Annotated in this window: 44 protein-coding genes and 2 pseudogenes (1 of these 46 only partly in view); 32 read left to right on the top strand and 14 right to left on the bottom strand. The window is 72.3% G+C overall.

The window, feature by feature from the left end; translation table 11 throughout:
• Positions 1-203: 203 nt before the first annotated feature.
• A complete protein-coding gene (locus WJM95_RS26290) occupies positions 204-791 on the top strand; it encodes a TIGR04222 domain-containing membrane protein (protein WP_339132269.1) in 588 nt (195 codons plus the stop codon).
• Here the strand turns inward: WJM95_RS26290 and WJM95_RS26285 are convergent.
• A complete protein-coding gene (locus tag WJM95_RS26285; RefSeq protein ID WP_339132268.1) occupies positions 760-1,668 on the bottom strand; it encodes an alpha/beta fold hydrolase in 909 nt (302 codons plus the stop codon). The two genes, WJM95_RS26290 and WJM95_RS26285, sit on opposite strands and share 32 nt — an antisense overlap.
• Positions 1,669-1,766: 98 nt before the next feature.
• Positions 1,767-3,551: a glyoxylate carboligase gene (gene gcl / locus WJM95_RS26280; RefSeq protein ID WP_339132267.1), complete on the bottom strand. Its 1,785-nt coding sequence runs from the start codon at positions 3,549-3,551 to the stop codon at positions 1,767-1,769.
• Positions 3,552-3,804: 253 nt separating this feature from the next.
• On the opposite strand from gcl, the pseudogene WJM95_RS26275 reads away from it, so the two are divergent.
• Both WJM95_RS26275 and WJM95_RS26270 read left to right on the top strand, forming a co-directional pair.
• Positions 3,805-4,056: pseudogene (locus WJM95_RS26275) on the top strand (hypothetical protein); the annotation flags it as partial.
• Positions 4,057-4,689: 633 nt separating this feature from the next.
• Positions 4,690-5,109: pseudogene (locus WJM95_RS26270) on the top strand (hypothetical protein); the annotation flags it as partial.
• Here WJM95_RS26270 and WJM95_RS26265 read toward each other — a convergent pair.
• Both WJM95_RS26265 and WJM95_RS26260 read right to left on the bottom strand, forming a co-directional pair.
• Positions 5,097-6,704 carry an AMP-binding protein gene (locus tag WJM95_RS26265; protein WP_339132266.1) on the bottom strand — a complete coding sequence of 536 codons (1,608 nt, stop codon included), beginning with the start codon at positions 6,702-6,704 and terminating at the stop codon, positions 5,097-5,099. The pseudogene WJM95_RS26270 and the gene WJM95_RS26265 overlap by 13 nt on opposite strands.
• On the bottom strand, positions 6,701-8,380 hold the full coding sequence (locus WJM95_RS26260; protein ID WP_339132265.1) for an AMP-binding protein: 1,680 nt from the start codon (positions 8,378-8,380) through the stop codon (positions 6,701-6,703). The genes WJM95_RS26265 and WJM95_RS26260 overlap by 4 nt, the downstream gene beginning before the upstream one ends.
• 102 nt (positions 8,381-8,482) lie before the next feature.
• Here WJM95_RS26260 and WJM95_RS26255 point away from each other — a divergent pair, with 102 nt between their 5' ends.
• The 3 genes from WJM95_RS26255 (at position 8,483) to WJM95_RS26245 (ending at position 13,505) form a co-directional block, all read left to right on the top strand.
• On the top strand, positions 8,483-9,334 hold the full coding sequence (locus WJM95_RS26255; RefSeq protein ID WP_339132264.1) for a helix-turn-helix transcriptional regulator: 852 nt from the start codon (positions 8,483-8,485) through the stop codon (positions 9,332-9,334).
• Between the two features lie 151 nt (positions 9,335-9,485).
• Positions 9,486-12,332, top strand: a complete 2,847-nt coding sequence (locus WJM95_RS26250) for an AAA family ATPase (RefSeq protein ID WP_339132263.1) — start codon at positions 9,486-9,488, stop codon at positions 12,330-12,332.
• A 381-nt stretch (positions 12,333-12,713) separates the two neighbouring features.
• On the top strand, positions 12,714-13,505 hold the full coding sequence (locus WJM95_RS26245; RefSeq protein ID WP_339132262.1) for a serine protease: 792 nt from the start codon (positions 12,714-12,716) through the stop codon (positions 13,503-13,505).
• A 152-nt stretch (positions 13,506-13,657) separates the two neighbouring features.
• On the opposite strand, the gene WJM95_RS26240 is transcribed toward WJM95_RS26245, so the two are convergent.
• Positions 13,658-14,764: a winged helix DNA-binding domain-containing protein gene (locus WJM95_RS26240; protein ID WP_339132261.1), complete on the bottom strand. Its 1,107-nt coding sequence runs from the start codon at positions 14,762-14,764 to the stop codon at positions 13,658-13,660.
• A gap of 146 nt (positions 14,765-14,910) precedes the next feature.
• On the opposite strand from WJM95_RS26240, the gene WJM95_RS26235 reads away from it, so the two are divergent.
• From WJM95_RS26235 to WJM95_RS26130, 22 genes are all read left to right on the top strand, one after another.
• Positions 14,911-16,116 carry a magnesium and cobalt transport protein CorA gene (locus WJM95_RS26235; RefSeq protein WP_339132260.1) on the top strand — a complete coding sequence of 402 codons (1,206 nt, stop codon included), beginning with the start codon at positions 14,911-14,913 and terminating at the stop codon, positions 16,114-16,116.
• A 589-nt stretch (positions 16,117-16,705) separates the two neighbouring features.
• Positions 16,706-18,184: a sugar transferase gene (locus tag WJM95_RS26230; protein WP_339132259.1), complete on the top strand. Its 1,479-nt coding sequence runs from the start codon at positions 16,706-16,708 to the stop codon at positions 18,182-18,184.
• Positions 18,185-18,257: 73 nt separating this feature from the next.
• Positions 18,258-19,574, top strand: coding sequence for a nucleotide sugar dehydrogenase (locus WJM95_RS26225; RefSeq protein ID WP_339132258.1), 1,317 nt, complete (start codon positions 18,258-18,260; stop codon positions 19,572-19,574).
• Positions 19,564-20,838, top strand: a complete 1,275-nt coding sequence (locus tag WJM95_RS26220; RefSeq protein WP_339132257.1) for a glycosyltransferase family 4 protein — start codon at positions 19,564-19,566, stop codon at positions 20,836-20,838. Before WJM95_RS26225 ends, WJM95_RS26220 begins: the two co-directional genes overlap by 11 nt.
• Complete coding sequence (locus WJM95_RS26215; RefSeq protein WP_339132256.1) at positions 20,828-22,195, top strand: Wzz/FepE/Etk N-terminal domain-containing protein; 1,368 nt, start codon at positions 20,828-20,830, stop codon at positions 22,193-22,195. The genes WJM95_RS26220 and WJM95_RS26215 overlap by 11 nt, the downstream gene beginning before the upstream one ends.
• Positions 22,192-23,745 carry a Wzz/FepE/Etk N-terminal domain-containing protein gene (locus WJM95_RS26210; protein WP_339132255.1) on the top strand — a complete coding sequence of 518 codons (1,554 nt, stop codon included), beginning with the start codon at positions 22,192-22,194 and terminating at the stop codon, positions 23,743-23,745. The genes WJM95_RS26215 and WJM95_RS26210 overlap by 4 nt, the downstream gene beginning before the upstream one ends.
• Positions 23,746-23,748: 3 nt before the next feature.
• Entirely contained in the window at positions 23,749-25,683 is a 1,935-nt protein-coding gene (gene asnB, locus WJM95_RS26205) for an asparagine synthase (glutamine-hydrolyzing) (RefSeq protein ID WP_339132254.1), read from the top strand.
• Positions 25,684-25,708: 25 nt separating this feature from the next.
• Positions 25,709-27,898, top strand: coding sequence for a bi-domain-containing oxidoreductase (locus WJM95_RS26200; RefSeq protein ID WP_339132253.1), 2,190 nt, complete (start codon positions 25,709-25,711; stop codon positions 27,896-27,898).
• Complete coding sequence (locus WJM95_RS26195; RefSeq protein WP_339132252.1) at positions 27,895-29,853, top strand: alginate lyase family protein; 1,959 nt, start codon at positions 27,895-27,897, stop codon at positions 29,851-29,853. The genes WJM95_RS26200 and WJM95_RS26195 overlap by 4 nt, the downstream gene beginning before the upstream one ends.
• A gap of 15 nt (positions 29,854-29,868) precedes the next feature.
• Positions 29,869-31,389, top strand: coding sequence for a right-handed parallel beta-helix repeat-containing protein (locus WJM95_RS26190; RefSeq protein WP_339132251.1), 1,521 nt, complete (start codon positions 29,869-29,871; stop codon positions 31,387-31,389).
• 1 nt (position 31,390) lies between these two features.
• Positions 31,391-32,632: an O-antigen ligase domain-containing protein gene (locus WJM95_RS26185; RefSeq protein ID WP_339132250.1), complete on the top strand. Its 1,242-nt coding sequence runs from the start codon at positions 31,391-31,393 to the stop codon at positions 32,630-32,632.
• Between the two features lie 2 nt (positions 32,633-32,634).
• Positions 32,635-33,903, top strand: coding sequence for a glycosyltransferase (locus WJM95_RS26180; RefSeq protein ID WP_339132249.1), 1,269 nt, complete (start codon positions 32,635-32,637; stop codon positions 33,901-33,903).
• Positions 33,903-35,138 (top strand): class I SAM-dependent methyltransferase, encoded by a 1,236-nt coding sequence (locus WJM95_RS26175; protein ID WP_339132248.1) that lies wholly within the window; start codon positions 33,903-33,905, stop codon positions 35,136-35,138. Before WJM95_RS26180 ends, WJM95_RS26175 begins: the two co-directional genes overlap by 1 nt.
• Positions 35,135-35,965 carry a glucose-1-phosphate cytidylyltransferase gene (locus WJM95_RS26170; protein ID WP_339132247.1) on the top strand — a complete coding sequence of 277 codons (831 nt, stop codon included), beginning with the start codon at positions 35,135-35,137 and terminating at the stop codon, positions 35,963-35,965. Before WJM95_RS26175 ends, WJM95_RS26170 begins: the two co-directional genes overlap by 4 nt.
• Positions 35,962-36,612, top strand: coding sequence for a PIG-L deacetylase family protein (locus WJM95_RS26165; protein WP_339132246.1), 651 nt, complete (start codon positions 35,962-35,964; stop codon positions 36,610-36,612). Before WJM95_RS26170 ends, WJM95_RS26165 begins: the two co-directional genes overlap by 4 nt.
• A 3-nt stretch (positions 36,613-36,615) precedes the next feature.
• Positions 36,616-37,641, top strand: coding sequence for an SDR family oxidoreductase (locus WJM95_RS26160; RefSeq protein ID WP_339132245.1), 1,026 nt, complete (start codon positions 36,616-36,618; stop codon positions 37,639-37,641).
• Positions 37,629-38,912, top strand: coding sequence for a DUF4910 domain-containing protein (locus tag WJM95_RS26155; RefSeq protein WP_339132244.1), 1,284 nt, complete (start codon positions 37,629-37,631; stop codon positions 38,910-38,912). Before WJM95_RS26160 ends, WJM95_RS26155 begins: the two co-directional genes overlap by 13 nt.
• A 5-nt stretch (positions 38,913-38,917) precedes the next feature.
• Positions 38,918-40,207, top strand: coding sequence for a hypothetical protein (locus WJM95_RS26150; RefSeq protein WP_339132243.1), 1,290 nt, complete (start codon positions 38,918-38,920; stop codon positions 40,205-40,207).
• A complete protein-coding gene (locus WJM95_RS26145; protein ID WP_339132242.1) occupies positions 40,204-41,151 on the top strand; it encodes a glycosyltransferase in 948 nt (315 codons plus the stop codon). The genes WJM95_RS26150 and WJM95_RS26145 overlap by 4 nt, the downstream gene beginning before the upstream one ends.
• Positions 41,148-42,386, top strand: coding sequence for a polysaccharide pyruvyl transferase family protein (locus WJM95_RS26140; RefSeq protein ID WP_339132241.1), 1,239 nt, complete (start codon positions 41,148-41,150; stop codon positions 42,384-42,386). The genes WJM95_RS26145 and WJM95_RS26140 overlap by 4 nt, the downstream gene beginning before the upstream one ends.
• Entirely contained in the window at positions 42,383-42,934 is a 552-nt protein-coding gene (gene rfbC, locus WJM95_RS26135) for a dTDP-4-dehydrorhamnose 3,5-epimerase (protein ID WP_339132240.1), read from the top strand. The genes WJM95_RS26140 and rfbC overlap by 4 nt, the downstream gene beginning before the upstream one ends.
• Positions 42,935-42,941: 7 nt before the next feature.
• Positions 42,942-44,267 (top strand): glutamate-1-semialdehyde 2,1-aminomutase, encoded by a 1,326-nt coding sequence (locus WJM95_RS26130; RefSeq protein ID WP_339132239.1) that lies wholly within the window; start codon positions 42,942-42,944, stop codon positions 44,265-44,267.
• A 7-nt stretch (positions 44,268-44,274) separates the two neighbouring features.
• Here the strand turns inward: WJM95_RS26130 and WJM95_RS26125 are convergent, their stop codons facing one another.
• Complete coding sequence (locus WJM95_RS26125) at positions 44,275-44,964, bottom strand: phosphatase PAP2 family protein (protein WP_339132238.1); 690 nt, start codon at positions 44,962-44,964, stop codon at positions 44,275-44,277.
• Between the two features lie 168 nt (positions 44,965-45,132).
• Positions 45,133-47,454 carry an FdhF/YdeP family oxidoreductase gene (locus WJM95_RS26120; protein ID WP_339132237.1) on the bottom strand — a complete coding sequence of 774 codons (2,322 nt, stop codon included), beginning with the start codon at positions 47,452-47,454 and terminating at the stop codon, positions 45,133-45,135.
• A gap of 272 nt (positions 47,455-47,726) precedes the next feature.
• On the opposite strand from WJM95_RS26120, the gene WJM95_RS26115 reads away from it, so the two are divergent.
• Positions 47,727-48,191 carry a GreA/GreB family elongation factor gene (locus WJM95_RS26115; protein WP_339132236.1) on the top strand — a complete coding sequence of 155 codons (465 nt, stop codon included), beginning with the start codon at positions 47,727-47,729 and terminating at the stop codon, positions 48,189-48,191.
• 44 nt (positions 48,192-48,235) lie between these two features.
• Here the strand turns inward: WJM95_RS26115 and WJM95_RS26110 are convergent, their stop codons facing one another.
• The 6 genes from WJM95_RS26110 to WJM95_RS26085 all read right to left on the bottom strand — a co-directional run bounded on the left by WJM95_RS26110 (position 48,236) and on the right by WJM95_RS26085 (position 54,613).
• The gene (locus tag WJM95_RS26110; RefSeq protein ID WP_339132235.1) at positions 48,236-48,514 is read right to left on the bottom strand and encodes a hypothetical protein; all 279 of its coding nucleotides are present in this window, start codon (positions 48,512-48,514) and stop codon (positions 48,236-48,238) included.
• Between the two features lie 93 nt (positions 48,515-48,607).
• Complete coding sequence (locus tag WJM95_RS26105; RefSeq protein ID WP_339132234.1) at positions 48,608-51,124, bottom strand: ATP-dependent Clp protease ATP-binding subunit; 2,517 nt, start codon at positions 51,122-51,124, stop codon at positions 48,608-48,610.
• Between the two features lie 235 nt (positions 51,125-51,359).
• Positions 51,360-52,250 (bottom strand): family 1 encapsulin nanocompartment shell protein, encoded by an 891-nt coding sequence (locus WJM95_RS26100; RefSeq protein ID WP_339132233.1) that lies wholly within the window; start codon positions 52,248-52,250, stop codon positions 51,360-51,362.
• Positions 52,247-53,305, bottom strand: a complete 1,059-nt coding sequence (locus WJM95_RS26095; protein WP_339132232.1) for a Dyp-type peroxidase — start codon at positions 53,303-53,305, stop codon at positions 52,247-52,249. Before WJM95_RS26095 ends, WJM95_RS26100 begins: the two co-directional genes overlap by 4 nt.
• 119 nt (positions 53,306-53,424) lie before the next feature.
• The gene (locus WJM95_RS26090) at positions 53,425-54,072 is read right to left on the bottom strand and encodes a DUF1345 domain-containing protein (RefSeq protein ID WP_339132231.1); all 648 of its coding nucleotides are present in this window, start codon (positions 54,070-54,072) and stop codon (positions 53,425-53,427) included.
• Between the two features lie 55 nt (positions 54,073-54,127).
• A complete protein-coding gene (locus WJM95_RS26085) occupies positions 54,128-54,613 on the bottom strand; it encodes a PaaI family thioesterase (RefSeq protein WP_339132230.1) in 486 nt (161 codons plus the stop codon).
• A gap of 101 nt (positions 54,614-54,714) precedes the next feature.
• Here WJM95_RS26085 and WJM95_RS26080 point away from each other — a divergent pair, with 101 nt between their 5' ends.
• The 3 genes from WJM95_RS26080 (at position 54,715) to WJM95_RS26070 (ending at position 57,301) form a co-directional block, all read left to right on the top strand.
• A complete protein-coding gene (locus tag WJM95_RS26080) occupies positions 54,715-55,197 on the top strand; it encodes a helix-turn-helix domain-containing protein (protein ID WP_339132229.1) in 483 nt (160 codons plus the stop codon).
• 232 nt (positions 55,198-55,429) lie between these two features.
• A complete protein-coding gene (locus tag WJM95_RS26075; RefSeq protein WP_339132228.1) occupies positions 55,430-56,794 on the top strand; it encodes a diacylglycerol kinase family protein in 1,365 nt (454 codons plus the stop codon).
• A gap of 69 nt (positions 56,795-56,863) precedes the next feature.
• Entirely contained in the window at positions 56,864-57,301 is a 438-nt protein-coding gene (locus WJM95_RS26070; RefSeq protein ID WP_339132227.1) for an SRPBCC family protein, read from the top strand.
• A 21-nt stretch (positions 57,302-57,322) separates the two neighbouring features.
• Here WJM95_RS26070 and WJM95_RS26065 read toward each other — a convergent pair whose 3' ends face one another.
• Positions 57,323-57,671 carry the 3' end of a glycoside hydrolase family 6 protein gene (locus tag WJM95_RS26065; protein ID WP_339132226.1) on the bottom strand. 827 nt of this gene lie beyond the right edge of the window, so 349 of the gene's 1,176 nt are visible here — the last part of the coding sequence; its start codon lies off the right edge, out of view — the gene reads right to left on this strand; its stop codon occupies positions 57,323-57,325.

The following is a 57,671-nucleotide window of genomic DNA, read 5'->3' as shown; positions in this document are numbered from 1 at the left end:
CCTGACACCGGGAGCCCGGAAACGGGCGGCAAACGGACTCCTTCCGTACGCAAGCGGGCGTAGAACGCCTACGGAACCCTCAAATCAACCTCTGAACACCGCCCCAGGGGCTTCACCTCAGGGCGGATGAGGCACATCCTCGGCACACGGGGCCCGCCGGCACGGGGGCGGCGGGTCCCGAACGGGGGTACGGGGGAAGCACCATGAGCGGGAGCGCGGCGGTCGGGCCTGGGCCTTCGACCGTCGCGCTGCTGCGTGGCGGGCCGCGCGCGGCCGTGAAGGTCGCCGTGGTCGCGCTGCATCTGCGGGGCGCGGTGGTCCCGGGCCGGCCGGGCACGATACGGACCTCGGACCCGTCCTCGGGGATGTCCTTCGCGTCGGCGTCCGCCCTGGAGAGGGCCGTGCGCGGCTCGCTCTACCTCCCCGCGGGAATACGGGAGTTGACGGACCGGCCGCGCGTGCGACGGGCGCTGGCGGAGCTGCGCGGCGAGGCCGCCGCGGCCGGACTGCTGCGCCGCCTTCCGCCGCACCGCACGCGCGCCGCCCGGCGTGTGATGCGCGAGCTGCGCGACACGGCCCCGCTCCCCGCCGGACCGGAGGGGCTGTCACCGGCCGACGTCCTGCTCGCCGTCGCCCTGTACGGCGACACCGCCCTGACCGCGCTGCTGCCGGCCTTCACCGAGGCCGCCGGCCTGAAGGGGCGCGGCGGCCGGGAGGAGGACGGGCTGTCCCGGAGCGGCGACACCGGGGGCGACGGCTTCACCGGATGCGCGGGCGGCTGGGGGGCCTGACGCTCCGGGCGGTGACCGCCCGCGGGTTCTCCAGGAACGGCAGGACATGCCGGAGGAAGAGACCCGGACGTTCGTTGTACGGCTCGTGGGCCGTGGGCAGGCGGACACTCGACGTCCCCGCGGGCAGCTCGCGCCGGGCGCGCCGGCCGTCCAGGAACGCGGGGACGACCGGGTCGCGGGTGCCCCACAGGAGCAGGATCGGCAGGCCGAGGGCGGCCGGGTCCACGAGGCCGAAGCCCGGATCGGCGAGACCGCGCCACAGCGCGCAGTGCACCGCCAGCCTTCGCTCGTCGTGCGGCAGTTCACGCACCCGGGCGTACGTCTCCCGGGCGCTCGGGGTGCCCAGCCGGCCGAGATAGGCGCGGGCCAGCGGCACGACGAGCCGGCGGGCGCGGGCCGGGCGGCCCATCACCTCGCGGCAGAACCAGCGGGTGAGCGCGGTGTGCCGGGTGAAGCCGGCCGGGTCGACCAGGACGAGCGAGGTGAGCGACGCGGCGCGGGTGCCCTCGGCGAGACGGCAGGCGACATAGCCGCCGACGCTGTTGCCGAGCACGGCGAGCTCCCGCACGCCCTGCTCCCGGGCCAGGGCGTCGATCACCCGCTCCGCGACCCCCACCAGGCCCTCGGGGGTGACCCGCCCGGGGTCCGGCGCGGTCGAGCCGCCGTACCCGGGCCAGTCCACGACGAACGTGCGGTACCGGTCGGCGAGGGCGGGCAGCACGGCGTCGAAGTCGCGGCCGTCCCCCGGGTTGGCGTGCAGGAGCAGCAGCGCGGGGGCGCCGGACAGGGCGGGGGCACCCGCGGGCCGGGCGCCGGGGACCGGGGCGAGGCAGCGTACGGCGATGTCGCCGAGAGGCGTGGGGACGGTCATCCGCATGGGGCGAGCATGCCGGAACCGCCCGCTTCTGGGAACAACGCGCCGGGCGGGACCGCCCCTTGGGACGGTCCCGCCCGGCGGGCCCGCGCGGGTCCGCGTCAGACCTTCAGTGTCCTGATCGCCGTGGGCGCGTGACCCGGCTCGGTCGCCGTCTCCTCGAACTCGACCACGGCACCGATGTCGTTCGTCCTGCTCATGGAGATGTTGGTGACGCGCTCCAGGATCACCTCGACGACCACGGGCACCTGGAACTCGTCGGCCAGCTTCCTGGCCTGCTCGAAGGCGGCGCCGAGTTCGCCCGGGTCGGTGACCCGGATCGCCTTGCAGCCGAGGCCCTCGACGACCTTGACGTGGTCGACGCCGTAGACGCCGAGCTCCGGGGAGTTGATGTTCTCGAACTCCAGGTTGACCTGGAAGTCGATGTCCAGACCGAGCTGGGCCTGCCGGATCAGGCCCAAGTAGGCGTTGTTCACCAGGACATGGACGTACGGGATCCGGTGCTGGGCGCCGACGGCCAGCTCCTCGATCATGAACTGGAAGTCGTAGTCGCCGGAGAGGGCGACGACCTGTGCGCCGGGGTCGGCCTTGGCGACGCCGAGGGCGGCCGGGACGGTCCAGCCGAGGGGGCCCGCCTGACCGCAGTTGATCCAGTGGCGGGGCCGGTAGACGTGCAGCAGCTGCGCGCCTGCGATCTGGGAGAGCCCGATGGTGGTGACGTACCGGGTCTCCGGGCCGAACGCCTTGTTCATCTCCTCGTAGACGCGCTGCGGCTTGATCGGGACGTCGTCGAAGTGGGTACGGCGCTGGAGCGTGGCCCGCTTCTCCTGCGCGGCGGCGGACCAGGCGGAACGGTCGGGCAGCGTGCCCGCCGCCTTCGACTCCCGTGCCAGCGCGACGAAGAGTTCCAGGGCGGCCTTCGCGTCGGAGGCGATGCCGTAGTCCGGGGCGAAGATCCGGCCGAGCTGGGTGGGTTCGATGTCGACGTGCACGAAGGTCCGGCCCGCGGTGTAGACGTCCAGGTCGCCGGTGTGGCGGTTGGCCCAGCGGTTTCCGATGCCGAGGACGAAGTCGGACTCGAGGAAGGTGGCGTTGCCGTAGCGGTGCGAGGTCTGGAGGCCCACCATGCCCGCGTTGAGCTCGTGGTCGTCGGGCAGGACGCCCCACCCCATGAGCGTCGGGACGACCGGGGTGCCCGTCAACTCGGCGAACTCGACGAGGAGTTCGGCGGCGTCGGCGGTGACGACTCCTCCGCCGGCCACGATCAGCGGGCGCTCGGAGGCGTTCAGCAGGCCGATCGCCTTCTCGATCTGGGCGCGGGTCGCGGCGGGCTTGTACGGCTTGAGCGGTTCGTACGTCTCCGGGTCGAACTCGATCTCGGTGAGCTGGACGTCGATGGGCAGGTCGACCAGGACGGGCCCGGGGCGACCGGAGCGCATGAGGTGGAAGGCCTGCTGGAGGACGCCGGGGACCTGCGCGGCCTCCAGCACGGTGGTGGCCGCCTTGGTGACGGGGCGTGCGATGGAGGCGATGTCGACGGCCTGGAAGTCCTCCTTGTGGATCACCGCGGTCGGCGCCTGGCCGGTGATGCACAGGATCGGGATCGAGTCGCCGCTCGCGGAGTACAGGCCGGTGATCATGTCGGTTCCGGCCGGGCCCGAAGTGCCGACGCAGACACCGATGTTGCCGGGATGCGTCCGGGTGTAGCCCTCGGCCATGTGCGAGGCACCCTCGACATGGCGGGCGAGGGTGTGGGTGATTCCGCCGGACGCCTTGAGCGCCGCGTAGAAGGGGTTGATCGCCGCGCCCGGAACGCCGAAGGCGTCGGCGACGCCCTCGCGCTTGAGGATCTCGACTGCCGCGCGGGCAGCGGTCATACGAGCCATGGGGTTCTCCTGCTTCGGCCGCCGGATCCGCGCTCCCGTCGCGCCCCGCGGAGAGGCGTGGATTCCGGTCCTTATTCCGCAATGCGGAAACTAACTTCTACTATCTGGAAGTAATCTAGGGGGCGGGGCAGGGAGCGTCAAGGGCGGGGGCGCGCGGGACCGCGCCCCCGCGCTTCGTGGCGTTTCGCTGTCGCGGGGCGCCCGGAGGAGGACTATGGACGCGCTGTCCGAACGTGAGTCTCTGGAGTGGGCCATGGCCGAGAGCGTGCCGGTGCGGTGTCCGGCCTGCCGCCGCGAGCACCTGTACGCGGCGCCGGCCTATCCCTGTGTGTGCGGAGCGCCCGTGGCGGCCCCGCTCGACGGGCTCGCGGAGCCGATGCCCGTCACCCACCGGGCGTGGGACGACGAATGGACGGCGGTCCGGTGCGGTGCCTGCGGCCGCGAGACCCAGTGGCCGCACCCGGAACTGGGCTGCCCCTGCGGCACGACCCTGCGCCTCCCCCTACGCCCACCCCCGGACCGTGCCACCCCCGAGCGGGGACCTGACGGTGCACGCGGGCGGGGCCCGCAAGGTGAACGTGGCCCGGGCGCGGACGGCGGATCCGAGCCGGACGCGCACGGACGGCCCGGGCGCAGCCCGGAGGGCGGGCCGAACCGTGCCCACGGGCAGGGCCCAGGGGGCGAACGTGAGCAGAGCCCGGACGGCGGAGCCTGGCCCGACCCGGACAGCGCACGCGGGCAGGACCCGGCCAGCGGAGCCGAGCATGCCTCGAACAACCCGCCCGGGCAGGGCCCGGAGGGTCGGCCCGAACGGGGGCCCGACGGCTGGCCCGAGCAGGGGCCCGACGGCCGGGCCGAGCACGCCTCGCACAACCCGCCCGGGCAGGGCCCGGAGAGTCGGCCCGAACGGGTGCCCGACGGCTGGCCCGACCAGGAGCCGGACAGCCAGGCCGAGCAGGGGCCCGACGGCCGGGCCGAGCACGCCTCGCACAACCCGCCCGGGCAGGGCCCGGAGAGTCGGCGCGAGCTGGAAGCCGGCGGCCGGGGCGAGCAAGGGCCGGGCGGGCGGGGCGGGCAGGGCCACGGCGGGGGTGAGCCGGGGGCGCGGGTGGGGCCGTGGGCTGGTGGGAACGGCCGGAGGCCCGCGTTTCGGCCTGTCGTCATCCGGACCGCGCGCGACGCCGTCACCGCCGCCGCGCTCTATCTGGGCTGGCTCGGCTACCGGGACATCCGGCGCGCGGACCAGCGGCCCCCGTCCGGGATCGGGCTCGCCGCGCGCGGCATCCTGGCGCAGGTGGACCCCACCGTGCGCCCGGCCTCGCTGCGGGACGTGGAGTGTCTGTGGCTGACCGCCATGACCGAGTCGTCGCAGTGCGTGTTCTTCTCGCTGGCCGGCTACGCCGAGGACGCCCGCGCCCGCGCCGACACCCTCGGCGTCCCCCTCTTCGTACTGGACCTCACCGGAACCCCCCAGCCGGTGAACGCCCCCGCCGACGACCTCGTCGCCGTCACGGACCGGCCACCGGCCGGCGGCTCCTCGGGCGCCTACTCCGCGTAGGTCTCCCGCAGTTCGATCTTCCGCACCTTCCCCGAGACCGTCATCGGGAAGGTCTCCAGGATCCGCAGCCTGCTCGGGATCTTGTAGTGGGCGAGCCTGCCCTCGCAGAAGGCGCGCAGCTCGTCCAGCGTGAGCGGGTCCGCCGGATCGCGCGGGATGACGCAGGCGAGCACCTCCTCGCCGTAGCGCTCGTGCGGGACGCCGACCACCTGGACGTCGGCGATCTTCGGATGGGCGTAGAGGAACTCCTCGATCTCGCGCGGGTAGATGTTCTCGCCGCCCCGGATGATCATGTCCTTGATGCGGCCGACGATCTCGACGTAGCCGTCCTCGCGCATCACGGCCAGGTCGCCCGTGTGCATCCACCGTCCCGCGTCGACGGCCTCGGCGGTCTTCTCCGGCTCGTTCCAGTAGCCGAGCATCACGCTGTATCCGCGGGTGCACAGCTCCCCGGCGGTGCCGCGCGGCACGGTCACCCCGTCCACCGGGTCGACGACCTTCACCTCCAGGTGCGGCAGGACCCGGCCGACGGTGCCCGTGCGGTGTTCGAGGTCGTCGTCCCGGCGGGTCTGGAGCGAGACGGGCGAGGTCTCCGTCATGCCGTAACAGATGGAGACCTCCTCCATGTGCATCTCGGCGACCACCCGTTTCATCACCTCGACCGGGCAGGGCGAGCCCGCCATGATGCCGGTGCGCAGGGTGGACAGGTCGTACGACGCGAAGTCGGGGAGGTTCAGCTCCGCGATGAACATGGTGGGCACGCCGTAGAGCGAGGTGCACCGCTCCTGCTGCACGGCCCCGAGCGTCGCCGCCGGGTCGAACGACGGGGCCGGGACGACGATGCACGCGCCGTGCGAGGTGGCGGCCAGGTTTCCCATCACCATGCCGAAGCAGTGGTAGAACGGCACCGGGACGCAGACCCGGTCCTGTTCCGAGTAGGCGATCAACTCACCCACGAAATAGCCGTTGTTGAGGATGTTGTGGTGGGAGAGCGTGGCCCCCTTGGGGAAGCCCGTCGTGCCCGAGGTGTACTGGATGTTGATCGGGTCGTCGCAGGACAGTTCGCTCCCCCGGGCCCGCAACTCCTCGGACAGATCGGGGGTTCCGCGCCTGAGCAGCGCGTCCCAGCCCGGGTCGCCGATGTAGACGGTCTCCCTCAACGCCGGGCATCTGCCGCGGACTTCCTCGACCATCGCCCGGTAGTCACTGCTCTTGTGGCTCAGGGAGGCGAAGAGCAGCGAGATCCCGGCCTGGTTCAGGACGTACTCGACCTCGTGGGTGCGGTAGGCCGGGTTGATGTTCACCATGACCGCGCCGACACGGGCGGTGGCGTACTGGACGAGCACCCACTCCGGGCAGTTGACCGCCCAGATGCCCACCCGGTCGCCCCTGGCGACGCCGGAGGCGAGCAGCGCGCACGCCAACTCGTCCACGGCGGCACCGAATTGCGCGTAGGTCCAGCGCCGGCCCGAGGGCACGTCGACCAGTGCCTCCCGCTCCGGCCAGGCGGCGACGGCCCGGTCGAGGTTGGCCCCGATGGTGTCGCCGAGCAGCGCCGTGCCGCCCGTCCCGTGCGCGTACGACAGTTCACTCACCGGAAGTCCTCCTCACGGTACTCGGCGTCCGAGCCGGCGGCTGTGGCCTCGCGCAGCTCGATCCGGCGGATCTTGCCGGAGACGGTCTTGGGCAGCTCGCCGAACTCCAGCCGGCGGATGCGCTTGTACGGCGAGAGGACCGAGCGCGCGTGCTCGAAGAGGATCTTGGCGGTGTCGGGTCCCGGCTCGTACCCGGCGGCGAGGACGACGTAGGCCTTCGGGACGGCGAGGCGCAGCTCGTCCGGGGCAGGGACCACGGCGGCCTCGGCGACCGCCTCGTGCTCCAGGAGCGCGCTCTCCAGCTCGAAGGGCGAGATCTTGTAGTCGGATGCCTTGAACACGTCGTCGGCGCGGCCCACGTAGGTGATGTAGCCGTCGTCGTCGCGCGAGCCGATGTCCCCGGTGCGGTAGTAGCCGCCCGCCATCGCCTCGGCCGTCCGGTCGGGGTCGCCGTGGTAGCCGGTCATCAGGCCCACCGGGCGTTCGGACAGGTCGAGGCAGATCTCGCCCTCCGAGGCGCCGGGCGCACCCGAGACCGGGTCGAGCAGTTCGACGCGGAAGCCGGGGCTCGGGCGGCCCATGGAGCCGGTCTTGAGCTGCTGTCCTGGGCTGTTGGACACCTGGACGGCGGTCTCCGTCTGGCCGAAGCCGTCCCGGATGGTGACGTCCCAGGCACGCCTGACCTGCTCGATCACCTCGGGGTTCAGCGGCTCGCCCGCGGCGACGACCTCGCGCGGCGGGGTCCGCAGCTGGTCGAGGTCGGCCTGGATGAGCATGCGCCACACGGTCGGCGGGGCGCAGAAGGTGGTCACCCCGGCCCGGTCCATCTCCGCCATCAGCCGGCCCGCGTCGAAGCGGGTGTAGTTGTAGAGGAACACGGTCGCCTCCGCGTTCCACGGCGCGAAGAGGTTGGACCAGGCGTGCTTGGCCCAGCCGGGTGAGGAGATGTTCAGATGCACGTCCCCTGGCCGGAGCCCGATCCAGTACATGGTGGCCAGGTGGCCGATCGGGTACGAGACGTGGGTGTGCTCCACCAGCTTGGGCCGGGCGGTGGTGCCCGAGGTGAAGTAGAGCATCAGGGGGTCGTCGGCGTGGGTGGGGCCGTCGGGCTCGAAGGCTGCGTCGGCGGCGGCCGTCCCCTCGTACGCGTGCCAGCCGGGGCGGGCGCCCCCGACCGTGATCCGGGTGTAGTCGCCGGGCACCGCGTCGAACTTGGCGGTGTCCTCGGCCCGTACGAGGACGTGCCGCACCCGGCCGCGCTCGACCCGGTCGGCCAGGTCGGCGGGGCCGAGCAGCGGGGTGGCCGGGATGACGACGGCGCGCAGTTTCATCGCGGCCAGCGCCGTCTCCCACAGCTCGACCTGGTTGCCGAGCATGACGAGGACGCGGTCCTCGGCCCGTACGCCCCGCTCGCGCAGCCAGTTGGCGACCCGGTTCGAGCGCTCGGACATCGCGGCGAAGGAGACCTCGACACTCTCGCCGTCCTCCTCCACGATGTGAAGGGCGGTGCGGTCGTTGTCCCGCGCGATGGCGTCGAACCAGTCGAGGGCCCAGTTGAAGTGCTCCGGGCGGGGCCAGCTGAAGCCCTCGTAGGCCCTGGTGTAGTCCGCCCGGTGCTCCAGCAGGAAGTCCCGTGCGGCACGGAACTCCCCCGCCCCGCCCGTTGTCGCCGTCATGTGTCCTCCTCGTTGCCGGACCGCCGCCTACCATCGTGTATTCCGTGATGCAGGTCTCACCACCCCCGAACGGGGGGTGCCCCGCGATGAAGGGACGAGCAGGTGGCGGCGGACACGGCGGAGTCGGTGGAAGTGCGGACCGCGCTGGTGCGGCTGCGGCGTGCCACGGGGCTGCCCGTGGCCTTCGGCGGGCTGGTCGAGCCCGGCGGCCGGCTGGTGCGCATCAGCGAGTTGAGCGGCACGGCGACCCCCGCGCTGAGCGCGCTCGCGGTGTCCTCGGGCAACGGTCTGGGCGGCAAGGCGGTGGCCCTCGCCCGGCCCTGCGCGGTGAGCGACTACGAGTCCTCGCGGCAGATCAGCCACGAGTACGACACGGCGGTGGCGGCGGAGGGGCTGTGTTCGGTGCTCGCGGTTCCCGTCGTCGTACGGCGCCGGGTGCGCGGTGTGCTCTACGGCGCCCTGCGGACGGCCCAGCCGCTGGGCGACCGCACGCTGGGCGCGGCCGTCGAGGCGGCCCGGGACGTGGAGCAGGCCCTCGTCGTCCGGGACGCGGCCCGTGAACTGCTGGGCGCCGTCCGCGAGCCCGGGCCGGCTCGGGGAGCGGCGGGCGATGCGGCCTGGGAGGAGGTGCGCGAGGCGCACGGGACCCTGCGGGCGCTGGCGCCGCGGATCGCCGACCCGGGGCTGCGGGCCGAACTGCTCTCGGTGTGCGGCCGGCTGGCCGGGGCGGCGGCTCCGCCGCAGCCGGTGCCGCGCGCGGTGGGACTGTCCCCGCGCGAGGTGGACGTGCTCGCCTGTGTCGCGGCGGGCGCGACCAACGCGGCCGCCGCCGAGCGGCTCGGACTGCGTCCGGAGACGGTGAAGGGGTATCTGCGGTCGGCGATGCGCAGGCTCGGCGCGCACACCCGTCTGGAGGCGGTCGTCGCCGCGCGCCGGGCCGGGGTGCTGCCTTAGCGCACCGACCGCTTCGGCACCCTTCATTCAATCGTCCGGACCGTGAAATGACGTATGTGTGACATCTGTTATTTCCCTCACCACCCGGACTGTCCGAAATTCAAAGAGACCTTGCCTAATATTGGCCAGGACACGACACACGAGGGGAGCGGTGACCGTGCGAGGGGACTTCAAGGAACCTGCCCGACCGCGCCCCGAGCTGGTCATCGGCCGGGAGGAACTCTTCGCGGGGGCACGCGAGCAGCTCTCCGGCGGCGGCAGTGTGCTCGTGCACGGACCGGCGGGAATAGGAAAGTCGACCGTCCTGCGGGCGCTGGCCGCCGAATACGCCGAATCGGCGCGGACCGTCTTGCGTTGCTCGGCCACCGAGTCCGAATCCCATCTCCCCTTCCTGGCCCTGGCCGACCTCCTCGGTCTGGTCGTCGACGAGATAGCCGACCGCCTGCCCGCCCCGCAGCGCACCGCCCTGGAGTCGGCGCTCACCGGCCGCGGCGAGTCCACCCTCCAGCGGGACGGCCTGGCGCTGCGGCTCGCGGTCCTCTCGGCGTTCCGCGCCCTGGCCGCGCGGGGTCCCGTGCTGATCGTCGCGGACGACCTCCAGTGGCTCGACCCGGCCAGCGCCGAACTCCTCGGCTTCGCCGCCCGCAGGCTCGGCGGCACCCCGGTGCGCATGCTGTGCGCGGTCCGTACGGAGACCGAGCCGCAGGCACAGGACCACGACCGTTTCCTGCGCGCGTCCGTGCCGGAGACACTGGCCCTGCGGCTCGCCCCGCTGGCCCGCGCCCAGGTCGCCGAACTCCTCGCACAGCGCGGGTACACCGGGCTGCCCCGCTCCACCGTGCGGGACATCCACCGCACCAGCGGCGGCAATCCGCTCTTCGCGCTGGAGCTGGGCCGCGCGCTCGCCGAGTCCCCGACCCGGCCGAGCCCGGGCGAGCCGCTCCCCGTGCCGACGTCGCTGCGCGCGCTCGTCCTCAGCCGGCTGGACATGCTGTCCGCCGAGGCCCGCCGCACCCTGCTGGTGGCGAGCGCGGGAGCCCGCCCGACCCTGGCCCTGCTGCACGCGGCGGGCCGGGAGAACGCGGAGGCGGAGACCGCCTCGGCCGCCGCGCTCGGACTCCTGGCCACCGAACGCGACGCACCCGGCATCCGGTTCGCGCACCCCCTGGTCTCGGCCGCCCTGTACGCCGAGGCCGACGCGCAGGAGCGCCGGGCCGCGCACTCCGCCCTGTCACGCGCCGCCTCCGATCCCATCGAGCGGGCCCGGCATCTGGCACTGGCCACCATCGGCACGGACCCCGCTGTGGCCGCCCGGCTCGGCGAGGCGGCGGCCGCCGCCCGGGACCGCGGCGCCCCCTCCGTCGCCGTCGGGCTCGGGCTGCTCGCCGCCCGCCACACACCGGCGGACACCCGGCCCAGCTCCGACGAACGGCGTCTTCAGGCAGCGGAGGACGCCCTGACGGCCGGGGAGACCGACCTCGCCCGGGACATCGCCCGCCAGGTACTGGCACGAGCCACCACCCCCGCCGAACGGGTCCGGGCCTGGATGGTCGTCGTCGACTCGGCCGGCCAGGCCATGGCCGAGATCGACGCCGTCTTCCCGCAGGCGCTCGCCGACGCGGGCGACGACCCCGGTCTGGTCGCCCTCGTCCGCTACCAGCTCGGCTGGCGCGCCCTGCTGATGGACGGCGAGATGACCAAGGCCCGTGAGGAGGCCGCCCGGGCCGCGCGGCTCGCGGCACGCGCCGGGGACCGGCGCACCGAACTCCTCGCGCTCGGCTTCCAGGCGCAGATGGAGACCCTGATGGGGCATCCGGACGCGCCCTCGACGATCCAGCGGGCGATGCGCGAGCCGCAGGACCCGCGAGTCGCCTGCGACCACAACGGCGCCGGCGCCGCCCGTTTCCGCTGGCTCATCATGGGCGACCGGCTCGCCGAGGCCCGTACAGCCATCACCGCGCTGCTGCGCGAGGTGCAGCGGCGCGGGATGGTCGAGAGCGAACTGCACTTCCTGCGCGGCCTCGCCGAGACCGAACTGCGCTCCGGTCACTGCGGCCGGGCCCTCGACCTGGCCCGCGAGAGCCTGCGGCTGGCCCGCGACACCGGCATCGGCGAGGCGGCCACCGCCATGTTCACCTCGCTCGCCGAGGCGGCCGGCGGTGACGTGGACCGGGCGCTCGCACTCGCCCACGAGGCCGTGGACCGCGCCGAGGAGGACGGCGACATGGTGTATCTCTCGCGTGCCCTGGGCGCCCTCGGGCACGCGGAGCTGGTCGCCGGGGACGCGTCGGCCGCGGTCCGCTCGCTGCGCCGGGTCCGGGAGCTGGAGGAGGCGCTGGGCGTCATCGACCCGGCCCGCGGCCGGTGGCACGGGGACCTCGCCGAGGCGCTGGTGCGGATCGGCGAGACCGCGGAGGCGCAGGACGTCATCGACGTGACCCGCAGGCGCGCACTGCGGCTGGAACGCGAGAGCGTGCTCGCCGTGCTCGACCGCGCCGAGGCCCTTGTCCGGGCCGCGCGCGGCGAACAGGGTCCGGCAGAGCGCCAGTTGGCCTCCGCGCAGGACCGGCTCGGCAAGCTGGGCTACGGCCTGGAGGAGGCCAGGGCCGCGTACGCCCTCGCCGGGCTGCGCACCCTGCCCACGGCCCCGGGCGTCCGGGCGGGAGGCACCGGCCTGCCGGGGCCCACCGCCTACGACGAGGCGGCCCGGCTGTTCCGCAGGTGCCGCGCGCTGCCCTGGCTGCGGCAGGTGGAGTCGGCGGCCGCGCTCCCGCCCGCCGCGCCGCCCCTGGCCCCCGCCGCCCTCGACAGCCTCGCGGCCACCGAACGCCAGGTCGCCGCGCTGGTCATGGAGGGCGCCACCAACCGCGAGATCGCCGGGCGCCTGTTCATCAGCGTCAAGACCGTGGAGGCCACGCTCACCCGGGTGTACCGGAAGCTGGGGATCCGCTCGCGCGTCGACATCGTACGGCTGGCGGCGGAGCGCAGGCCCGACTGACGCCCCCCGGCTCACAGGGAAAAGCGGCCGGACCGGTGAGACTGCGGGCCACAACGGTGACGCTCCGGCCCGCGGCGGTAGAGCCCGGGTCCGGGGCGGTATGGCTGCTGGGTGACTCCTTCGGGTGAACGTGCGCCGGACAGGCGGGGCTCCCTGGCCGGGACCAACCGGACGGCGCCCCCGTCAAACGCGGCCCGCGACGTGCAAGGGTTTTCCCTTCCCCGTATCCACTAGGGGGTTCCCCCATTGGGAGAGAGCGGTCCCACCCCCTAGCGTGTGGCCGTGCCGCTCGCTCGGGCCTGCGACTCCCCAACCAGGGGCGTCGTGACTCCCCCCACAGACACCCGTGCGTCCCCCCACCGGCAACTTTCAAGGAGACCGATGTTCGGGCTCAACCGCTTCAAGAAGAGCGTCGCCGTCTGCGCGGCGACCGCCGCAGCAGCCGCGACCACGCTGCTCGGCGCCCACTCCGCCGCAGCCGTTCCCCAGCCCATCGTCGGCGGCACGACGACCACGACCGGCGCCTACCCGTTCATGATGCAGATCACCGACGCCAGGCAGAACCAGTTCTGCGGCGGCACGCTCGTCGCCGCCGACAAGGTCGTGACCGCGGCCCACTGCATGTCGGGCGAGACGACCGACAGCGTCCGTGTGGTGGGCGGCAGGACGTACCTCAACGGAACGGACGGCACCGTCAGAAAGGTCGGCAAGATCTGGATCAACCCCGACTACACGGACGCCACCGACGGCGACGACGTGGCCGTGCTGACCCTGTCCACGCCGATGCCGTACAACCCGGCGCCGTACGTCTCCGGTTCGGACACCGGCCTGTACGCGGCCGGCACCACGGCCCGCATCGTGGGCTGGGGCACGACGTCGGAGAACGGCACCTCCTCCAACCAGCTGCGCACCGCGACCGTCCCGATCGTGTCCGACTCCAGCTGCGCGAGCTCGTACGGCAAGAACTACGTGGCCTCCGACATGGTCTGCGCCGGGTACACCGACGGCGGCGTGGACACCTGTCAGGGCGACAGCGGCGGCCCACTCCTCGTCAACGGGGTGCTGGCCGGCATCACGTCCTGGGGCGAGGGCTGCGCGGAGGCCGGCTACCCGGGTGTCTACACCCGCCTGACGACGTTCTCCAGCCTGGTGACCGACCAGGTCAACTCGTAGGAGACGAAGATTTCCTGAGTACCCCTCAGGTGATAGCCGAGGGGCGTTGCGGGCCTCCACGAGCGGCCCGCAACGCCCCTCATCCAAAGTTCTGCCCCCGAGTACCTGCCGGCGGACGTCTTCCCCGCGTGCCTCAGCCGTCCGCCGGCATCTCAGGGCCGCGCGACCGCGCCGAACCGGATGTCGTACCCCTCCCCGGGGTGCATCGCGGTGAGCATGCGCTCCCCCTCGGCGGTGACCTCGTCCCGCCACGCCTTCGTGAGCGTGCCGAAGGGTTCGACGACGAGCGCGCCCTCCTCCAGCTTCCACAGACCGGCGACGAAACCGTCGACGAGCAGGGTGCGGTAGGCCTGATTGCCCCGCCAGGTGCGCCCCTTGAGATCCGCGGGGACGACCCGGGAGCGGTCCGCGTGGGACAGCAGGAGGTTGTCGAACTCGGGCAGGAAGCGTGGCGGGGCGGGGGTGTCCGGGTCGGGCCGGGGGGCGTCGGGGACGTCGAAGAGCTCCGCTCCGTTCTCGTCGCGGAACACCGCCAAAGCGGGCCGCAGCCGCTCGAAGACCTCGCGGAGCCGGGTCAGGCCGGCCCAGGTCTGCATGTCCTTGACCGAGGCGGGGCCGAAGGCGGCGAGATAGCGCAGCACGGTCGTGTCGGGCGCGGGAGCCGGTTCGGCGGGACGGCCCAGCCAGTGCTCGGCGGTGGTGAGGGCGACCTGGCCGCTGCGGCCCCACAGACCGCGCGGGGTCACCTGGACCAGCGGCAGGGTGCAGCGGGCGGCGACGGACAGGGCGAACGGGTCGGCGTCCGGCCACCGCGTGAGCAGCGCCTCGCGGAGCTGCTTCATGGTGCGGGGCTCGCTCTCCACCAGTTCCCGGCTGATCGCGGCGAGCCGGTCCAGGTCGACACCGGCGAGGCCCTCGCGGAAGTGGCCGAGCTCCCGGTCGCGGGCGGCCTGGACCAGCGGGCGCAGGGTGAGGGCGTCCTGCGCGGTGTGCGTGTGGATGGTGGAGCGCATGGTGACGATCCGGACGACGTCCCGCGCGTCCATGGCCCGCGACAGCAGCTCGGGCCTGAAATCCTCCAGGCGGGCGGCGAGGGCGTAGTACGGCGGCTTCACGTTCTGCGCCTGGAGGCCGAGGAGGTGCTCGACGGCGGCCGTCGCGGACGACGGGGAACGGCGCAGCAGCAGCTGACGGTCGAGGGTCGCGCGGTTGAGGGCGCGGGTGCCGAGCACGGGGGCCGTCGCGGTCGTCTTCGTCATACCCGGCACGCTAGCCCCGGTCGCGGACACCTTCTGTCCGCAACTCTCACCCGATCCCCGTCCCGCCCACGGCACGCGGACCGATTGCCCCGTATATCCTGCTCGGAGATCGTCCAGACGTTCGTACGACCCTGGAGGCAGCCGCGATGCCCGAGCGACGCCCGGCCTCGGAGAACCGGCGGGGCCCCGGGGACACGGACGACTCCACGGGGGCGAAGGGCGCGAAGGCGCGGAAGTCCCTGTGGCGGCGCGCCCTGACGCCGCCGTCCGCGCCGCCCCCCAAGCGCACCGCGCCGCACGATCCGCCTCCCGCGCCCGAACCCAGCGAGATCGTCAGCGTCGTGCAGTCCGCGCTGTACCGCGACGGGGTACGGGTGTCGACCCCCGGGTCGCTCGCCGAGACCTTCCGCGAGCTGCGCGAGCAGCCGGACGGTATGGCGTGGATCGGCCTGGCCCGGCCGACGGCGTCCGAACTCCACTCGCTGGCCGCCGAGTTCGACCTGCATCCGCTGGCCGTCGAGGACGCGATGGAGGCACACCAGCGGCCGAAGCTGGAGCGGTACGGGGAGACGCTCTTCGTCGTCCTGAGCGCCGCCCGCTATCTGGACGCGGCCGAGGAGGTCGACTTCGGCGAGCTGCACGTGTTCGTGGGGCCGGACTTCGTGATCACCGTCCGGCACGGCGCCGCACCGGATCTCTCCGCGGTGCGCCGCCGCATGGAGGGCAGCCCCGAACTGCTGCGGCTCGGCCCGGAGGCGGTCCTCTACGCGATCCTCGACTCCGTCGTCGACGGCTACGTCCCGGTGGTCTCCGGCGTCCAGAACGACATCGACGAGATCGAGACCGAGGTCTTCCGCGGCGATCCCGCGGTGTCCCGCCGTATCTACGAACTCTCGCGCGAGATGGTCGAGTTCCAGCGCGCCACCCGTCCGCTGGTCGGCATGCTGCACAGCCTGATGGCCGGCTTCGCCAAGTACCGCACGGACGAGGAGCTCCAGCGCTACCTCCGCGACGTCGCCGACCACGTCACCCACACCAGCGAGCGGGTGGACGGCTTCCGCCAGGCCCTCACCGACATCCTCACGGTCAACGCGACGCTCGTCACCCAGCAACAGAACGCGGAGATGCGGGCGTTGGCGGAGGCGGGCTTCGAGCAGAACGAGGAGATCAAGAAGATCTCCAGCTGGGCCGCCATCCTCTTCGCGCCCACTCTGGTCGGGACGATCTACGGCATGAATTTCAGTCACATGCCGGAGCTGCACTGGGTGTTGGGATACCCCTTCGCGATCGTCCTGATGGCCGTCGTCTGCACGAGTCTCTACATCATCTTCAAGCGGCGCGACTGGCTCTGAGTGATCACCCCGGCCGCGACCGGGCACGGCGACTCCGTTCCGCCAACTCGACGGCGTAGAGGGCTTGTTGGGACAACTGGCCGCCAGTGGGCGGGAATCGCGCCCGGGTGCCGGGCGGGTTCACGGGAGCACTCGGTGACCCTCTCGTACCCGTCAGTAGTCGTGGATCAGTGGATCCGGCCCCAAATCTTGAGCACAAATTCCACACATCCCCCTCTCCATCCTGGGCCCGATGGTCTAGATTGACCGTGCTTCAGCTGTTCGGACACGAGGCGACCAATAACGATCTATAGGTCCGGCACCACGGGATGCGAGCATGAGCATTCCCGGCGCCGGACGTGGGTACGGTCGGTCCGGCGGCGGTGCGAGCAAGTCGGCTGCGGCCGGGGGGAGTTGTTCATCTCCCTCTGCGACAGTCGGAGTGTCACGGCGGGAGGCGTGCCTCCCGGGGGGATGAACGGCGCGGCGCGGGAGGCGGGGGCCTCCCGGGGGAGGAACAGCGCGGCGCGGCCAGGGGGGCGGGGGTGCCTCCCGTTGCGAGGAACAGTGTTAGGCGAACACGTCGAACCACTGGAACCTGGGGGGTTCTGTGCGGCAAGGGGGACTAGTACGTCCGTTTCCGTCTGCGCGCGAGCGTCTGGCGGACGAGGCGATCCATCAGCCTGCGACCGACTGGGAGCAGCGGTACCGCCGTACCGTGATCACCAGCGACATGGTGGCCACCGCCGTCGTGGTGGCGTCGATAGGCAACTTCTTCGGGGCCCGGGACGCGGCCAACTGGCATGAGAAGTGGGGCATTCTCGCGTTCGGCACCGAACTGCTGGTGCTGGGGGCACTCGCGGTGAGCCGGTCATGGGCTCCGGCCGTGCTCGGCCAGGGCGCCGAGGAGTTCCGCCGGCTCGGACGCTCGCTGTTCGCGGCGACCGTCGTGCTGGCGCTCGGCGGGATCGCCCTCACCTCACGCAACATCAAACTCTGGATCTTCGTCGCGATCCCCGCGATCGCCGTCGTCACCATGACCGTGCGGTATCTGCTGCGCCTGTGGCTGCACAAGCAGCGCAAGCAGGGAAGATGCCTGCGCCCGGTGCTCGCCGCCGGAAGCCCGGCCACCGTGCGCGACCTGGTCACCCGCACCCGCAAGTTCCCGCACCTGGGCTGGCGCGTGGAGGCGGTGTGCACGACCGACGGGCACGGACTCGACGGTGACCAGCTGGACGGGGTGCCGGTCGTCGGCCGGCTGTCGGACGTCGCGGGCCACGTGCACCGCGACGGCTACCGGGTCGTCGCGGTCACTCCCGACCCGCACTGGTCGCCGGACAAGCTCCAGCGGCTGGCCTGGAACCTCGAAGGCAGCGACGCCGAGATGGTCGTGGCGCCGGTGCTGATGGAGGTGGCCGGACCGCGGCTGCACGTCGACGCGGTGCTCGGCATCCCGCTGCTGCGGGTGAGCATGCCGGCCTTCACCGGTGGCCGCCGTGCGGTCAAGGTGGTCGTCGACCGGCTGGGCGCGGCCGTCCTGCTGCTGGTGTTCGCGCCGCTGATGGTGCTCGTCGGCCTGCTCGTGATGCTGGACAGCCGGGGCGGCGCGTTCTACCGGCAGCGCAGGGTCGGCAAGAACGGCCGCGAGTTCACGATCCTCAAGTTCCGCACCATGGTCTCCGGGGCCCACAAGGCGCGTGCGGAGCTGGCCGGACTCGACGAGGGCGCCGGTCTGCTGTTCAAGGTCCGCCGGGATCCCCGGGTGACCCGGGTGGGCACGGTGCTGCGCCGGTACTCGATCGACGAACTCCCGCAGCTCTTCAACGTGTTGACCGGATCGATGTCGCTCGTGGGTCCGCGGCCTCCGTTACCGGAGGAGTCGGCCGCGTACGGCCCGGACATCCGGCGGCGACTGCTGGTCAAGCCGGGACTCACCGGGCTGTGGCAGATCAGCGGACGCAGCGACCTGTCCTGGGAGGAGGCGGTCCGGCTGGATCTGCGGTACGTGGAGGACTGGTCGCTCGCCCTGGACACGGTGATTCTGTGGAAGACGCTGCGTGCGGTGCTCTACGGGCAGGGGGCCTACTGATGCGCCGAGGGCGCTGTGGGGCAGGGGCGCGGACGGCAGGCCGCAAGGGTCTGCCCTGGGGGAGGAACGGGTCATGAAGGTCAGCGTTTTCGGGCTCGGCTACGTGGGCTGCGTGTCGGCCGCGTGCCTGGCGGGCCAGGGCCACGAGGTCATCGGCGTGGACGTCAACCAGGTGAAGGTCGACCTGGTCAACGGCGCCAAGGCCCCGGTGGTCGAGGAGGGGATCGGCGAGCTCGTCGCCGACGTCGTGGGGAGCGGGGCCTTACGCGCCACCACCGATGTCCGTGACGCGATCGCGAACAGCGAGGTGTCGCTGATCTGCGTGGGCACCCCCTCGGAGCCCAACGGCAGTCTGTGCACCACCTACTTGGAGCGGGTCACCGAGGAGATCGGTGCCGCGCTGGCCGAGCGGGGCGGCCGGCACACGGTCGTGTTCCGCAGCACCATGCTCCCGGGCACCTGCCTGAACCTGCTGCTGCCGATCCTGGAGAAGTACGTCGGCGGAACGGCCGGCGTGGACGTCGGGGTCGCGGTCAACCCGGAGTTCCTGCGCGAGGGCACCAGCGTGCGGGACTTCTTCGACCCGCCGAAGACCGTCATCGGCGAACTCGACGCGGCGAGCGGCGATGTGGTGGCGGCTCTGTACGAGGGCCTTCCCGGCGAGGTGTTCCGGGTCCCGATCCCCGTGGCCGAGGCCATCAAGTACGCGGACAACGCGTTCCACGGCCTCAAGATCGGCTTCGCGAACGAGCTGGGCTCGGTGTGCCAGGCGCTCGGCGTGGACTCGCACCAGGTGATCGACGTGTTCCTGGCCGACCGCAAGCTGAACATCAGCCCCGCCTATCTGCGCCCCGGCTTCGCCTTCGGCGGCTCCTGCCTCCCCAAGGACCTGCGCAGCCTGGTCCACGCGGCGCAGCGGGCGGACGTCTCGGTCCCCATCCTCTCCCACGTGCTGCCCTCCAACTCCGACCACCTCCAAAGGGCGGTGGAGCTGGTCGAACGCACCGGCAAGCGCAAGGTGGGCCTGTTCGGGCTCTCCTTCAAGCCCGGAACCGACGACCTCCGCGAGAGCCCGCTCGTCGAGCTGGCGGAGCGGCTGTTCGGCAAGGGCTACGACCTTCGGATCCACGACGCCAACGTCAGCCTCTCCCGGCTGCTCGGCGCGAACCGCGAGTACATCGAGACCCGGCTGCCGCACCTCGCGCAGCTGCTCGCCGACTCCGTCGACGAGGTGCTGGAGCACGCCGAGGTGTGCCTGGTCGGTACGAAGGATCCGGCGGTCCTGTCCGCTCTGCCCCACGGTGACGGCCCGTTGATCGTCGATCTTGTCCGCCTTCCCGACGCCGAAGCGCGCCGGACCGAACCGGGATACATGGGCCTTGCCTGGTAAATCGACCAGCGGTGACCGGACCGAACGGCGCGCGCTGATCCTTGTGGAAAACCTGTCGGTGCCCTTCGACCGACGGGTGTGGCAGGAATGCACGACCCTGCGCGACGCGGGCTGGAGCGTGCACGTCATCTGTCCTCAGGGCACGAAGCGGGACACGGAGCCGGAGGCCGAGATCGACGGGGTGCGGATCCACCGCTACCCGTTGCGCGCGGCCACCGGAGGACCGGCCGGCTATCTGCGGGAGTACGGATCGGCGCTGTGGCACACGCTCCGGCTGGCCCGCAAGGTCGGCCCGGTCGACGTGGTGCACGCCTGCAACCCGCCCGATCTGCTGTTCCTGCCCGCGCTGTGGCTGAAGCGGCGCGGCGCGCGGTTCGTCTTCGACCAGCACGACCTCGTGCCCGAGCTCTACCTGTCCCGGTTCGACCGGGGCGAGGACCTGCTCTACCGGGGCGTGTGCGCGCTGGAACGGATGACGTACCGCGCCGCGGACGTCGTGCTCGCCACGAACGAGAGCTACAAGGACACCGCGGTACGCCGTGGCGGCCGGCGGCCCGAGGACGTCTTCGTGGTGCGCAGCGCTCCCGACATCGACCGGTTCCACCCCGTACCGCCGGAGCCGGAACTGAAGCGCGGCAAGCCCCATCTGCTGTGCTACCTCGGTGTGATGGGCCCTCAGGACGGCGTCGACTACGCCTTGCGGGCCCTCGCGAAGCTGCGCGACGAGGTCGGAAGGACCGACTGGCACGCGGTGTTCGTCGGCGGTGGCGACACCTTCGACGCGATGGTGGAGCTGTCACGGGAGCTCGGGCTCTCGGAGCAGGTCCAGTTCACCGGGCGCATCCCGGACGCCGATCTGGTGCGCTATCTGTCCACCGCGGACGTGTGCCTCTCCCCCGACCCGCACAACCCGCTCAACGACGTGTCGACCATGAACAAGGTCCTGGAGTACATGGTGATGGGCCGGCCGCTCGTCTCCTTCGAGCTCCGGGAGGCGCGTGTCTCCGCCGGTGACGCCGCCGTCTACGCACCGGCCAACGACGAGTCCGAGTTCGCGCGGCTCGTCGCGCAGCTGCTGGACGATCCCGAGAAGCGGGAACTGATGGGAAAGACAGGCCAGGAGCGGATCAGCGGTCCGCTCTCCTGGCGGAACTCGCAGGCGTCGCTGCTCGCCGCCTACGCCGCCGCCTGCGGTGACGACGCCCCGGCGTCGGCCGACGGCCCCGACCGTGCACCGGGCGGAGGCCGCACCGTTGAACGATGACACGATACGCCTGGTCACCATCGGGCGGATTCTCCGTCGGCGCTGGCGGCTCCTGGCCGTCCTCACCCTCGTGGGCGCGCTCGCCGGATACGGCGTCTCCCTGCTGTTCCCCGCGCAGTACACGACGTCCGCGTCGGTGCTGCTGCCGGGCGCGTGGGAGGAGCGCGAGCTGCTGACCCAGGAACAGGTCGCGACCAGTTCGGTCGTGGTCGACCAGGCGGCGAACACGCTCCACTGGGCCGGTGTCAGCAAGAGCGCGCTGCGCAAGCAGGTCAGCGCGAAGGCCTCCGACGGGAACATCATCCAGATCTCGGGCACGGCCGACACGCCGGAGCGTGCCCAGCAGCTCTCCGACCAGGTCGCCCAGCAGTTCGTCACGTTCGCCGCGCGAGTGGTGGACGCCAACGCCGATCCCGAGTCGGCGGCACAGCGCGACGCCCTTCAGCAGATGGTGACGCAGACCAGCCGCCGTATCTCGCAGCTGGCCGACGCGGCCGATCCGGGCAGGACGGTGGAGGGTGTGCAGGCCCGCACCGAGCTGGAGAAGCTGCGTACCACGCTCCAGGAAGCGCTCACCAAGCTGAACCAGTCCGACCCGGCCGCGGGCAAGGCCAACATGGTCGTCATGGGTCCCGCGGCCCTGCCGACCGGTGAGACACCGCCGACACGGACGCAGCTGATCGCGGCCGGAGCCGTGCTGTTCCTGCTGCTCGGGGTGATCGGCCATCTCACCGCGGCCCGGATGAGCCGCCGGCTGCGCACCCAGCCGGAGATCACCGAGGCACTGGGCTCGGCGCTCCTCGGCACCGTCGACGTGGCCGGAGAACGGCCCCTGCACCGGCCTCAGGGGGGTGGCCCGCGGGCCGGTGTCCGCCGGCTGCTGGGCACCGACGTCCGCTGGGACGTCCCGACACCACAGGCGTACGGCGACGAGGCCGGCCGGCTGATCCGCTACCGGCGGGTCTGCACCCGTCTCCAGGAGCGGCTGCCCGCCCCGCGGCGGTTGCTGGTCCTCGTCCCGGACGGCGACGAGATCGCCCGCCTCGCCGCGGGACAGCTCGTCGCCGAAGCGGGGAACGATCCCCTGCTGCGCATGGTGGGGGTCTCGCCGGCCCGGCCGATCGTCCCGGACCGCGGCGAGGAGTCCGGTGCGGTGGTCGTGCTGAGCACGGGCAGCTGGACCGCGGCGGAGCTCTCCGGCATCGCCGAGGCGTGTGCGGACGCCAAGCACGAGATCGTCGGCATCGTCCTGGCCGGCATGGCCCGGGCCCTTCCGGCGCGGTCCGCCGGCCGCCCCCGGGATGCCGTCGCACCGGTGCTCGCGGTCGGACACGACGCGAAGGGAAGTTCAGGGTGACCACGAGTACGACGTCGGAGTCGTCGGCGGCCGTTCCGCTGGTCGACCTCCAGGCACTGGTGTCGGCGGTGCGCAGGCGGCGCCGCTTCTGGTTCGCCACCGGGCTGCTGGGGCTGCTCGCGGGCGCCGCGGTGGCGATCCTGATGCCCGCGCCGCCCACCGCGGTGGCCAAGGTGCTGGTCGCGCATCAGGAGGACCAGCCGAACGACCCCGGAACGCTGATCCGCACCGATGTGGCGCTGCTCCAGACCACGCGGATCGCCGACAAGGCCCTCCAGTCCCTCCATTCTCCGGTCAAGCCGGAGGACTTCATGAAGGACTACTCGGGCATCGGCCTGACCAACAACCTGCTCCAGATCACGGTGACGGGCGACAGCGACGCGCAGGCGCAGGCCCGTGCCAAGGCCCTGGCCGACGCGTTCGTCGCCGACCACGTGAAGCGGATCAAGGACGCGGCGAACGCCGAGGCCAAGGCCCTGCTGGACCAGCGTGACCGGATGCAGGGCGAGCTCGCCCAGGTCAACAAGGCGATCGGGGACGGGTCGCCGCAGAGCGGACCGAACGCGTCGGCGGACCTGGAGTCGCTCTTCGCCCGCCGGGCCGAACTCACCTCCAGGATCACCGACTTCAGCCAGCGGGCCGCGGACGCGCGCATCGGCACGCCCCAGCTCGTCTCCGGCACACAGATCGTGGACACCCCGAGCGCGGTGGACGACTCCCTGCCCAAGGCGGCCGCCACCAACGCGGCGGTCGGGCTCGTCCTCGGCCTCTTCCTCGGGCTCGCGGTGGCCGCGGTCGGCTCGGTGGTGGCGGACCGGCCCGTGCTGCGCCGCGACATCGCGGCGAACCTCGGCGCCTCGGTCCTCACCGAGCTGCCCGGGCGCAGGGGCAGGCTGTGGCGGCGCCGGCGGATCCGGGCGGCGCGCGAACGGCTCACCACGTCCCTGGCCCGCACCGCGCGCGGCTCCGCGGAACCGGTGTCGCTGCTCGAACTGGGCTGTGCGCGCGGCACGAGCGTGATCGCCCTGGACCTCGCCCGTGCGCTGGCGGCGGACGGGCCGGTGGCCGTCGTCGACGGTCTGCCCGGATCGCAGCTCGCCAAGCACCGGCCGCGGCCGGGAGACCCGTCCGTGGTCAGCGGTGAGCGTGCCGCGGAGCTGCCGCACCAGGAGCGCCGGATCGGCGTCGGTTCGGTGGCGCCGGGCACGGCGTGGACCGACCTCCGGTACCTCGGCACCCGCACCGTGCTCGTCGTGCGGGCCGGCCACGGCAGCGCGACCTGGCTGCACACCGTGGCACGCCAGCTCGCGGACCAGCGCATCGCGGTGATCGGTGTCGTGCTGATCGACCCCGATCCGCGGGACAGGACCGACGGCACGCTGTGGGACGGGCTGAACACCGCGCTGCGCGGCCAGAACGAGCGTCTCGCCCGGCAGGGCGGTGGGGGTACCTCCCCCGGCGTTCACGCAGTGGGTGAGGAACGGCCGCGGACGGAGCGGCTGCCGATGTGGGCGGCGCGGGTCCCGGACAGCGACCAGGAGGCACGGTAGGACATGTGTGGCATCGCGGGTACGTACCGATGGCCCGACGGGAAGGCCGTGACCGACCGGCTCACCGAGACCCTCGCCCACCGCGGTCCGGACGGGGCGGGCCGCTACAGCCACTCCGTCGGTGACGGCGAGGTGCACCTCGGGCACCGCCGGCTGTCCATCATCGACCTGTCCGAGACCGGCGCCCAGCCGATGGTCTCCGGCGGTCTCGTCCTGACGTACAACGGAGAGCTGTACAACGCGCCCGAACTGCGGGCCGAGTTGGAGTCCTCGGGGGTGCGTTTTCGCGGCACCTCCGACACCGAGGTGCTGCTGGAGGCGTGGCGGCGCTGGGGCACGGACTGCCTGCCCCGGCTGCGCGGTATGTTCGCGTTCGGGATCTTCGACGAGCGGACCGGTGAACTGGTGCTCGCCCGGGACCAGTTGGGCATCAAGCCGCTGTTCCTGCTGCGGCGCGGCCAAGGTCTGGTGTTCGCCTCCGAGCTGAAGTCGCTGGCCGCCGTGACCGGCGGGACGCTGGAGGTGGACCACGCGGCACTGGTGGCCTCGCTGCTCTACTACTGGGTGCCGGACTCGCGGTGCGCCTTCCGTGAGGCGGAGAAGCTGCCGCCGGGGAGCTGGCTGCGGTTCCGTCCCGACGGGCGGGTGGACAGCGGCCGTTACTGGAACCTGAAGGACGTCGCCGCCGAGGGCCGGGAGCGGGCCCGCAGCGGCGAACTGCCGGACATCGCCGCCGTCGTCGAGGAGTCGACCCGGCGTCATCTGCTCTCCGACGTACCCGTGGCGACGTTCCTCTCCGGCGGTCTCGACTCCAGCTATCTGACCGCGCTGGCGGCCCGCGACCGGCCCGGGATCTCCGCCTACACGATCGGATTCCGCGCCGAGGACGCCAAGTTCGAGGCGATGCCCGACGACCTGCGCTACGCCCGGCAGGTCGCCGAGCAGTTCGGCGTCGACCTGCACGAGATCGAGATCGCCCCGGACGTGCTCGACCTGCTGCCGCGGATGACGCACCACCTGGACGAGCCGATCGGCGACCCCGCCGCGATCAACACGTTCCTGATCTGCTCGGCCGCCCGGGAGGCCGGGGTCAAGGTCATGCTCTCGGGGATGGGTGCCGACGAGCTGTTCGCCGGCTACCGCAAGCACCTGGCCAACGTGCTCGCCCTGCGCTACCAGCGCGTCCCGCGGCCCCTGCGGCGCGGCCTGTCCGCGGCCGTGGACCGGCTGCCGGTCGCCTCGGCCCGCCGCGGGTACCGGTCGGTGCGGTTCGCGAAGCGGTTCCTGTCGTTCGCCGACCTGCCGGAGGAGACCGCGTTCCGGCGCAGCTACACCATGTACGACCGCGAGGAGCTGCTCGACCTGATCGATCCGGACCTGGCCGGGACCGTCGAGGACGTGCTGACCGAGCACGCGGACGTCTACGAGGACAACGACCTCGACGACTTCGTCAACCGCATGTGCCTGGGCGACGCCCGGATGTTCCTGCCGGGTCTGAACCTCGCGTACACGGACCGGTCGAGCATGGCCGCCTCGACCGAGGTGCGCGTGCCGTACGTGGACGTCGAGGTCGTCAGGGCGGCGTTCGCCGTACCCGGTGACCGCAAGATCGTCGGACGGCAGGGCAAGGCCGTCCTCAAGGAGGCGGCCACCTCCGTGCTGCCCCGCGAGATCGTCTACCGGCCCAAGGGCCTGTTCAGCGCGCCGCTGCGCGCCTGGATGAGCCGGGATCTGGCCCCGCTGGTGCGTGAGGTGGTGAACGACGGCGAGCTGGTCCGTTCGGGGCTCCTGCGCCGCGACGCGCTGGCGCGCATGGTCGCCGAGGACGCCGCCGGGCAGCGGGACTTCTCCAAGCATCTGTGGCACGTGCTGACCCTCGAGTACTGGTATCGCGGCGCGACCACCGGTGCAGGCCAGCACTCTCCCGTGACGGCGTAGAGACAGTAGAGACAAGAGGACTTCGGTGAAACAGGTCGTACAGAACTACAAGAGCGGCGAGTTGGCGCTGCTCGACGTGCCGGTGCCCGGGTGCAAGCCCGACGGTGTGCTGGTGCGGACCGCGTACTCGCTGATCTCCACCGGCACCGAGCTCATGAAGGTGTCCGAGGCCGGCATGTCGATGCTGGGCAAGGCGCGCTCCCGCCCGGACCAGGTGGCCAAGGTCGTGCAGAGCGTGGCCACCAACGGGGTGCCCGCCACGTACCGCAAGGTGATGGGCAAGCTGGACTCCTACACGCCGCTGGGCTATTCGCTGTGCGGGGTGGTCGAGCAGGTCGGCGCCGGGATCGACGACGTGAAGGTCGGCGACCTCGTGGCCTGCGCCGGCAACGAGCACGCGCTGCACGCGGAGCTGAACTGGGTGCCGAAGAACCTCTACGCACCGGTGCCCGACGGCCTCGCGCCGCGTCACGCGGCCTTCGGCACGGTCGGGTCGATCGCGATGCAGGGGGTCCGCCAGGGCGAGTCGCGGCTCGGCGAGGTGGCGCTGGTCATCGGTCTCGGGCTGATCGGGCAGCTGGTGGTGCAGCTGCTGACCGCCTCGGGGGTGCGTGTCGTCGGGGCCGACCCCGACCCGGCGCGCTGCGAGCTCGCCGAGCGCCTGGGCGCGGCCGCCTGCGGCGATCCCGCCTCCGCGGCCGTGGAGAACGCCGTCGCGGAACTCACCGGCGGCCATGGCGTGGACCAGGTGTACCTGGCCGCGGGCGGCGGCAGCAACCAGCCCGTCGAGCTGGCCGCGCGGCTGAGCCGGGACCGGGGCCGGGTCGTGGACATCGGCAAGTGCCGCCTCGACCTGCCGTGGAACGCGTACTACGAGAAGGAACTCGACGTCCGGTTCTCCCGCAGCTACGGCCCCGGGCGCTACGACCCGGCGTACGAGCTGGAGGGACGGGACTACCCGATCGGCTACGTGCGCTGGACCGAGCGCCGCAACCTGGCGTGCTTCCTCGATCTCGTCGCCCGCGGCAGCGTCGACGTGGAGCCGCTGGTGTCCCACGTCGCCGACTTCGACGACGCCGTCGAGACGTACCAGAACCTGAAGGACGGCAGCCTGAAGGCCGTCGCCGTGCTGTTCCGCTACCCCGGGGACACCACCGAGGCCGAGGCCAAGGCCCCCGAGGTGGCCGTGCCCGCGGTGCGGCGCGGCGGCGCCGAGGCGTCCGCCCCGGTCCGGGCCGCCAAGACGCCGGTGCGGCTGGCCTTCGTCGGCGCGGGCAACTACGCGACGTCGATGCTGCTGCCGCACCTGGCGCAGCGTGACGGCATCGAGCTGTCCACGGTCGTCACCACGACGGCGCTGTCCGCGGCCAACGCGCAGCGGAAGTTCGGCTTCGCGGAGGCGACCACCGATCTCGACGCCGTGCTCGGCGACAAGTCCGTCGACGCGGTGTTCGTGGTCACCCGGCACAGCTCGCACGCCGAGCTGACGCGCAAGGCGCTGCTGGCGGGCAAGACCGTGTTCGTGGAGAAGCCGCTGGCGCTCACCGAGGACGAACTGGCCGGTGTGCTGGCCGCGGTGGAGGAGTCGGGCAACGACCGGCTCCAGGTGGGCTTCAACCGCCGCTTCTCGCCGCTGCTCCAGGAGGCCAGGAAGCGGTTCGGAGCCAGGACCGGCCCCGCGAGCCTGCGCTACCTCGTCAACGCGGGGCAGCTGACCCAGGGCAGCTGGTATCTCCAGCAGGGCACCGAGGGCTCGCGGTTCGCCGGCGAGGGCGGCCACTTCGTCGACACGGCGAGCTGGCTGCTCGGCGCCGATCCGGTCTCGGTGTACGCGGTCGCCCCGTCCGGCAACGAGGACCTCCAGATCGTCCTGGGCTACCCCGACGGCTCGACCGCCGCCATCAGCTATGTCACCACCGGCGCGCCCGGCTTCCCCAAGGAGACGCTCGACCTGGTCGCGGACGGCAAGGTGCTGCGGCTCGACGACTTCGTGCGCGCCTCGGTGTACGGGCGCAAGCGCTGGGTCAGTTCGCGGCTGCCGAAGGCCCGGGACAAGGGCCAGTCCGCCGAACTGGCCGCGTTCGTCAAGGCCGTGCGGACCGGCGGTCCGATGCCGGTGCCGCTGGAGTCGCTGGTCGCCACGACGGCGGCCACCCTCGCCGTGCAGGCCGGCCTGGCGGCCGGTGCGCCGGTGACGCTGGCGGGGCCGCGATGACGATGAGCGCGGGCTGGTACCTGCGGCGGCTGTCCCGGATGGGGCCGCGGGAGGTCGGCGGCCGGGTGGGCGACACCGTGCGCAGACGGCGGTGGCGCTCGGCGCCGCCCGCCTGCCCCGCGGTGACCGGCGCCCGGTTCACCGCCGTGCTGCCCTCCGGGACGGTCGCCGCGGTGCCGCCTGACGCCGCGAAGCGTCTGGTCGCCGAGGCGGACCGGCTGATGGAGGGGCACGCCGAGTTCTTCGGCGTGGACCGCGACGACCTGGTCGATCCGGACTGGTGCCACGACCCGAGGACCGGGCGCCGGGCGCCGCTGGTGTACGCCTTCGACGTGCCCTACCGCGACGAGGAGGCGGTCGGGGACATCAAGCAGATCTGGGAGCCGTCCCGGCACCAGTACCTCACCGTGCTGGCCGCCGCCTACGCGGTCACCGGGGACGAGCGGTACGCCGAGCGGGTGGCCGCGCACCTGCGGTCGTGGTGGACGGCCAACGCGCCGCTGCGCGGGGTGCACTGGACCAGCGGCATCGAGCTGGGGATCCGGCTGCTGTCCTGGGTGTGGATCCGCCGGCTGCTCGACGGCTGGGCCGGGGCGTCCGCCCTGTTCGAGGACAACCCGGTGGCGCGCGAGCAGATCTGGCACCACCAGCGCTGGCTGGCCGCCTTCCCCAGCCGGGGCTCATCGGCGAACAACCACGTCATCGCCGAGGCCGCCGGGCAGCTGGCCGCGGCCTGCGCGTTCGGCTGGTTCCCCTCCTCGGGGCGCTGGCGGGCCGAGGCGATGCGATCGCTCGACCGGCAGCTGCGCGGCAACACGTTCGGCTCGGGGCTCAACCGCGAACTGGCCTCCGAGTACCACGGGCTGGTGCTGGAGCTCGGCCTGGCCGCGGTGGCCGAGGCGGACGCCGCGGGTGTGCCGGTCCCGGCGACGGTCCGGCTGGTGCTGCTGCGGATGACCGACGCGCTCGCCGCGGTGGTGGACAACCGGCTGCGGCCCCCGCGCCAGGGGGACGCGGACGACGGGCACGGTCTGGTCGTGGACGGGGCGGGCACCGACCGCTGGGGCTCCCTGCTGGCCACCGGGGACGCCGTGTTCGGCCGGCTCGACTGGTGGCCCGAGGTGACCGGCACCGATGTGCGCACCCCGCTGCTGGCCGCGCTCGTGCGGCCGTACGGGGGGAAGGGAACCACTCCCCCGGTGTCCCGTCCGGCGAGCAGACCGGCCCACTTCCCGGACGCCGGTATGACCGTCCTGCGGGGTCCCGGGGAGATCTGGGCCCGCTGCGACGGCGGTCCGCACGGATTCCTGTCCATCGCGGCGCACGCCCACGCGGACGCGCTGTCGGTGGAGGTCAGGCACGACGGGGTCGACGTGCTCGCCGACCCCGGGACGTTCTGCTACCACGGACAGCCCGAGTGGCGGCGGTACTTCCGCTCCACCCTCGGCCACAACACCCTGGAACTGGACGGCACCGACCAGTCCGTCTCCGGCGGCCCGTTCCTGTGGACCCGGCACGCCCGCACCCGTGTCCTGGTCGCGGACACCTCGGGGGCGGAGGTGGCCCGCTGGTGCGCCGAGCACGACGGCTACGAGTCCTCCACCCATCGCCGGCGCGTGGAACTGGCTTCCGCGAGCCGCGAGTTGACGGTGACCGACGAGGTGCTCGGCCCGCGCCGGGAGGTGCGCCTCGCGTTCCACCTCGGCCCGGCGGTCACGGCGGAACTCGCGGGGAACAAGGCCCGGCTCAGCTGGACCCGGGACGGCGAGGAGCGCTCCGCGGAACTCGACCTGCCCGGCCGGCTGGACTGGCGGGCGCACCGCGGCGAGAGCGAACCGCCCCTCGGCTGGTACTCACCCGGCTTCGGGCGCAAGGAACCCGCCACCACGCTGGTCGGCACCGGTGTCACCGACGGCACGCAGGGGTTCACCACCGTACTCAGGTTTCACGGCTAGGGAGGAAGAGGGAGCTTGGGGATCAAGTGGCGGCACTGGGCGCTGCCTGCCGCACTGCTGGCGCTGGCCCTGCCGACGGCGACCGGCTGCGACAGCTCGCAGCAGGCTCGGCTGAAGCCGACCGCCGTGCCGTCCGCGTCCGTGGCGCGGGTGTGCGCCAAACCCGCGCCCGGTCCGGCGAAGGCGCCGGCGGGCGCGGTGACGGTCGACCCCTCGAAGGCCGGTGACCTCTCCGCGAAGACCAGGAGCCACCCCGCGAACACCACGTTCTGGCTGCGGCCCGGCAAGCACCGGCTCGACCGGGACCGCTACGCCCAGGTCGTCCCCAAGAAGGGGGACGTCTACATCGGAGCGCCCGGCGCGGTGCTCGACGGCGGGAAGACCAACCAGTACGCGTTCGCCGGCACCGCCCCGGACGTCACCATCCGCCATCTGACGGTGCAGGGCTTCGTCCCGCCGCAGAACGAGGGCGTGGTCAACCACGACTCGGCCGACGGCTGGGTGATCGAGCACGCGACGATCCAGGACAACTCGGGCGCCGGGCTGATGGCCGGTGCCCGCCAGCAGGTCCGCGCCAGTTGTCTGCGGGACAACGGCCAGTACGGGATGAACGCGTACAAGGGCAGCGGGCGCATCACGGGTCTGGTGCTGGAGGGCAACGAGATCACGGGCAACAACAAGGACGACTGGGAGCGGCGGCAGCCCGGCTGCGGCTGCACCGGAGGCGTCAAGTTCTGGGCCGTGGACGGCGCCGACATACGGGGCAACTGGGTGCACGACAACCGCGGAACCGGTCTGTGGGCGGACACCAACAACAACGACTTCCTCATCGAGGACAACGTGCTCGAGGCCAACGACGGCGCCGCGCTGATCTACGAGACCAGCTACAACGCGGTCATCAGGGGGAACACGATCCGGCGGAACAACTGGGTGGAGGGCCGCAAGTACGCCGACCGCGGGGACAACTTCCCGTTCGCGACGATCTATCTGTCCGAGTCCGGCGGCGAACCACGGATCCCGGCCCGTACGGACAAGATCGAGATCGACCGGAACCTGCTGGAGAACAACTGGTCGGGCATCACCCTGTGGGAGAACGCCGACCGGTTCTGCAACAGCCCGGCCAACACCTCGTCCGGCGACTGCACGTTGCTGGTGAAGAACACCAAGAGGTGCGCCCGGCCGGCGATCGCCACCGCGCCGCTGTACGCCGACTGCCGCTGGAAGACCCAGCGGGTGGACATCCACAACAACCGCTTCGTGCTGGACAAGTCCGTCGTCGCCTGCACGGTCAGGTGCGACCGCATGGCCGTGCTGGCCAACTACGGCACCTATCCGGACTGGTCGCCGTACCAGGGCGAGCGGGTGGCCGAGGCGATCACCCTCAAGCAGCACAACCGCTGGCACGACAACACCTACGTCGGACCGTGGCGGTTCGTCGCCCACGACCCGAGCCGGGTGCTCGACTCCGTGCAGTGGCAGGCCACGCCGTACGGCCAGGACGCGGGCAGCACCTTCCGCGCCCAGGACGGGGGCTGAGATGAGCGCCGACCGCACCGACCACACGCCGAAGATCGTCGGGACCGTCTGGGGACTGCTGATCCTCAACACGCTCGGCTCCGCCGGCGCGAAGACCATCGTCCCGCTGCCCCGCTCGCTCATCCAGATGGTCACCATGGGCGCGCTGGTCACCGCGTTCGCGCTGGCCCTGACGGTCAACGCCCGGCTGCGGATCCGGGCCGGGGCCTATCTGTTCCTGCTCACCGTGCTGCTGGTGCTGAGCGTGATCTCCAGCGTGCATCTGGAGTCCGGGTTCGGGGCGCTGTTCCGCTGCTTCAGACTCTCCCTGTTCGTCGGCACACTGTGGCTGCTCAGCCGCTGGTGGGACGGCGGGACGACCTTCGTCCGGCACCACATCCGGATGTACCTGGCGGTGCTGGGCACGGTGGCCGCCGGGCTGATCGCCTCACCGGGTGCCGCCCTGCCGGATCTGTACGGCGGACGGCTGGTCGGCGCGCTGTGGCCGCTCACCCCGCCGCAGATCGGACAGTACGCGGCGGTGATCATCGGTCTGACCGTGCTGCTCCTGCTCGGCGGCCGCACCGACCGGACCAGCGCGGCCGTGGTCATCGTGCCCTCGCTCGTCCTGCTCGCCCTGACCCACACCCGGACGGCCACGCTCGGCCTGCTCGTCGGGCTGGTGCTGGCGATCGGTTCGCTCATGCTGACCAGCGCCGCCGCGCGCCGGTTCTTCACCTGGGCGGTGGCGATCTCCGCGGTGGTGGCGGTGGGGTTCGCCTCCGCGCTCCAGACCTGGTTCCTGCGCGGACAGAGCCAGGAGAACTTCTCCAGCCTCACCGGCCGGGCCAAGGTCTGGCACGCCCTGCTGACGGCACCCCGGTCCACCACCGAGTACCTGTTCGGCCACGGTCTGGGCGACAAGTCGTTCGACGGGCTCCCGATCGACAACAGCTGGCTCGCCGTCTACAACGAACAGGGCGTGATCGGCGTCGGTCTGGTGGCCGCGTTCCTCGTCGTGCTCGGCGCGGTCGCGCTGCTGCGGCCGCCGTCGCTGTCGCGGGCCTGCGCGATCTTCCTGATCAGCTACTGCGCGATGGCGTCGTACACCGAGGCCGGACTGGGCGACGCCTCGCCGTATCTGCTGCACCTGGCCCTGGCCGCCTCCCTGCTGGCGACGCCCGCCTCGGCCACTCCCCTGACGGTGCCCCACATCCCGCGACGGCGTGTCCCGCGCTGGGCCCAGCGATCGGAGGTGGTCTGAGCATGCGCGTCCTCGTGGTGCACAACCGCTACGCCTCGGCGCAGCCGAGCGGAGAGAACAAGGTCGTCGACCAGGAGGTGGCCCTGCTGCGCGACGGCGGCCACCGGGTCGAGCTGTTCGAGCGGCGCAGCGACGACATCGCCTCCCTGTCCCTGCCGGGCAAGGCCGCGCTGCCGCTGCTGGTGCCGTGGAACCCGGGGGTGCGCAAGGATCTCGCGGCCCGGCTGCGCGCCGAGCGGCCGGACGTGGTGCACGTCCACAACGTCTTCCCGCTGCTGTCGCCCGCGGTGCTGGCCGCCTGCGCCGACGCCGGGGTGCCCGCCGTGGCCACGCTGCACAACTACACCCAGATCTGCCCGCCCGGCACGCTCCAGCGGGACGGCCGGCCCTGCACCGACTGCGTGGGGTCCTCGCCGCTGCCCGCCGTCCGCCACGGCTGCTACCGCGGCTCCCGCCTGGCGACGGTGCCGCTCGCGGTCAGCCTGTCGGTGAACCGGCGGCGGTGGTGGACCGGCGTGGAGCGCTTCTTCTGCATCTCGGCGGCACAGCGTGACGTCCTGGCGGCGGCGGGCATGCCGGCCGAACGGCTGGCGGTGAAGCACAACTTCGTGCCCGAGCCCGGCGTCGTGCGGACGGACGCGGGCGAGCACGTGCTCTATCTCGGCCGGCTCGCGGAGGCCAAGGGCGTACGGCTGCTCATGGCCGCGTGGGACGAGATCACCGCCGGCGGCGGAGTCGGCGTGCCGCTCGTGGTCGCCGGTACCGGACCGCTGGAGGCGGAGGTGACCGCCTGGGCGGCGGGGCGGGACGACGTGCGCTACGTCGGCCTGTACGACCAGGAGGAATGCCGGCGGGCCATCGCGCGGTCGGTGGCTGTGGTGGCCCCGTCCACCTGGCTGGAGGCGTTCGGCCTGGTGGTCGTGGAGGCGATGGCGGCGGGGGTGCCGGCGGTCGCCGCCGGTCACGGCGCCTTCGTCGAACTCGTCGAGGACGGGGTGACCGGGCTGCTGCACCAGCCGGGCGAGGCGGCCTCGCTCGCGTCCTGTCTGCGCCGGGTCACGGCGGAGCCGGACGGCAACCGGGAGATGGGACAGGCGGCCCGGCGCCGTTACGAGAAGGACTTCAGTCCGGCCGTCGGGCTGGAGCGACTCCTGGAGGGGTACCGCACCGCGATCGCGGGACGGTCCGGCGGCGGGGACGGCCCGCAGCCGGTAGGGGAAAGAACGGGCTCGCCGCGGGTACACCCGCGCGAGCGGGATGGGGGAAATTGATGTCACGTTGCCGACTCTGCGGCGCGGCGTCGCTCGCGAGCGTCGTCGATCTCGGGGCGACCCCGCCGTGCGAGAGCTTTCTCGCCGCGGACCAACTGGACCAGCCGGAGCCGGCGTACCCGCTGCACCTGCGGGTGTGCACCACCTGCTGGCTCGCGCAGATCCCGCCGCTGATCACACCTGAGGAGACGTTCAGCGAGTACGCGTACTTCTCCTCCTTCTCGACCTCCTGGGTCGAGCACGCGCGCACGTTCGTCGACGGCGCGGTGGAGAAGGCCGGTCTCGGCGCCGACGCGTTCGTGGTCGAGGTGGCGAGCAACGACGGCTATCTGCTCAAGCACGTGGTGGAGCGCGGGATCCGCTGCCTGGGCGTCGAGCCCTCGGTGAACGTCGGCGCGGCGGCACGGGACGCGGGCGTGCCCACGCTCACGGCGTTCCTGAGCCCGGACACCGGTGCCGCCGTCCGCGCCGAACACGGCCCCGCGGACCTGGTCGTGGCCAACAACGTGTACGCGCACATCCCCGACGTGGTCGGGTTCACCCAGGGGCTGCGCGCCCTGGTCGCCGACGACGGCTGGGTCTCCATCGAGGTGCAGCACCTGCTGACGCTGATCGAGGAGAACCAGTACGACACGATCTACCACGAGCACTTCCAGTACTACACGGTCGCGTCCGCGATCCGGGCGCTGGCGAGCGGTGGACTGACGCTCGTGGACGTCGAGTTGCTGCCCACGCACGGCGGCTCCGTCCGGCTGTGGGCGCGGCCCGACGAGGTGGCCGGTGAGCCGTCCGCGCGGGTGGCCGAGGTCCTCGACCGGGAGAAGGCGGCCGGGCTCCAGGACCTGTCCGGGTACACCGAGTTCTCCGCCCGGGTCGCCAAGGTGCGCCGGGACCTGCTGCGGTTCCTCATCGACGCGGCCGAGCGCGGCGAGAGCGTCGTCGGCTACGGCGCCCCGGGCAAGGGCAACACCCTGCTCAACCACTGCGGCATCCGGCCCGACCTGCTCGCGTACACGGTCGACCGCAACCCGTACAAGCACGGCCGGTTCACCCCGGGCACCCGCGTCCCGATCCTGGCGCCCGAGCAGATCGCCGCCGACAAGCCGGACTACGTCCTCGTCCTGCCGTGGAACCTGCGGGCCGAGCTCACCGAACAGCTGTCCTTCGTCCACGAATGGGGCGGCAGGCTCGTCTTCCCCATCCCCGAACTGAGCATTGTCGAGGTCAAGGCATGAAGGTCGTACTGTTCTGCGGCGGCTACGGGATGCGCATGCGCAGCGGAGCCTCCGACGACGTGCCCAAGCCGATGGCGATGGTCGGCCCCCGCCCGCTGATCTGGCACGTCATGCGCTACTACGCGCACTTCGGGCACACCGAGTTCATCCTGTGCCTCGGGTACGGGGCCCGCCACATCAAGGACTTCTTCCTCAACTACGAGGAGACGACGTCCAACGACTTCGTGCTGCGGGGCGGCAGGACCGAGCTGCTGTCCACCGACATCTCCTCCTGGACGATCACGTTCGTGCAGACGGGCATCGAGTCGCCGATCGGCGAACGGCTGCGCCGGGTGCGCCCGTACCTGGACGGCGACGAGATGTTCCTCGCCAACTACGCCGACGTGCTCACCGACGCCCCGCTGCCGGAGATGATCGACAACTTCGCCCGGCGCGACGCCGGCGCGTCGATGATGGTGGTGCCGCCGCAGTCCTCGTTCCACTGCGTGGACCTGGGCGAGGACGGGCTCGTGGGAGGCATCACCGCGGTCAGCGACATGCCGCTGTGGGAGAACGGCGGCTACTTCGTGCTCCGCCAGGAGGTCTTCGACCACATCCCGGAGAACGGGGACCTGGTCGCCGACGGCTGCGCCCGGCTGGCCAAGGAGGGAAGGCTGGTGGCGCACCAGCACCGCGGTTTCTGGAAGCCGACCGACACCGTGAAGGAGCGGGCGGCGCTCGACGAGGCCTACGCGCGGGGCGAGCGCCCGTGGGCCGTGTGGGAGCACGAGGGCACCCGGGCGCTCGTGCCCGCGAGCCGGACCGGCACCGGGGCGGGGACCGCGTGATCGGGCTCGGCGCCGGACGGCGTCTGGACCGGATCGTCGCGGTGGGCGCGCACTGCGACGACATAGCCATCGGCGCGGGGGGCACGCTGCTCGCGCTGTGCCTCGCGCGGCCGGGCGTCCGCGTGGACGCGCTGGTGCTCTCGGGCGGCGGCAGCGAGCGGGAGCAGGAGGAGCGGGCCGCGCTCGCCGCCTTCTGCCCCGGCGCCGATCTCCGGCTGACGGTGCACAAGCTGCCCGACGGCCGGCTGCCCGCGCACTGGGACGAGGCCAAGCGCGCGGTCGAGGACCTGCGCGCGCAGACGGAGCCCGATCTCGTCCTCGCGCCGCGCACCGAGGACGCGCACCAGGACCACCGCGGTCTGGCGAAGCTCATGACCACGGCGTTCCGCGACCATCTCGTGCTCGGCTACGAGATCGTCAAGTGGGACGGCGACCTCGGCCGTCCGGTGGCGTACCAGCCGCTGTCGCCCGAGATCGCCGAACGGAAGGCGCTGCTGCTCCAGGAGCACTATCCCTCGCAGCGGCACCGGTCCTGGTACGACCGGGAGGCCTTCCTGGGGCTCGCCCGGATCCGCGGTATCGAATGCAACGCGCGCTACGCCGAGGCGTTCGCCGTCACCAAACTCACTCTCGACCTGGGGGAATGAACCTTGCGCGTACTGCTGACCGGGCACCAGGGCTATCTGGGCACCGTCATGGCCCCGGTCCTCACGGCCGCCGGGCACGAGGTCGTCGGTCTGGACTCCGGGCTGTTCGCCGACTGCGTGCTCGGCCCGACGCCCGCGGACCCGCCCGGGCCCCGGGTCGACCTGCGTGACGTCACGGCCGAACACGTGGCCGGGGTGGACGCCGTGATCCACCTGGCCGCGCTGTCCAACGACCCGCTGGGGTCGCTGGCACCGGAACTCACCTACGACATCAACCACCACGCGTCCGTGAAGCTGGCCCGCCTCGCCCGCGAGGCCGGGGTGCGGCGCTTCCTGTACGCGTCCACGTGCTCGGTCTACGGAGCCGCCGGAGGCGACGAACTGGTCGCCGAGGAGGCGCCGTTGCGCCCGGTGACGCCGTACGCGGAGTCCAAGGTGCGGGTGGAGGACGACCTGCACGAGCTCGCCGACGGCGACTTCAGCCCCGTGTACATGCGCAACGCCACCGCCTTCGGCTACTCGCCCCGGCTGCGCGCCGACATCGTGCTGAACAACCTGGTGGGACACGCCCTGCTGTCCGGCGAGGTCCTCGTCCTGTCCGACGGCACGCCCTGGCGCCCGCTGGTGCACGCCGCCGACATCGCCCGGGCCTTCACGGCCGCGCTGGACGCGCCCCGGGACGCGGTGCACGACCGGGCGTTCAACATCGGCAGCGAGACGAACAACGTAACGGTCGCCGAGATCGCCGAGCAGGTCGCCGAGGCGGTGGAAGGCGCCAAGGTGGTGATCACCGGGGAGAACGGCGCCGATCCGCGGTCCTACCGGGTGGACTTCTCCCGGTTCCGCGCGGCGATCCCCGGCTTCGACTGCGAGTGGTCGGTAAAGCGGGGCGCGCTCGAACTCGCCGACGCCTACCGCAAGCACGGGCTGACCCGGGAGAGCTTCGAGCAGCGCTTCACCCGGCTCGCCGTGCTGCGCGCCGCCTCCGAGGCCGGCACCGTCGACGACACCCTGCGGTGGCGCCGGTGACCGGCCCGGGCGAGGAGATGCACGCGCTGTTGGAGCGGATGTACCCGCTCTGCCGGAGCATCACCGGCGACGGGGTGCGCGCCACCCTGGACATCGTCGGCGAGTACATCCCGCTCCAGGTGCACGAGGTGCCGACCGGCACCCAGGTCCTGGACTGGACGGTGCCGCAGGAGTGGAACATCAGGGACGCCTACATAGCCGACGGCACGGGCAGGCGGGTCGTCGACTTCGCCGCGTCCAGCCTGCACGTGCTCGGCTACAGCGTGCCGGTGTCGGCGACGATGCCGCTGTCCGAGCTGCGCGGACATCTGCACACCCTGCCGGAGCACCCGGCCTGGGTGCCGTACCGCACCAGCTACTACAAGCCGGAGTGGGGCTTCTGCCTGGCCCAGGACACCCTGGACGCGATGCCGGACGGCGACTACGAGGTGCGCATCGACTCGACCCTCGCCGACGGCCATCTCACCTACGCCGAGCACGTGGTCCCCGGACAGGTCGCCGACGAGGTGATCGTCTCCTGCCATGTCTGCCACCCGTCACTGGCCAACGACAACATGGCCGGTGTCGCGGTGGCGACGTTCCTGGCGCGGGCGCTGGCGGAGGAGAACCCGTACTACACCTACCGGTTCATCTTCGCGCCCGGCACGATCGGGGCGATCACCTGGCTGGCCCGCAACGCGGACCGGATCGACCAGGTCAAGCACGGGCTGGTGCTGGCCTGCGCGGGCGATCCGGGCCACCTCACCTACAAGCGGAGCAGGCGCGGGGACGCGGAGATCGACCGTGTGCTGCGGCACGTGCTCGACACCTCCGAACGCCCGCACCGGATCGACGAGTTCACCCCGTACGGCTACGACGAGCGGCAGTACTGCTCGCCCGGGTTCGACCTCGGGGTGGGCTCGCTCAGCAGGACCCCGTACGCGGGCTACCCCGAGTACCACACCTCGGCCGACAACCTGGACTTCGTCTCCCCCGCGGCGATGGAGGACACGCTCGCCGTGTGCCGCGAGGCCCTCGGCGTCCTGGACCGCAACCGCCGGTACGTCAACCTCAGCCCGTACGGCGAGCCGCAGTTGGGAAGGCGCGGGCTGTACGACGCGCTCGGCGGCCGCAGTGACACCAAGCAGGCGCAGATGGCCATGCTCTGGGTGCTCAGCCTCTCCGACGGCGACCACACGCTGCTGGACGTGGCCGAGCGGTCCGGGCTGCCGTTCGACACCGTCGCCGCGGCGGCCGACGCGCTGCACGGCGCCGAACTGATCAAGGCGTGAGGCGGATGACCACGGAGGAGGAGACGGCGAGGGCACCGGCCAGGTCCGCCAAGCGTGCCCTCGTCGGCCGGCTGTCCTGGGGGCTGGCCGACCAGGCGGCCTCCAGCGTGAGCAACTTCGCGGTCGGCATCTACGTGGCCCGCTCGCTCGGGGTGACCGCGTTCGGCGTGTTCAGCCTCGCCTGGGTGACGTACGGCGTGGTGCTCAACGTCTCCCGCGGGCTGGCCACCGATCCGCTCACGGTGCGCTTCAGCGGTCCGCCGGGCCCGGCCTGGCGCGGGGCGGTGGGCCGCTCGACGGGCACCGCGCTCTGCGTCGGCATCGTCCTCGGCGCGGTGTCCCTGGTGGCCGGGCTCGGCCTCGGCGGCCGGGTGGGGCCCGCTTTCGCCGCGCTCGGTCTCATGCTGCCCGGACTGCTGCTCCAGGACGCCTGGAGGTACTCGTTCTTCGCCGCGGGCACCGGGCGCAAGGCGTTCCTCAACGACGTCGCGTGGGGTGTCGCCCTGATCCCGGCCATGGTGGTGGCCGCCCATGTGGGCACGGTGGCCGCCTTCGTGCTCGCCTGGGGCGCGTCCGCCACGGTGGCGGCGGGCTACGGCTGCGTCCAGTCCGGCATCCGGCCCCGGATGGCGGAGGCGCGCGGCTGGCTGCGCGAGCAGCGCGACCTCGGCTACCGCTACCTCGTCGAGAACGTGAGCCTCAGTGGCGCGAGCCAGCTGCGGGCGTACGGGGTCGGCGTGATCGTCGGGGTGAGCGCGGTGGGGGCCGTGCGGGGCGCCGAGCTCCTCATGGGCCCGTTCCTCGCCGTCCTGATGGGGCTGTCCCTGGTGACCGTCCCGGAGGCGGCCCGGGTACTGCGCAGGGCCCCGCACCGGCTGGCCAGGTTCTGCCTGCTCCTCGGCGGGGGGCAGGCCGCGGGCTCACTGATCTGGGGCGCGGCCCTGCTGCTGATCCCCGGCGGACTCGGCGAGACGGTGCTCGGCGACGTCTGGCACTCCGCCTCCCAGCTCATCGTGCCGATCAGCCTCGGCGTCGCCGGCGCGGGCCTCGGCACCGGCGCGGCGGCCGGGCTGCGCGCGCTCGGCGCGGCCCGGCGCAGCCTGCGCTGCCAGTTGTTCGCCTCCGTCTGCTACGTCGGCGGCGGACTCGGCGGCGCGGCCGCCGCGGGCGCGGTCGGCTCGGCCTGGGGCGTCGCCGCCGCGACCGTCGGCGGCTCGGCCGTGTGGTGGCTGCAACTGCGCTCCGCCCTGCGCGAGCGCGCACAGGAACCGATCCCCGAAGTGAGGACGTCATGACCGCGCAACCCAGGCTGAGCATCGGCCTGCCCGTGTACAACGGCGAGGAGTACCTGGCCGAGTCGTTCGACGCCCTGCTCGGCCAGACGTACGAGGACTTCGAACTGGTCGTCTCCGACAACGCCTCGACCGACGGGACCGAGGACATCTGCCGCCGGTACGCGGCGAAGGACTCGCGCATCCGGTACCTGCGGCTGTCCCGGAACATCGGCGCCACGCCGAACCACAACCATGTGCTCGCCGAGTCCCGCGGCGAGCTGTTCAAGTGGGCCTCGCACGACGACCTGTACGGCCGGGACCTGCTGAAGCGCTGCGTCGAGGCGCTGGACGAGCGGCCGGAGATGATCCTCGCGCACACCGGCCAGGCGGTCATCGACGGCGACGGCAAGGTGAAGGTCCCCTACGACTACACGCTCGCCACCGACTCGCCGAACGCGCCGGAGCGCTTCCGCAGCCTGCTGTTCGAGCCCGGCGGCGACGACTTCTACGGGGTCATGCGCACCGACATGCTGCGCCGGGTGAAGCCGATGGACAGCTACCACCACGCGGACCGCACCTACGTCGCCGAGATCACCCTGCACGGACCCTTCCACCAGGTGCCCGAACTGCTGTACTTCCGGCGCGACCATCCCACCCGCGCCGAGCGGGCGAACCCGTCCAAGCGCTCCCGGTGCGTCAACCTCGACCCGCGCCGGGCCGGCCCGCTGCACCCGACGCCCCGGCTGCTCGCCGAGTACGTCTGGGGCTTCGCCTCGTCGATCCGGCGGGCGCCGCTGTCCCCGGCCGACCGGCGCGCCTGTTACCGGCACCTGGCCGCGTGGATGACCAGCCGGGTCCGGCCGGGCGCAGGCGAGCGGGTCGAGGACCGCGCCCCGGTCGACCCGGACCGGCTCGACGTCTCGGTGGACGCCCTGGTCGCCGGCCGCGAGGGGAGGCGGTCGTGACGGCCGCGGGCAAGGCTCCGGTGCGCGCCGGGGTGTTCGGCCTGCTCGGCTCGGGCAACCTGGGCAACGACGGGTCGCTCGAGGCCGTGCTCGGCTATCTGCGGCACAGACACCCGGAGGTGGCCGTGGACGCGCTGTGCGGCGGCCCCGAGGCCGTGACGGCCCGGTACGGGATCCCCGCGACGCGGCTGCACTGGTACCGCGGGGAGTACCGGACCGCGTCCCGCGCGGCCGCGGTCGTGGGCAAGGGCCTGGGCAAGTTCGTCGACGTGTTCCGCACCGCCGCCTGGGTGCGCGGGCACGACGTGGTGATCGTCCCCGGCATGGGGGTCCTGGAGGCCACGCTGCCGCTGCGGCCGTGGGGCTTCCCCTACTCGCTGTTCCTGCTCTGCGCGACCGGGCGGCTGTCCGGCACCCGGGTCGCGCTGGTCGGCGTCGGCGCCGCCCCGATCGGCAACCGGGCCACCCGGACGCTGGTGCGCTGGTCGGCGCGGCTCGCCGCGTACCGGTCCTACCGGGACGCCCCGTCCCGTGACGCGATGCGGGCGATGGGCGTGGACACCTCGCGCGACGAGGTCTACCCGGACATCGCCTTCTCCCTCCCGGCGCCGTCCGCGGGCGCGCCCGCGGAAGCGCCGGGCCGGGTCTGCGTGGGCGTCATGGCCTTCCACGGCAGTGACGACGACCGCGCCCGGGCCGACGAGATCCACCGGCGCTATCTCGACGGGACGACCGGGTTCGTCCGGGCGCTCGTCGAGGAGGGCAGGCCGGTCCGGCTGATCACCGGGGACGGCGTGGACGCCCCGGTGGTCACCGCCATCCTCGACGCGGTGGACTCTCCGCTGGTCAGTGTCGCCGAGGCCGCCTCGCTCGCCGACGTGATGAAGGAGATGGCGGCCGCCGACAGCGTCGTGGCGACCCGCTACCACAACCTCATCTGCGCGCTGAAGGCCGGCACCCCGACGATCGCGCTCAGCTACGCGGCCAAGAGCGACGCGCTCATGGACCTCATGGGGCTGGCCTCCTACTGCCATCCGGCCCGCGAGGTCGACACCGACCGGCTGCTCGAACAGTTCCGGACCCTGGAGAAGAACACGGCGGACGTCCGCCGGACCCTCGCCGAGCGCAACGAGGACGCCGTCCGGCGCCTCGACCACCAGTTCACGGCCCTGACGGCGGTCCTGTTCCCGGCGACCGACCACGCCCACGCCAACGCCCCGCGGGAGACTCCATGAAAGCGACCGAGGTCCAGGCGATCGCCGGCGCGTACCTCTTCGAGCCGACTCCGTACGCCGACGAACGCGGCTTCTTCTGCCGCACGTTCGACATCGACGTGGTCCGCTCGGTGGGCCTCGACCCGTACGCCTTCGTCCAGGACAGCCTGTCCCGCTCGGTCAAGGGCGTGCTGCGCGGTCTGCATCTGCGCTCCGGCGCCGGCGAGGCCAAGCTGGTGCGGTGCTCGTCGGGCCGGATCTTCGACGTGGTCGTGGACCTGCGGGCGGACTCGCCGACGTACCGCAACGTGGCCACGTTCGAGCTGTCCGGCGAGACGCAGGTGACCCTCTACATCCCGGCGGGGTGCGCGCACGGCTTCCAGGCGCTGACCGACACCGCCGACACCTCGTACCGGATCGACCGCCCCCATGATCCGGCCGAGGACGTGACGATCGCCTTCGACGACCCGGAGCTCGCCGTTCCCTGGCCGCTGCCGGTCACATCGATGTCAAAAAGGGACCGGGAGGCACCGAGCCTCGCCGAGGTCCTGAAGCACGAAGAGAGTTGAGGTCCGCGTGGACACCGAAGAGCTCACCCTTCCCCTCTCGCGGAGGGCCAACGAGCGACTGCACGCCATGATTCCCGGTGGCGCGCACACGTACGCCAAGGGCGACGACCAGTATCCCGACAACCTGGCCCCGGTCATCAGCCACGGCAACGGTGCCCACGTGTGGGACGTCGACGGGAACCGCTACATCGAGTACGGCTCCGGCCTGCGGTCGGTCAGCCTCGGTCACGCCCACCCGCGCGTGGTCGAGGCGGCGCGGCGGGAGCTGGACCGCGGCAGCAACTTCGTGCGGCCCTCGATCCTGGAGGTCGAGGCCGCGGAACGCTTCCTCGCCACGGTGCCGACCGCCGAGATGGTGAAGTTCGCGAAGAACGGCTCGGACGCCACCACCGCGGCGGTGCGGCTCGCCCGCGCCGCCACCGGGCGCACGCGGGTGGCCCTGTGCGCCGACCATCCGTTCTTCTCGGTGGACGACTGGTTCATCGGCACCACGCCGATGTCCGCCGGCATTCCGGCGGCGACCAACGAGCTGACCGTGACGTTCCCCTACGGGGATCTGGCGGCCACGGAGGAGCTTCTCGCCCGGTATCCCGACGACGTCGCCTGTCTGGTCCTCGAACCCGCCACCCACACCGAGCCCCCGCCCGGCTATCTCGCCGGCCTGCGCGAACTGGCCGACCGGTACGGCTGTGTGCTGGTCTTCGACGAGATGATCACCGGCTTCCGCTGGTCCGAGGCGGGCGCCCAGGGCCTGTACGGCGTCGTGCCCGACCTCTCCACGTTCGGCAAGGCGCTGGGCAACGGATTCGCCGTCTCCGCGCTGGCCGGGCGCCGCGAGCTGATGGAGCTGGGCGGGCTGCGTCACTCCGGTGACCGGGTGTTCCTGCTGTCCACCACGCACGGCGCGGAGACGCACTCGCTGGCCGCCGCGACGGCCGTGCTCACGACCTATGTCGAGGAGGGGGTCACCGCTCGGCTGCACAGCCTCGGGGATCGGCTGGCCGCAGGTGTCCGCGAGGCCGCGGCGACCATGGGCGTCGGCGACCACATCGTCGTCCGGGGCCGGGCCAGCAACCTGGTCTTCGCCACGCTCGACGAGAACGGGCAGCCGTCGCAGGAGTACCGCACCCTGTTCCTGCGGCGGCTCCTCGCGGGCGGGGTGCTGGCCCCGTCGTTCGTGGTGAGCAGCGCGCTCACCGACGCCGACATCGATCACACCGTGGACGTGGTGGCCGAGGCCTGCGCGGTGTACCGCAAGGCACTGGACGCCGGCGACCCCACACCCTGGCTGGCCGGACGGCCGGTGAAGCCGGTGTTCCGCCGCTCGGTGTGACATGACGTCAGCCCCGCTCCCCGCGCCCGGCGTCGGCCATGCGCTCGGCACTCCGGTCCGGTCTCCGGTGCGAGGGCCGTTCGGCCCGTCGGCCGCGGTCGGTGATCCGGTCGGCCGTGCGGTCGACCAGCCACGCGGTGGCCGGTAGCACCGCGAGTCCGGTGCACCAGCCGCCCAGGGCGTCGGTCGGGTAGTGCGCGCCGAGGGCCACCTCCGCCCAGCCCATGGCGGCCCCGGCGGCCAGCGCCGCCGTGAGCACGAGTGACAGGGCGGCCGTCCTGCCGAGTCCGGGGCGGCCGGCCGGGGTCAGCGCCACCACGAGGGCGATCGTGGTGGCGAAGGCGGTGTGCCCGCTCGGGTAGGACAGGTTGTCGCCGTGAATGGTGCGTCCCACCAGGGACTTGAGGAGCGTCGCCGTCCCCACGGCCAGGGTGGGGCCGGCGACGACGAGTACGGCGGCGCGCCGGCGGCCGTGGAGCAGGAAGGCCGCGACCAGGGCCGTCACCAGGGCCACCGAGCCCACCGGCTCCCCCAGGAAGTCCAGGGTCAGGGCGACGTTCCGCCAGGGCGAGCCGATGCCGTACGCCTCCGTCCCGAGGCGCGCGTCCAGCGGTCCTGGCGTGCGGTCACCGGCGTACAGGAACCCGAGCACGAGGACCACGAGGGCGGCGATGACGGCGGTGGACCCGAGCCGCACGCGGAGCCGCGGGGGTAACGCGGAGGCTTGCGCCTGACGCCAACTCCCCACTGACGCACCCCCGTTGTGTCCGATTAGGCCCGCGCGCGAGCCTTTGTCACCCTAGCCAACGAAGTCCTCGGGCGACACCGCCGTCGGCCGGACGGCGGGTCAACACTTCGCGAAATCTCAACGGGACGGCTCGATGGTGACGTTGACGTGTTTCATCAACGGCTGGTCGCTCTGGAGGCTGTAGTCGCCGATCGCGCAGAGGACGTTCATCTCCGGCATGTAGCCGGCCGCGCAGCCGCGGGGAATGTCGTAGGGGATGGCCAGATAGCCGTCGAGTTCACGGTGGCTGCCGTCCTTGGCGGTGCTGACGATGTGGACCGGGGTGAACTCGGAGATGCCGCGTTCGCGCATGTCGTCCTCGTTCATGAAGACCAGCGTGCGCAGGTTCTTGATGCCCCGGTAGCGGTCGTTGTCCGAGTAGATCGTGGTGTTCCACTGGTCGTGCGAACGCATGGTGCCGAGCGCCAGGGTGCCGGGGGCGGGCACGACGTCGGGCAGGGGCGCGGCGGAGAACTCGGCCAGGCCCGAGGGGGTGAGGAAGACCAGTTCGCGGGCGGGCTGTTTGATGCGGAACCCGAGCGGCAGGCGCACCCGCCGGTTGCAGTCCTCGAACCCGTCGAGGACCCGGGCCATCGTGTCGCGGATGCGGTCGTAGTCCTCGATGTACCACTCCCAGGGGGTGCCGCTGTCCGGGAGCGCGGCGCGCGCGATGCCCGCGATGATCGCGGGTTCGGACAGCAGGTCCTTCGAGGCGGGCCGCTTCATGCCGACGGACAGATGGACCATGCTCATCGAGTCCTCGACCGAGGTGCTCTGGACGCCGCCGCGCTGGTGGTCCTTCTCGGTCCGGCCCAGACACGGGAGGATGAGCGCCCGGCGGCCGTGCACGAGATGGCTGCGGTTGAGCTTGGTGCTCACCTGGACGGTGAGGTCGCAGTTGCGCAGGGCCGCGTAGGTGTACGGGGTGTCGGGCGCGGCGAGGGCGAAGTTGCCTCCCATGCCGACGAACACCTTCACGTCGCCGCCGTGCATGGCCCGGATGGTGGCGATGGTGTCCTTGCCGTTCTCGCGGGGCGGGTCGATCCCGCAGACCTCGCCGAGCCGGTCGAGGAACTCTCCGCTGGGCCGGTGGTCGATGCCGCACGTCCGGTTCCCCTGGACGTTGCTGTGGCCGCGCACCGGCGAGGGACCGGCACCCTCGCGGCCCAGATTGCCGCGCAGCAGAAGGAGGTTGACGATCTCGCGCACGGTGTCGACGCCGTGCTCGTGCTGGGTGACACCGAGGCACCAGCTGATGATGGAGCGGTCGGCGTCGCGGTACACGCGGGCCGCCTTGAGGATGCCGTCCCTGGCGATCCCCGACTGGAGCTCGATCGCGTCCCACGAGGTGGCCTCGCACACCGCGCGGTACTTGTCGAAGTACGCCGTGTGCCGGTCGATGAACTCCTGGTCCAGGGCCTTGGGATCGGTCTCGGACTGCTCCAGGATCGCCTTGGCCATGCCCCGGATCAGCGCCATGTCGCCGCCGATGCGCGGCTGGAGGTTCAGGGTGCTGGTCCGGGTGGACTTGAACACGGCCATGTCCGTGAAGTCGTGCGGGACGATGGTCCGGGTGGCGGCCGCCTCGACCAGCGGGTTGATGTGCACGATCTGGGCGCCGCGGTGGTAGGCCTCGGCCAGGGCGGTGAGCATCCTGGGCGCGTTGGAGGCCGCGTTGACGCCCATGATGAACAGGGCGTCGGTGGTCTCCCAGTCCACGAGGTCGGCGGTCCCCTTGCCGGTGCCGAGCGAGGCCTGAAGGGCCCGGCCGCTGGCCTCGTGGCACATGTTCGAGCAGTCGGGCAGGTTGTTGGTGCCCAGTTCGCGGGCGAGCAACTGGTAGAGGAACGTGGCCTCGTTGCCCAGACGGCCCGAGGTGTAGAAGGACGCCTGGCCGGGATCGTCGAGTTCGCGCAGGGTGCGCCCGGCGAGTTCGAAGGCGTCGCGCCAGCTGATCGGCACGTAGTGGTCCGACTCCGGGTCGTAGACCATCGGTTCGGTCAGCCGGCCCTGGTCCTCCAGGTCGTAGTCGCTCCAGCCGGACAGCTCGGTCACCGAGTGCGCGGCGAAGAACTCGCGGCCGACCCGCTTGCCGGTCATCTCCCAGGTGACGTGCTTGATGCCGTTCTCGCAGATGTCCAGGTGCAGGCCCTTGTTGTCGTCGGGCCAGGCGCATCCGGGGCAGTCGAAGCCCGTCCTCTCGTGGTTCATGCGCATGATCGCGCGGGGGCCGTCCACGAGGGTGCGTTCGCGCACCAGGAACTGGCCCACGCTCTTGGCCGCACCCCAGCCGGCGGCCGGGTGGTGGTACGGATGGAATTCGGGTTCGCCCCGTGGGTCGGGCCCTACGTGGGGCGTCCGGCCGTCCTGTCCGTCCTGTCCGTTCTGGGATGCGTTCAAGAGTCTCACCGAGCTAGCACTGGGGTCGTCGTCCGTGGTTCGCGGCGTGCTTGCGGCGGCCCTTCTTCTTCCGGCGTCGCTTCGAGGACATGGGGACCTCCCTCACTGGCACTCGCAGGACGGCGCGGGGCGTCCTGAACTCCGGTGACCCACGATTCCACACATCCCAAGGCGTCGCGATCCGGCTCTTAAGCACTCTTAAGCCGCACAAGCGCACGGATATGCTGATAGCGCCCCGATTCGACTCACCTCCCACACCCCGAGGAGCAGGTATGTCCAGCGAACCGGCACCGATCAGCGAGGCCGCCCGCCAGGCACTCGAGCAGGAACTCGCCGACCTGCGCACCGAACGCGGAACGGTCGCGGCGACGCTGCGGGACTCCGACGCGGAAGTGGGCGACCAGGCCGACGCCGCGGACGAGTTGCAGCGCGCGGACGATCTGCGGCGCCTGGACGACCGGATCACTCGGATCACCACGCGGCTCTCCCAGGCCGACCTGGCGGGTCCGCCGCCCACCGACATGGTCGGCGTGGGCAGCACCGTCACCGTCCGGTTCTCGGACGGCACGACGGACACCGTGCAGATCGGCGAGGGCGCCGCCGTGCTGGACCGGACCCTCGTCACGGCCGACAGTCCGCTCGGCCGCGCCCTCCTCGGGCACCGCGCCGGGGACACCGTTGACTTCGAGGCGCCCGACGGCCCCCGGAGCGCGGTCGTGGTCTCCCTGGACGGCTAGGACTGCCGTCGGGTTCTGTCCGGCCTGTCCGGCCCGTCCAGGAGTCAGTCCCCGTAGCTGGAGGGCGGGTAGGGGGCCCGGTTCCGCCGGGTGAGGTCGCCCGTCGGGATCCGGCCCGCGCCCACCTCCAGGTCGATCTCCATGCGCTCCCGCCGGTAGGCGGCCTCGGGGTCGTCCACGGGCCCGGCGGGCAGACCGGCTTCGCGCCGCTCGCGGACCGTCCGCGCGTGGAGTTCGTCGTCGTCGCACCGGAGGGGCATTCCCCTGTTGTGGGCGTGTTCCGGATCGCCTTCGACAGCCCGGTTGGACTTGTGGTGCGTCATGCGCAGCCTCCTCAAACGACTGCCCGGCGTCTCGCGAGCCCGGGCAGGTCCTCGGTGTCAGGAGTCCTCCGTCCCGTCGTTCGTCGTACGTCGCTACTCGCTTTGTGCGTCGTCCGGGGCACCCGCACCCGGGGCCCCCGTGCGCACCGTGCACACCACGGAGCCGTCCCGGTCGTCGGCGACGATCGTGTCGCCGGGTTCGGCCTCGCCGCCGAGCAGGAGCTCCGCGATGCCGTTGTCCAGTTCCGTCTGGATCGTGCGCCTCAACGGGCGGGCACCGAACTCCGGTTGATGACCATGGGCGACCAGCAGCTTCTTGGCCGCGTCGGTCACCTCCAGCGTCATGCCCTGCGCGTGCACCCGGCGCTCGCTCCGGCCCAGGAGGTGCTCGACGATCTCGGCGAGATCGCCCTCGTCCAGACCGTGGAAGATGATGATGTCGTCGATGCGGTTCAGGAACTCGGGCAGGAACCGGGTCCGCAGCTCGTCCATCAAGGCGTCCTTGAGATCGGACACATCGCCCTTGTGGTCCAGGATCCGGTGCGCGCCGATGTTGGAGGTCATGATCACGACGCAGTGCCGGAAGTCGACGGTGCGGCCCTGACCGTCCGTCAGACGGCCGTCGTCGAGGATCTGGAGCAGCGTGTTGAAGACATCGGGGTGCGCCTTCTCCACCTCGTCGAAGAGCACGACGCTGTACGGCTGCCTGCGGACCTTCTCGGTCAGCTGCCCCGCCTCGTCGTACCCGACGTATCCGGGAGGCGCGCCGACGAGCCGGGCCACCGTGTGCTTCTCCTGGAACTCGCTCATGTCGAAGCGGATCATGCGGTTCTCGTCGCCGAACAACTGCTCGGCGAGGGTCTTGGCCAGCTCCGTCTTGCCCACGCCGGTGGGGCCGAGGAAGAGGAAGGAACCCACGGGGCGGTTCGGGTCGCCCATGCCGGCCCTGTTCCGGCGCACGGCCTGCGAGACGGCGGTGACCGCCTCGTCCTGGCCGACGATCCGGGAGTGCATCTCCTCCTCCAGCTTGAGGAGCTTCTCCTTCTCGCTGGCGGTGAGTTGGGACACGGGGATGCCGGTGCGCCGGGAGACGATGTCCGCGATGTCACGCGCGGTCACCGAGACGACGCCGGCGCGCCGCTCCTCGATGCCCGCGAGCTCGCCCTCGGCCTCGGCGATGTGCCCCTTGAGCTGTCCGGCCCGTTCGAAGTCCTCGGCGGCCACGGCCTGGTCGCGTTCGCGGCGCAGCTTCGCGATGCGGTCCTCGCGTTCGGCGGCCTCGGTCGAGCGGCTCGCGCTGCGCAGCCGCACCCGGGCCCCCGCCTGGTCCATCACGTCGATCGCCTTGTCGGGCAGGAACCGGTCACTGATGTAGCGGTCGGACAGTTCCGCCGCCGCGGCCAGGGCGCCGTCGGCGAAGCGGACCTGGTGGTGCGCCTCGTAGGCGTCCCGCAGTCCCTCCAGGATCTGTACGGTCTCCTCGACCGTCGGCTCCGGGACCATCACCGGCTGGAAGCGGCGTTCGAGAGCGGCGTCCTTCTCGACGTACTTGCGGTATTCGTCGATGGTGGTCGCGCCCACGACGTGCAGTTCTCCGCGGGCCAGCGCGGGCTTGAGCATGTTGCCCGCGTCCATCGAGCCCTCGCCCGTCGCGCCCGCGCCGACGACCGTGTGCAGTTCGTCGATGAACAGGACGATCTCCCCGTCCGACGCCTGGACGTCCTCGATGACCTTCTTCAGCCGCTCCTCGAACTGTCCGCGGTACTGGGCTCCGGCCACCATGCCGGACAGGTCGAGCGAGACGACCCGCTTGCCCTTGAGGGTGTCGGGGACGTCCCCGGAGACGATGCGCTGCGCGAGGCCCTCGACGATCGCGGTCTTGCCGACCCCCGGCTCCCCGATGAGCACGGGGTTGTTCTTGGAGCGCCGCGAGAGGATCTCGATGGTCTGCTCGATCTGCTCGGCGCGTCCGACGACGGGGTCGAGCCGGCCGGCCTTCGCCTCCTCCGTCAGGTCCCGGCCGAACTCGTCCAGGGTCGTGGCCGGCTTGTCGGGCTCGGCGGGGCGGCCTTCGGGTCGTGCCGTCCGCTCCGTGAGACCGGCCAGCTTCTGCGCGTCCTGTCCGTCGGCGCGCAGCAGCTGGGCGGCTCCGGTGTCGGCGTCGCCGAGCAGGGCGGCGAGGATGTGCTCGGGTCCGATGTAGGACACACCGGCCGCCTGCGAGCGGGCGTACGCGGCGGCGAGGGTCCGTTTGGCGGCCGGGGTCAGGCCCGGCTCCGAGGACGGTTCGCTGCTCTCCCGGGGGAGGACCTCGGCGAGCTGCGCGGCGAGGGCGTCGGGGTCCAGTTCCGCGCGGGCCAGCAGCGAGCGCGAGGGTTCCACCTTCGTGGCGGCCCACAGCAGGTGCTCCGTGTCGAGGTCGGACGTTCCGTCCTGCTGGGCCCGCTGCGCGGCCAGGTTCAGGAGTTCCTGCGACGACTCGGTCAGCAGGCGTCCGATGGGTACCCGCTGCACCGCCGGCGGGGAGGACGCGGGGGACATCCCGAAGAAGCGGTTCAGCAGTTCACCGAAGGGGTCGGACGAGCCGAAACCGTACGACGACATCGACATGGACAGCTCCCGGTGCGACGACGAGTCCTCTCCACCTTTTCGCGGCGTCTATTGCTCCGCAACCGGAGCGGACATCCGTGCCGGGAGCGCCCTGGCCTGCGCTTTCCTCCCGGGCACGACGGAACTCGCGTGGGGCGAGGGCGCGTTGACGGACAGCGGAGAACGGGTGGGGTCCGGCCCGTGGAGCCGCCCGGAGTGCCGCCCGTCCCGGGGTGCGCCCGCGTCTCCGGCGAGGTCAGACCGTCTGCCTGCCCGCGTCCCTGCCCGTGCCCCCGCTCGTCTCCGTCCACGGGTCGAGCGCCACGACGGCCTCGTCCGTGTGGACGAGGAACGTCAGGGTCTGGCGGAAGTACAGGTCGATGCCGTCGGCGTCATGGGCCGTGTAGCCGATGGCGAGATCCTCGCCGAGGCGCAGTTCGTAGTCGCCGCCCCGCGTGGACAGGAGGAAGGCGCCCTCCACGGCCGGCGCCCAGATCAGCAGGCCGTCGAGCAGCCGGCCGAGGTGGGCGGAGACGGGATAGCCGTGGTCGGAGGTCTCGCTGACCGCCGTGTACGCCTCCGCGCCCAGGAGCAGCGCGTACGGGCCCTGCACACCGGCCAGCCGGAGCGTGCTCAGGGCGTGGCTGACGGCGTCGGGGAAGTCGCGCGGCTCGGCGGGGAGACGCAGCACGGGGTTGGAGGTGCGGGCGCGCAGGCCGTCGACCCGGGCCGCCGCGTATCCGTTGAAGACGGTCTGGTCCTCGGCGAACGCCATGGTGCGGGCCGCGTCCTTGACCGGCTGCCAGTCCGAGTCCTGGGCGCCGCGGTCCACGTCGTCGACGGCGTCACGGCTCACCCGGAACGGCACCGTCAGTTCGACCAGGGGCTGGACCTGGCGCAGCCGGGCCGCGACGCCGGGCGACGGCCCGTCGATGCGGGACAGATGACCGGTCCCGACGGCGGCGAGCACGGGACCGTCGGGGCCCGAGACGTCCACGACGCGCCGGCCGGCGAGATTGCGCCGGAACGTGCGGCGCGCCTCGTCCTCGATCTCGTTCCACGCGGCGGGCGTGATGGGCGCGAGTTCGCGGTGCAGGTTGCCGGTCCCGGCGGTTCCTGAGGGGGTGGCGTCGGGTGCGGTCGTCATGTGCGGACTCCTTTGAGGCTGCCGATCCCCAGCGAGCCGTTCGCCGTCGGGCGCTCACCGGCCGTGGCGGCCGGGTCCGGAGCGGGTTCGTCGTCCGGAGCGGGCTCCTCGCGCGCCTCGCGTTCGCCGGGGGCGGCGGGGAGGTCGTCGAGGAAGCCGGCGGGGGGCACGTGGAAGAGGCAGCCGGTGATCGCGGTCGAGAAGTCGAGGATGCGGTCGTGGGGGGCCGGGCCGGCTCCGAGGAACATGTTGCGGAGCATCCGCTCGGTCACCTCGGGGGTGCGGGCGTAGCCGATGAAGAAGGTGCCGAACTCTCCCTCGCCCAGGGTGCCGAAGGGCATGTTCTCGCGCACGATCTTGCGTTCGTCGCCGTTGTCGTCGGTGACGGTGTTGAGCGCGACATGGGAGTCGGCGGGTTTGACGTCGTCGGGCAGTTCGACGTTGGCGAGCTTGGTGCGCCCGATGACCCGCTCCTGCTCGTCCGAGGGCAGCGCGTTCCAGGCCCGCAGGTCGTGCAGGTACTTCTGGACGATCACGTAACTGCCGCCCGCGAAGGCGGGGTCCTCGTCGCCGACGAACACGGCGTCGTCGGCCGCGGGGCCCTCGGGATTCTCGCTGCCGTCGACGAAGCCGAGCAGGTCGCGGTCGTCGAAGTACTTGAACCCGTGGACCTCGTCGGCCACGGTGACCGCGCCGTCCAGCCGTTCCATGATCAGCCGGGCGAGTTCGAAGCAGAGGTCGGTCCGGCGGGCCCGGACGTGGAAGAGGAGGTCTCCCGGGGTGGAGGGGGCGCGGTGCCGTCGGCCGGTCAACTCCACGAACGGGTGCAGCTCTTGGGGCCGGGGGCCGCTGAACAGCCGGTCCCAGGCCGCCGACCCGATGCCGACGACGCAGCCGAGTTCGTCGCCGGGTGCCCGGAAGGAGACCGACCGGCGCAGTCCGGAGACGTCCTCCAGCAGCCCGCGGACCGTGTCCTCGTGTCCGGGCGTGACGGTGACCACGAGGAACACGGTGGCCCCGGCCGGTCGGGAGATCACAGCCTGTGGCTCGGCCAAGGGACGGCCTCCTCGTGGGACGCGCGGGTGCCGGTCGCGCGCGGACCGGTCGGTTCCGCCTCCCATCCTGCTGGGTTCCGGTGCAAACCGCACCAGAACGGACCCGCCCCGGGGTGGTGTCAGCGGCTCACGAGTCCGACGACGACATTGATGGCCGTGGCCAGAATGCTGGTGCCGAACACGTACGACAGGAGGCAGTGCCTGAGCACGATCGAGCGGATCTTCGCGCTGGAGACGCCGGTGTCGGAGACCTGGTAGGTCATCCCGAGGTTGTAGCTGAAGTAGAAGAAGTCGCGGTACGCCGGTGGGTCGTCCGTGTTGAAGTCGATGCCGCCGTTCGCGTCGTAGTACACGTAGGCGTAGCGGGTGGCGTACATCAGGTGCAGGGCGGCCCAGGCCAGGAACACCCCGCACAGGGCGGTCACGGCCGCCGCGTGGCCGTGGTCGGACCGGCCGCCGCGCAGGAGCAGCAGCACGATGGCGAACAGGCCGCACAGGGCGACCGCGACCACGACGAGTTCGTCGGTCAGGGGGCGGAAGTCCTCGCGCCGCGCGTTGTCGCGGGTGGCGGTGGCCGTCATCGGCCACAGCACCGCCCAGCCCGCGAGGACGAAGAACAGTTCCGTCGCGGCGATCCCGGACAGCAGGCCGAGGAAGACGTCGTTCGCGAGTCCGACGGCCACGCCCACGACGGCGCCGAAGGCCACCGCGACGGCCAGGCGCGGCACGGCGTCCAGGGACAGGCTCCTCGGCAGGCTGCTCCTCATGGGCGGCACGCTATCCCCGCGGGCGCCGCCCGGCCGGGAGGAACCCGCGGGCGGATCAGACGGGGAACAGCAGGCAGCTGCTGGTGGTGTGGGCGAGCAGCCGGCCGGCCGCGTCGAACAGCTCCGCCTGCGCGAGGGCCGTACGGCGGCCGCTGTTGAGGACGGTGCCGACCGCGCGGACCGTCCCGGTGTCCACGGTGACGGGCCGCAGGAACTTCACGTTCAGGTCGAGCGAGGTGTACCCGGTCCCCCGGGGCAGCACGGACTGCACGGCGCAGCCCGCCGCGGAGTCCAGCAGGGTGGCGTACACGCCTCCGTGGACGCTTCCGATGGGGTTGTAGTGCTCCTCCCCCACGACCAGCGTGAAGACGACCCGGCCGTGCTCGACCTCGTCGAGGGACATGCCGAGGGTCGCGGAGATCGGCGGCGCGGGGAGCCGCCCGGCCTGCATCTCGCGGAGGAATTCGAGTCCGCTGAACCGGGCGACGGCGGCCGCGGAGACGGCCGGGTCCTCCCAGTCGTACGTACGAGACCTGCCCATGACTCTTCCACTCTCCCGACTCGGCCATCTGACTATGTTTTCCGAAGCTAGATGGTGCCGCATCTGGCTGTCAATCCCGCAGTGAGCCTACGATGGGGCGCATGACGTGGCTCGACACCAGTACCGAGAACTGCACGGTGCAGCGCGCGCTCGACCTGATCGGCGAGAAGTGGTCGATGCTGGTCCTGCGGGACGCGATGAACGGCGTACGGCGCTTCGACGACTTCCGGCGGCACGTCGGGCTCTCCGAGAGCGTGCTGGCGGACCGGCTGCGCAAGCTGGTCGCGGCCGGGATCCTGGACACCGTTCCGTACAGCGAGCCCGGCAGCCGCACCCGGAACGAGTACCGGCTCACCCGCAAGGGCTGGGACCTGTGGCCCGTCATGATCGCCCTCAAGCAGTGGGGCGACCGCTACACCGCGGATCCGGACGGGCCGCCGCTGGAGGTCGTGCACGCGGACTGCGGCGAGCAGGTGCGCGCGGCCGTGGTGTGCGGGGGCGGGCACGGCGCTCTGATCCCGCCGGAGGCACGCACCCGCCCCGGCCCGTCGGCACGGCGGGCGGATCCCGGCGCCGGACGGTGACCGGAGACGTTCCGGCGCAGGAAACGGACCCTCACGACCGGCCGCCTCGTGGTGCGGGAGGCCCGCTCGTGACAGCGTGACCCCATAAGGGGCGGTCCCGGCACACAAGGGCTGTCCCGGCACGCCGGACATGGACGTCCGCCGTACGGGCATCCGGTTCGAGCGACCGGCACGGCGGCGCCCCCCAGGACGGCGGGCCGCGGTGCTCGACGGACCGACCGGTGGAGGAACGATGGGCGCGCAGACGGGGCCGTCGGCCCGCGAACGGTGGGCGGCGAGAGCCGCGCTGCTCTCGGCCGCGCTCGCGGTGGCGCTGCCGCTCATCTCCGGCGGCGTACGCGGCCTGCTGCTCCTGCTCGCCGCCCTCGCCGCCATGGCCGTCGCGGCGGCGGCCCTGTGGTGGACGCTGTCCCGGCGGGGCCCGGTGCGCTGGATCGCCGGGATCCTCGCGGTCGTCCTCCCGCTCGCCGCCGTCGTGGTCCTCGCGCTCACGCTGCTGTGGACCCTGCTGCTGTCCCCGGTGCTGTGGATCGTCGCCGTGTGGTGCGGCCGTTACGCGCTGCGCGGCGCCCGCGGCCGGGTCCGCCCGATGAAGGAGCACCGCACCCCGCCGCCCCGGCGGCCGTTCGTCCTCATGAACCCCCGGTCCGGCGGCGGCAAGGTGGAACGGTTCGGCCTGGTGGAGAAGGCCGAACGCCTCGGCGCCCGTGTCGTTCTCCTCGATCCGGAGCGGCACCAGGACGTCACCGAGCTGGCCCGGCGCGCGGTCGCGGACGGAGCGGATCTGCTGGGGGTCGCGGGCGGCGACGGGACGCAGGCGCTCGTCGCCGCCGTGGCCGCCGAGCACGGGCTGCCCTTCCTCGTCGTGTCGGCGGGCACCCGCAACCACTTCGCCCTGGACCTCGGCCTCGACCGGGACGACCCCGCCACCTGCCTCGACGCGCTGCGGGACGGGGTCGAGCTGCGGGTGGACCTCGGCTTCGCCGGGGAGCACCCCTTCGTCAACAACGCCTCGTTCGGCGCGTACGCGGCGGTCGTCCAGGATCCCGCCTACCGGGACGACAAGATCGGCACGATCATGGAGCTCCTGCCGGATCTGCTCACGCGCCAGCGCGGACCCGAGCTGACCGCCCACGCCGCCGGTACGACGCTCGAAGCGCCGCAGGCGGTGCTGGTGAGCAACAACCCCTACCGCACCGACGACCCCGCGGGTCTCGGCCGGCGCGAGCGGCTGGACTCGGGACTGCTCGGCGTCCTCGGCGTCAAGGTGGACAGCGCGGTCGAGGCCGCCGCCCTGCTGCTCGCCCCGGCCCCGCACGGTCTGTCGGTCCTGACCGCGCGCGAGGTGGTCGTGACGGCCGACGGCGGCGAACTGGAGGCGGGCATCGACGGCGAGGCCATGGTCCTGCCCACGCCGGTGATCTGCCGGCTCGCACCGGGCGTGCTGCGGGTCCGGGTGCCGAGGAAGCGGCCGGGCGTCCCGGCGGCCCATCCCACCCTGGACTGGCGCCGGCTGCTGGCCATGGCCCTGCTGGTGGGCCGCACGGCGGGCGTCCACCGCCCGGGCCACGGACCGGGGCGGGCGGACCGGGTCTGACGGCGTCCGGTCCCGTCGCCGGGGAGTTCACCCCGGGCCCGGGGCCCGCGGAGCGCCTACGATCATGCCGTGGTCCTCTTCGTCCTGGAACGCGTGTCCCCGCACTCCGTCGCCGAGAGCTGGCGGAGGCTGACCGACTGGCCCCGGCACGCGGACGTCGTCCCGCTGACCCGGATCACCGTGCGGACACCGGCGCCGACCCGCGAGGGCACGGTGTTCGTGGCGCGGTCGGGGCTCGGGCCGCTCGCGTTCGACGACCCGATGGAGGTCGTCTCCTGGCACCCGCCCGGCGACGGCGGCCCGGGAACGTGCCGGCTGGTCAAGCGCGGCACGTTCGTCACGGGCTGGGCCGAGTTCGAGGTGCACCCGGCGGACGGCGGCGGTTCACGGGTGGTGTGGCGCGAGGACCTGGGCGTGCGCCTGCTGCCCGGCCGCGCCGACCGCCCGCTGGGGTGGTCGGCGCGGTGGATGTTCGGGCGGGCGGTGGACGGGTTGCTGGCCGACTAGGTCGGGTGTCGACCTGCCGGGTCAGTGCCCCGGAAGCAGCGGGGGCTCAGCCAACCGTGCGAGTTCGAGGGCCTGTTGGGGGAACCAGTCCCCCGCCTTCGGGTCGACCGTGCCCCGTTCGGGATCCTCGGGACCCGCGGTTCCGCGCAGGCACAGGCCGTCCGACTCGCCGGGCGTCTTGATCCACAGCCGGGCGTCCTGGAGCGGGTCGCCGGTACGGAGCGTGGGACGGGCGCCGAGGCCGCGGTCCGGCGGGTTGCACCAGTCCTGCGCGTCGGAGTACTTGCCGGCCGGCGGGGTCCAGGTGCCCCGGCCGTTGCGGCTGGAGTCCGTGACGAAGTGCTTCATCCGGGACGGCGGGGTCGTCACA

This window comes from Streptomyces sp. f51 (genome assembly GCF_037940415.1).
GTDB lineage: Bacteria > Actinomycetota > Actinomycetes > Streptomycetales > Streptomycetaceae > Streptomyces.
The sequence above is the reverse complement of the archived record's forward strand: the minus strand, read 5'-3'. Positions and strand labels throughout refer to the sequence as shown.

What these genes read in the sequence shown, in the direction of transcription:
- WJM95_RS26115 (WP_339132236.1), top strand. Translation starts at nt 47,727, where the DNA reads ATGTCCAGCGAACCGGCACCGATCAGCGAGGCCGCCCGCCAGGCACTC.
- gcl (WP_339132267.1), bottom strand. Translation starts at nt 3,551, where the DNA reads ATGGCTCGTATGACCGCTGCCCGCGCGGCAGTCGAGATCCTCAAGCGC.
- WJM95_RS26090 (WP_339132231.1), bottom strand. Translation starts at nt 54,072, where the DNA reads ATGAGGAGCAGCCTGCCGAGGAGCCTGTCCCTGGACGCCGTGCCGCGC.
- WJM95_RS26145 (WP_339132242.1), top strand. Translation starts at nt 40,204, where the DNA reads ATGACCGCGCAACCCAGGCTGAGCATCGGCCTGCCCGTGTACAACGGC.
- WJM95_RS26175 (WP_339132248.1), top strand. Translation starts at nt 33,903, where the DNA reads ATGTCACGTTGCCGACTCTGCGGCGCGGCGTCGCTCGCGAGCGTCGTC.
- WJM95_RS26100 (WP_339132233.1), bottom strand. Translation starts at nt 52,250, where the DNA reads ATGACGACCGCACCCGACGCCACCCCCTCAGGAACCGCCGGGACCGGC.
- WJM95_RS26285 (WP_339132268.1), bottom strand. Translation starts at nt 1,668, where the DNA reads ATGCGGATGACCGTCCCCACGCCTCTCGGCGACATCGCCGTACGCTGC.
- WJM95_RS26245 (WP_339132262.1), top strand. Translation starts at nt 12,714, where the DNA reads ATGTTCGGGCTCAACCGCTTCAAGAAGAGCGTCGCCGTCTGCGCGGCG.
- WJM95_RS26110 (WP_339132235.1), bottom strand. Translation starts at nt 48,514, where the DNA reads ATGACGCACCACAAGTCCAACCGGGCTGTCGAAGGCGATCCGGAACAC.
- WJM95_RS26085 (WP_339132230.1), bottom strand. Translation starts at nt 54,613, where the DNA reads ATGGGCAGGTCTCGTACGTACGACTGGGAGGACCCGGCCGTCTCCGCG.
- rfbC (WP_339132240.1), top strand. Translation starts at nt 42,383, where the DNA reads ATGAAAGCGACCGAGGTCCAGGCGATCGCCGGCGCGTACCTCTTCGAG.
- asnB (WP_339132254.1), top strand. Translation starts at nt 23,749, where the DNA reads ATGTGTGGCATCGCGGGTACGTACCGATGGCCCGACGGGAAGGCCGTG.
- WJM95_RS26235 (WP_339132260.1), top strand. Translation starts at nt 14,911, where the DNA reads ATGCCCGAGCGACGCCCGGCCTCGGAGAACCGGCGGGGCCCCGGGGAC.
- WJM95_RS26225 (WP_339132258.1), top strand. Translation starts at nt 18,258, where the DNA reads ATGAAGGTCAGCGTTTTCGGGCTCGGCTACGTGGGCTGCGTGTCGGCC.
- WJM95_RS26180 (WP_339132249.1), top strand. Translation starts at nt 32,635, where the DNA reads ATGCGCGTCCTCGTGGTGCACAACCGCTACGCCTCGGCGCAGCCGAGC.
- WJM95_RS26080 (WP_339132229.1), top strand. Translation starts at nt 54,715, where the DNA reads ATGACGTGGCTCGACACCAGTACCGAGAACTGCACGGTGCAGCGCGCG.
- WJM95_RS26105 (WP_339132234.1), bottom strand. Translation starts at nt 51,124, where the DNA reads ATGTCGATGTCGTCGTACGGTTTCGGCTCGTCCGACCCCTTCGGTGAA.
- WJM95_RS26290 (WP_339132269.1), top strand. Translation starts at nt 204, where the DNA reads ATGAGCGGGAGCGCGGCGGTCGGGCCTGGGCCTTCGACCGTCGCGCTG.
- WJM95_RS26195 (WP_339132252.1), top strand. Translation starts at nt 27,895, where the DNA reads ATGACGATGAGCGCGGGCTGGTACCTGCGGCGGCTGTCCCGGATGGGG.
- WJM95_RS26170 (WP_339132247.1), top strand. Translation starts at nt 35,135, where the DNA reads ATGAAGGTCGTACTGTTCTGCGGCGGCTACGGGATGCGCATGCGCAGC.
- WJM95_RS26260 (WP_339132265.1), bottom strand. Translation starts at nt 8,380, where the DNA reads ATGACGGCGACAACGGGCGGGGCGGGGGAGTTCCGTGCCGCACGGGAC.
- WJM95_RS26150 (WP_339132243.1), top strand. Translation starts at nt 38,918, where the DNA reads ATGACCACGGAGGAGGAGACGGCGAGGGCACCGGCCAGGTCCGCCAAG.
- WJM95_RS26075 (WP_339132228.1), top strand. Translation starts at nt 55,430, where the DNA reads ATGGGCGCGCAGACGGGGCCGTCGGCCCGCGAACGGTGGGCGGCGAGA.
- WJM95_RS26185 (WP_339132250.1), top strand. Translation starts at nt 31,391, where the DNA reads ATGAGCGCCGACCGCACCGACCACACGCCGAAGATCGTCGGGACCGTC.
- WJM95_RS26240 (WP_339132261.1), bottom strand. Translation starts at nt 14,764, where the DNA reads ATGACGAAGACGACCGCGACGGCCCCCGTGCTCGGCACCCGCGCCCTC.